The organism is Vreelandella titanicae (genome assembly GCF_014697095.1).
In the GTDB taxonomy this organism is placed as follows: domain Bacteria; phylum Pseudomonadota; class Gammaproteobacteria; order Pseudomonadales; family Halomonadaceae; genus Vreelandella; species Vreelandella titanicae.
In genome coordinates this window covers 1028074-1085032 of the sequence record NZ_CP059082.1, presented here as the reverse complement: position 1 = coordinate 1085032, position 56959 = coordinate 1028074, and the positions used below count along the sequence as shown (strand labels likewise).

Genomic DNA, 56959 nt, shown 5'->3' with positions numbered 1-56959 from the left:
TTCAACTTAATTAATAGTCGCATTGCTGCTTTACGAGTCTCTATCACTTCTCCTCAAAGTGAACTAAGAGCAATAAGCTTTAGAGAACATATAACAATGATTAACCACTTGAAAGAAAACAAAATATCTGCATTTGAAGAAACACTCCATGAACACATAATGCGCACGCAAAATGTTTATCTGAAAGCGCTGGCTATCCAAAACAGCAATAAAAAACCAAAGTTTAAGGGGTTAATGCTTCAGGAAAACAAGTAGAGAGACTGTACCCAAGAACTTTTTACGCGAAAATATTCTAGAAATGCAGTGTTGATTCTGCTGCTGATTACTTTCATACCAGCGCTGGTCACTTTTCTGCCGCGCCTGGCGGGTTACTGATGTTACTCAATGTAAGGAGCGTGATGCCATGTACTCATCCATTGCCACGGTTTGCCTAAGCGGCTCGCTGGAAGAGAAGGGGGACGCCAGCGCCTCGCCGGATACCGCCAGCAACCGCTTTGTGCGCCAATACGGCGGCTCGGGGATTCATCATGTCGCCCTGCACACCAACGCCATGCGCGACATCAGCGCAGCGCTGCAGCAGGCGGGCACGCCGGTACTGCCGATTCCCGGGAATTACTACCGCGACCTGGCCGCGCGCTTCGACCTATCGGCGCAAACCCTGCAATGGATGCAAGCGCACCACATCCTCTTTGATCAGGACAGCGACGGTGACTTCCATCAGTTGTATACCCAGCCCGGCCGACAAGCGTTCTTCTTCGAGCTGGTGCAGCGTGAAGGTTACCAAGGGCTGGACGCGCCGAATGCTTTTGTGCGCGTCACCGAGCAGCAGCGCTTGGAAGCTGAAATTAACGGCAGCACTCAAGATGCTGCTGTTTGACCCTGACCCTCTGCGGGCTGAAAACACCGATTGCATCACCTCTGAACAGATCGATCCGCATGTGACACCGCTGCGTACGCATTATATCGAGCAACTTGTCACGCCTTCTGTTCACTCCATGCCATGAAGCGCAAGAGAAATAGCGTACAATTATTCGTTATTCGAACTTAACCATTTGCCTTCATGCGCTAAGGGGCCGCCATGCTCGCTATACTTGGGATTACCACGCCCATATTCCTACTCATTGGCTTAGGCTATATAGCGAGATGGAGCGGTATTATTCAGCGCGATCAGATGCAGGGGGTGGGCGTATTTGTACTTTACTGCGCGCTGCCCGCGCTCGTGATTCGTGCGTTAACCCAGCAGCCTCTGGAAGATATTTTCAAGCTCAACTACCTGGTTGCTTACGGCCTGGGCTCTATCGCCGTGTTTAGTGGGGGGTTGCTGCTCTGCTTAAAACGACAGCGCCAGCCCCTTAACGCCAGTGCCATGCAGGCCCTAGGTATGGCTGCGTCCAACAGTGGCTTTGTCGGCTACCCGGTGGCGGCCATGGTCATTGGCTCCCCAGCGGCGGTGCTCTTGGCGCTGAATATGGTCATTGAAAACCTGCTTATTATTCCCGCCGCGCTGATTTTAGCTGAAATGGGCAGCCATCAAGGTTCCAGCGTATGGAAAACGGTCAAACACACAGCGCTTAGCCTAATCAAAAATCCGGTGCTGATTGGTTTACTGGTCGGCATTAGTCTCGCGGTATCCCACGTGCAGATACCTGGCCCGCTGTTTAAAGCCATTGATATGCTAGCCGATGCAGCTGGCCCTGCGGCGCTTTTCGTCATTGGCGGGGCGCTGTTTGGCCTGCAGGTGAAAGGAATGGCCAGGGACGTTGGCCAAATAGTGGCCGGCAAACTCCTCTTTCACCCACTGGCTATATTCATCGCCTTTTATCTTGTCCCAGGTATCGACCCACTTTATATGGCCGGTGCGCTGCTGTTTGCTGCCGCTCCGTTGATCAGCATTTACCCCCTACTCGGCCAGCGCTATGGCTTAGCCGGGGTGAGCGCGGCGGCTCTGCTGGTGGCGACTATAGCCTCCTTCTTTACGCTTAGCCTAATAATTTGGTTGATGACGATGTCGGGACTGATGACGTTTTAACGTTTGGGTTTATACAAAAACAAAGATTGATGACCGCCAAGGATAACAAAAATGCATTCACACTCTGATCAAAGCAGAACATCTCAGCATCACTGCGCCGTGGTGACCGGCGGGGCTAGAAACATCGGCCAAGCCATTGCCCTGCGTCTCCAGCAGGAGGGTTACCAGGTTATCGTGGTGGATATTGTTGAGCCGGAAGCAGCGTCTTTGCAAGCTGATGCCGTCCTGGTCGACCTTGCCGATGCCGATGCCACCCGCCGGGTGATGGCGAAAATAGTCGAACGCCATACGGTGACCCGGTTGATCAATAACGTAGGCATTGTCGCCCCCGCGCTGCTTGAAGAGACGCGGCTTGAAGACTTCGACACATTAATGCACCTGAACGTCCGCTCGGCGCTGATATGCACACAGGCACTGCTGCCTTCCATGAAAGCAGCCGGTATGGGGCGCATCGTCATCAATGCCAGCCGCGTGGTGCTCGGCAAAGAGGCGCGCACCATTTACAGCGCCACGAAAGGAGCGCTGCAGTCTATGGCGAGAACCTGGGCGTTGGAGCTGGCGGAACACGGCATCACGGTTAACTGCGTTGCCCCAGGGCCCATTGCTACCAGTGCCTTTTGGGAGAATAATCCTCCCGATTCTGAGCGCGCCCGTCGCATCATCGATAATATTCCGTTAAAGCGTATGGGTCAGCCCGAAGACGTAGCCCAGGCCGTCAGCTTCTTTTGCGACGACCGAAGCGGCTTTATGACCGGCCAAACGCTGTTTGTTTGCGGCGGTGTTACGGTCGGATAGGCCAACCAAGGGCAGCGCGCTCAGCGCAGGCTACTCCCCCTTATGCGCCGCCCAGCTCGGCAAGTGCCTGGGCCAGCGAGTTGGCTTGGCGACGCTCATACAGCGCAATTTCATCCGTCACGGCGGTGCCCAGGGCCTGCTCAAACGTCTGCTGGCTGGAGTGGCTGCTGTACTCATCGCGCGTCCCATCGCCCAGGTTAGACTGGAAGATGCCCGCCGCACTCACCGGCAGAAAATCTTCGTAGATCATGGGCGTTGCCACCAGCGCACCCGTTGCTAAAAGCCGTTCGATGTTATCGCTAGTGGCGTCCTCTGCCGTGGTAGCCCCCGGCACTGCACGGTAATGGAAAAATGCCAGCTCTTGGCGGCGCAGCGCGTCTTGATCATCAGGAAACTCAGCAAACGCTTGGGCTAAATGAGCTTGATGGTCAGCATTAGAAACGGCTGGATCGCCCTGACGTGAAGCAGCCAGCAACTGGTCGTAAAGCATTCGCCCTTTACGGGTCAAGGCAACCCCGCGCTGCTCGATTTCACCAAAGCGCGCCGTATGCTGGCCTTCTGCCTCATCCGCAAAGTAGATGGACTCCTCCAGTGCTTTAAAACTGGTTTGCCGTAATAGAATCGGGCAGTGGCGCCTAGGCGGCCCTTCAATAATCGCCTTCGGGGTAATACCTTTTGTCGGCATGCGCTGCTGCACCGCGTCTATGTCCAGGGTTCGCGGGGTCAAGTGGTTGATATGCGGCCCGCGGAAGCAGACCACATCCGCGATCAGGCGATGCTCTTGGTGTAGCGCTTGATAGGTCGCTAAATCGACAGTGGCATCACGGTGCCAGCGGAAGGTTTCCAGCGCCTCAACCACAAAGGTTTCGGCCTCGGCTTCGTTGAGCCCACCCTGAGCCTCAAAGCGTTCGATCAGGGCGACGGCCTGCGGGGTGACGATCTCTCGCGACGCTATAATCGCCGCCGCCCGATCGCGCAGCTCGGCATCCGCAATGAGCTCAAGCCGGAGTAACGACGTGAACAAACGGAAAGGGTTTAACTTCAGGGCTTCATCGTCAATGGGACGAAACGCCGTTGCATGAACAGGCACGCCAGCGACTGAAAGGTCATAGTAACCCACCGGGAACATGCCCATAACGGCAAACATGCGGCGCAACAGCGCCAATTCTTCGGGGCTGCCCACCCGGATAGCGCCGTGTCGCTCAACGTGCAACCGCTCCATCTCACCGTTTGCAGTGAGCGTGTCCGCTAGCCTGACATCGCGCTCAATGACCTCTCGATTAACGTCCGCCACCAGCGAGAGCAGCGTGCCGTACTGGGGTACCTCTTGCTGATACATATCGGACATCGCTTGGGAAAAACGGTCGCGGATACGATCGGCACTATAAAAGTGGTCACTCATTGACTTGTTCTCTTGTCACATTCAAATGTTTGTAAAGCCTTAGCGGTTTAGGAGGTCTTAGACGTTATAGGGCGCTTCCTGCGCGCCTCCCAAAAGCGATAAAACGCCAAGCCAATCGAGCCCACTGTCAGGGCGATAAAGAACCAAGTAATCGGGCCACGTACAAAAATTGATAGGTCATTGGAGCCGATTAAAAGGGAGCGGCGCAGGTTATCTTCAAACATCGGACCCAGGATAAAACCGATCAGAAAAGGGGCTGCGGGTATCGCCGCCCGATTGAAGATATATCCCAGCACACCGAAGGCCAACATCAACCCAACATCGAAGGTATCGTTATTGACCGCATAGGCGCCGTATACGCAAAACATCAGGACGATGGGAAACAGAATCGGCTTTGGAATATCAGCAATTAATGAGAAGTACTTAATTGCCACATTACCCACCACCAGCAAAATAACGGAGCTGAGCATGATGCCCATAAACAGCGCATAAATCAGTGATAGGTTCTCTTGGAACATCAGCGGGCCAGGCGTCAAACCATGCACCATAAAGGCGCCGAGGATAATCGCGGTAATCACATCACCAGGAATACCTAACGAGAGCAGAGGGATCATGGTAGCGCCCGCGACGCCATTATTGCCCGCCTCCGCGGCCGCAACACCCTCGACTTCACCTTTACCGAAATTAGCCTTATTAGGCGAGCGCCTACGCGCATCACTGTAAGAAATAAACGCCGCCGCGGTGGCGCCAGTACCCGGTATCGCGCCGATGATGACCCCAATTAAACTGCCCCGTACGATGCTCGACATGCAGCGCTTCAGTTCGGAAAACGCCAAGCCAGCACCACTGGCCTTAGCCTTAATATGCGGCACCGCTTTTTTGCGATAAAACTCAATAATCTCCGGTATGGCGAACAGGCCAATCAACAAAGGAATAAAGGAGATGCTATCCATTAAGTTGTAGCTGCCAAAGGTCAACCGCTGAGAGCCAAAGACATCGTCAAGCCCTACCATGGAAAGCAAAATGCCCAGCAAAGCCGCCATTAAACCTTTAATCATCGAGCCACTGGCCAAGGAAATAATAATGGTCAGCGAGAAGCAGATCAGCCAGAAAAATTCCGGGGCGCCGAAATTAAGCGCGATCTTAGCCAGATAAGCGGCAAAGAAGATAAGCGCGATGTTGGAGATAAAATCGGCGATAACCGAAGAGTATAGCGCCGCCTTGAGGGCTTTCTTCGCATGCCCCTGCTGGGCCATGGGATAGCCGTCAAGCAGCGTACAGGCAGAAGCAGGAGAGCCTGGCGTGCGTATCAAGATCGCCGTAATCGAACCACCGTACATCCCCCCTTTGTAAATCCCCACTAGCAGCAAGATGGCGGCAATCGGCTGCATTGAGAAGGTGAAGGGCAGCGCTAATGCCACCGCCATTGTCGCGGTTAATCCTGGGATCGAACCCACCACCACACCGATGACAACCCCCACGGCGATCGCCAGGAAGTTCTCCAGGGTAAAGAATAGGTGTATGACTTCCGAAAAATTTTCCATAGCTCACCTAGTACGAGAATCAGTCAATCAGAGCCAAAACGGCATTATCGGAAGCGGTACATTCATCACTTCAACAAATAAGAATGTAACGACGATGGGAAACAGGAAGGCCAAGCTATACACCCACCACGTGCGAACGGGGTGAGCTACGAATAAGACCACGGTAGCCAGAATGCCACAGAACACCGCGCCCATCGTTTCAAACAGGGCAACGTAGATCACTAACGCAACGACCATCATAAAGAAACGCCGCGGCGAGCCCTTTTCAATCGCTCGCTCATCTTCCTCGCGAGCACCTGTTACCAGTAAGCCTTGAAGAATGAGCAGAATGGAAAACAGCAAAATCAACCAACCCACGATCGTGGGCAGCCAGCGGGGCGACATCATCGGGTTTTGCAGAATGGGCGGCTCATTGATGTAGTTGGGTACCAGGTAAAAGACCAGCACAAGGGCAAATCCCAGCAGGACAGCGCCTGCTATCACATCGCCGATGTCCTTTATCCTCACCCTGCGATGGGAATCCGATGTCGTCATCGCTGCCTTCTCCTAACAAATAAGAGAGGCGAGGACATAGCCCTCGCCTTAGCTTATTGGGGGTTACTGAACTTATTGACTGATACCAGCCTGCTCGGCAACCTCTTCCCAGCGCTGCAGGTCATCGGCGATAAACTGTTTGAACTCATCACCGGCCACTTGGCCCGGCTCAGCACCCAGCTGTTCGGCGAAATCCAGAAACTCTTCGCGCTCCATGACATTGGCTAGCGCTTCTCGCATTGTGCTCTGGGCCTCTTCAGGGAAAGAGCTGTGCGCAATCAGGCCGAACCAGGCAGTCGTGATGAACTGGTCGAGGTTATATTCACCGATTTCTGACAACGTCGGGACATCGGGAAGGTACTCGGAACGCTCGGCAGAAGTAACCGCCAGCGCACGTAGATCACCTGAACGTATGTGCGAGAGCACCGCTGGCATGTTCTCAAACGAAACATCCACATCGCCGCTCAGCAACGCAGGAAGCGCCGCGCCGCTACCCGCAAAAGGCACTGCCGTCATATTCGTTTCGGTCAGCGTTTTGAATAACTCACCCGACATATGAATGGAGCTACCTACGCCGCTGTGGCTGAAGGTCATGTTGTCTTCTTTCGCAGCTTCGATAAACTCAATAACATTCTCATAGGGGCTGTCTGCGGGCACCACCATGACATTGGGAATATCGATCATATTTTGTAGAAAAACGAAATCTTCAACGGGGTCGTAGGCCAGGTCTGGGTAGATCGCGGCACCAATCGTGTGCCCTGGGGATGCCATCAGGATGGTGTGGTCAGCATCACGGCCACCGCGGGCGAGCCTGCCGGTGCCGACAGTGGAGCCCGCGCCTGGGCGGTTTTCTACAATGACATTGGCATCAAGTTCTTGCTGGAGGAGATCAGCAACGCGACGGGACAAGACATCGGTAGTGCCACCCGGCGCATAAGGAACGACCAGGCGAATATCGCTAGTCGGCCACTCATTGGCGCTAGCGGAGGAAACAGTGAGACCGAGAGCCAAGGCGCTGCTGCAAACGGCGAGACAGGTTGCGGCAAAGATTTTTTTCATTTTAACTTCCTATTATTGCTTTGTTTTTATGTTCGCATTTCGTACATCTATTCGCGCTACATACAACGAGATTACTCTTTTACTTTAGTCATAAAAAACACGACTTTAGTATAAATAACTGAAACTAAAGTGTATTTAACTTAATAAGCTAATCAACAGACACTGCTTTATACATTAGAGTTGGCAGATATTCATAGGGCGCAGCAGGATTCTCATCGCTGACAGCTTCCGGCTACGCCATAACAACTTTCCCCGTTATTGAAGTCTCACCTTATGAAGTGCTTGCCGACTTCATAAGGGCGTCTAAAGCCGCCTGATATCCCTGTGTTCCCAGCCCAGCGATAACGCCATCGGCGCGCAGCGATACATAGGAGTGGTGGCGGAAGCTTTCGCGCTTGTGCACATTAGAAATATGCACTTCGATAACCTGGCCCTCAAAAGCGTTAAGCGCATCCAGAATAGCCACCGAGGTGTGGGTATAGGCAGCGGGATTGATGATAATCGCCTGAGTGCCATCCAGCCGTGCCGCATGAATAGCGTCAATTAGCGCGCCTTCATGGTTGCTCTGCAGGCAGTTAAGCTCCCAGTCAGCCATAACGGCTTTTTCCCGCAGCGCGTTATTGACGTCTTCCAGGGTCTCGTAGCCATAGATTTCCGGCTGGCGAGTGCCGAGCAGATTCAAATTAGGGCCGTGCAGCACTAACACTTTACCTTGGCTCATGTATCGTTTTCCTTGAGCAGTTCACGATGGTAGTGGGCAAATAGCGTAGCGGACTGCTGATCAGCCGCTGCGCGCTTGGAGGCGTCGACGCCTTGAAACACAAATAGGCTAACACCGCTAACCGCCGTAGTGCCCGCTTGCTTTGCCGCCGCAAATAAATTCGGTCACTGTTCTCCACGATGATTTCGTGTTGCTAATTAGCGCTGGGCGGCCTGAGCGGCCAAGCGAATGCCCGCGTTAGCGGCGCCAAACTGCTGATAGGCGCCACGCCGCTCAACGATTTCGAAGAAAAATCGGCCCGAGAAAGTTTCCGTATAGGCGTGGAAGAAGTCGCCTTCGTCGTTGCGATCAAACAGAATATTGCGCTTACGCATTGCCTCTAACAGCTCCTCTTCCAGCCCGTAGCGTGCTTCAAGATCGTCGTAGTAATTCTGCGGAATTTTCAGCAGCGGCAAGCCGCGCGCTTGTAGCTCATCAACCGTGGCGAAGATATCGTGGCTTTCAAAGGCGATCTGCTGCACGCCACCGCGAAACTCGCTCAGAAAACGCCCTGGCTGGGTATCCTGGGCCTGTGAAACCGTCAACGGGATGCGAATACTCTGCTCTGGGCTAATCACCGCTTGGCTGATCATCATGCCCCTTGGGTCGATGATCTCGTTCTCTGCGGCCGCGTTAAATCCAAATACGGTGCGGTGAAAGAGCTGCCAACTGAGTAGCTGCGTAGCGGGCAGTACGTAAGAGAGGTGATCTACCCGGGTGAGACCGGCCTCATTGCGGCTCTCTTGGTCAAACAGTTCAAAATCGGTTCGCCACTGCAAGTCCTCAGCCGCTTGATCATCCACCAGGTAAACAAGGCTGCCTTCTATACCCCGCAGCGCTGAGATTTCCATCTCGCCTTCGCCCACCTGGCCACGGAATGTCTGTGCTTTAAATGCTTTTGCACGGGCAAGCCCGCGTTCAACATCATCAACACGGAAACCCACCGCACACACTGAGGTGCCGTGAAGCAGCCGGAAAGTATGGGCAAAGCTGTCCGTTTCAAAATTGAGCACCAGATGAATCTCACCCTGCTTCCAGAGCTCGACATTTTTGGAGCGATGGCGGCCTACATGACGAAAGCCCAGTGCATCGATAAATTCGCCGAGCGGCGCGGCGCTCTCTTCGTCGAGGGTAAACTCTATAAAATGAATGCCGTTGTAGTTGGGCGCCGGGGGAATAGGGCTTGCCCAGGGGCCCTCCTCGATAAGGTTTTCGAGCAGAATGAGCGAACGAAGACCATCCAGGGCAGTGATTTCAGTTGGTGCGGCGCGAAAGGCGTCGCTAAAAATTTCCAGCGACAGCGGGCCGTCGTAACCGGTTTTGGCGAGTTCGGCCATGAAGGCTTTCAGCGGTAGGCGACCTTGGCCGGGAAAGCAGCGGAAGTGACGGCTCCACTGCAGTACATCCATATCCAGCAGCGGCGCATCTGCCACCTGGACGAAGAAGATCTTTTGTTTAGGGATTTTGCCGATGGCAGAGAGATCATGGCCACGCGATAGAATGTGAAAGCTGTCGAGCACAATGCCCAAATTAGGATGATCGACGCGCCGCACGGCTTCCCACGTATCGCGGTAGTCAGAAATATGCCTCCCCCAGGCCAACGCTTCAAACCCCACCCGAATATTCCGCTTCGCTGCCAGCTCGGCAAGCTCGCGCAAATCGGCCACTACGCGATCCATATCGTCCATGGCCTGAGGGGATACATTGCTACACACCAGCAGAAAATCAGTGCCTAACTGCTCCATCAGTTCAAATTTTCGCTCTGCACGCTTTAGATTGCGGCTGCGCTGCGGCTCCGGCATCGCCTCAAAATCGCGAAACGGTTGAAAGGCAACGATCTTCAGCCCCAGGCGCTCACACAGCGCACGCACTTCCTGCGGCGAGCCATCAAAAGAGAGCAGGTCGTTTTCAAATATTTCTACGCCATCAAAACCGGCACGGGCAATGGCTTCCAGCTTAGTTCGCAGGTCTCCGCTTAAACAAACAGTGGCGATTGCGCGCATAGCATCCTCCCAGGTAGTGCTTTCAAGCGAATGAGCTCTAGCACCACGACTATTATGTGTCGCTATGGCTGAGCTAATGGCTTTCAGTATAGGTGACCATTGTTCGCATAGCGTTCTTTAGTTCGCATTATGCACGATAGGACGGGGGGTGTGGCAACCTGTTCCCTATACGACTAACACGACACCTATCAAAAACCGTTACTATATAGAGGTAATAGAGGTTTATTGTTATCAGAAACAATGGCTAATGCGCCCAAAACTCTATTAACACCTGCTAAAACAGCATGTTTAGTACTGCCTTGTAACGGCCCTCACGCAATATTAAACCTTGGTCTTATACGAAGGTTTGTTGATTGACAGCCGCCATAGCGATCACTAGTGTTCGCCTTAAGCACTTAAGTTCGTAAGGCGAACTAATATCGCCTTTGGCAGCAACTAATATAATAACTCGTTGGAGGATAAGCATTATGACTAAGCCACTTTTCACCCAGTTGGCTATCGCTATCGGCTCTTTGGCAGTCGCGGGGGGCGCCCTCGCCGATTATCCTGACCGTAACATTCAAGGTACCATCCAGTGGGGAGCCGGGGGCGCCACCGACAACGTCGTACGCAGCCTGACGCCCCACGTGGAAGAGGTTCTGGATACCACTATTGTTCTCACCAACCGTCCAGGGGGTACTGGCGTTATTGGCATGAACCACGTCATGCGCCAGCGCCCTGACGGCTATAACCTGCTGTTTGGTGCAGAGAATCCCCAGCTATACCCACTAATGGGCTTAGCCGATTTCACCTACGATGATATGTATCCTATCAATATTATCGGCCAAGGCCGGGTGGTCATTGCCACCCATCCTAATAGCCCATTCGATACTTTCGCTGAGCTGCTTGAGTACGCCCACGAAAACCCCGACGAGCTCAAAATGGGCGGTACCGGTGCCGGTGGCTTGCCCAGTACGATTCACGCAATGATCAACTCTGTCGACGATCTTAATGTTCGCACAGTGACCTTCGGTGGAGATGGACCTGGTGTTACGGCACTGCTGGGTGAACATATCGACTTTATGCCGCTAAGTCTTTCTGCTGTGGCCGAACAAATCCGCGCGGGCCGCCTGAAGGGCCTGGCCGTGCTGGGTAGTGAAGAACTGGAGGATCTGCCGGACGTTCCGCCGATCACCGATGCTATCCCAGAGCTTGATTCATTCTTGCCTTGGGGCCCGTTCTGGGGTGTCTTTGTGCGTGAAGATACACCCGATGACGTAAAAGCTACCTTGGAAGATGCTTACGAGCAGGCCGTTGCCAGCGATGGTTTCCAAGAGTTCTTAGCTAATTTTGGTGGCGAATCGCTCAACCTCAACGGTGAAGAAGCGCAGCAATACCTGGATAACTGGCAATCCGTCACAGCATGGTCAATGTTCGAAGCGGATGCGGTCGAAAAATCCCCTGAAGAGTTAGGTATTCCACGCCCCTAACGCTATCTTCCTATGACTTAGGGGACAGGATTACCACCTGTCCCCTTGGAGTCTCTGTATGACTAAAAAAATTGAGCGCGTTCGGGCGGGAGAAAAGGTCTTTGACTGGTTGCTTCTGCTGTTTAGTGTCGGCGTCCTCTACGAGGCTTATCGTATCGATAATGGGGTGCAGCTGAACTCCGCTGGCTCATTTCCTGTCGGGCTCGCCTTGATAATGCTCGCTTCCTCAATAGCCATTATCTTCAGCCATCGGCGCAAGCAGCGAGATCCCCAAATTCACAGCGCTAGCCAAGAGTTTAAAGTGTTTTTACATGAGCATTTTAAAACGCATATTGTGGTGTTCTCGATAGTATCGATGCTCTATTTAGTAGCTATCGTATGGACAAGCTTCTATGTAAGCACCTTTATCTTTTTAGCCGCTATGTTCATTTATTATCGTCAAGGAAAAATCATTAGTTCTCTAGTGATTGCTTCGCTTGCCATTGCGGTAATTTATGTACTTTTCACGATAGTGTTTCGTGTCTATCTTCCTTGATAATGAACCCCGAGGCATCCAATGAGTGATACCTTCTCCTATCTGCTCATGGCTTGGCTTGATCCAGGTCTATTGGGCTTAACTGCCCTGGGCGTGATCGCCGGTATTTACATCGGCGCTATTCCCGGCCTCTCGGTTACGATGGCCGTCTCCATTCTGATTTCATTTACGTTTTCCTGGGACATTAATAACGCGCTAGCGCTGATGGTGGGTATTTATGTCGGCGGCGTTTACGGCGGTTCGCGCACGGCCATCCTGCTCAATATTCCTGGCGCCCCATCAGCGGTCACAACTGCTTTCGACGGTTACCCGTTAGCCCAGAAAGGTGAAGCGGGCAAAGCGATCGGTCTGAGCACCGTGATGTCGGTCATCGGTGGCTTGATTGGTGTGGCCGTACTCGCTGCCACGGCCCCGCACCTTGCCGATCTTGCTCTTAAATTTGCCCCCCGCGACTACTTTTTAATCGCCGTCATGGGTTTACTATTGGTCAGCTCGCTATCGGGTAAATCGCTTGCACGCGGTATTTTCTCTGTCGCCCTGGGGGCCACCATTGGGTTGGTCGGCATGGACATGGTAACCGCCCAGCCACGCCTAACCATGGGTAGTATGGAACTGCTGGGCGGGATTCATTACGTGGTGGTCATGATTGGCCTGTTTGGTGTCGCGGAAGCGTTTTACCAGCTACATAATATGGCCAAAGTGCCCGTTAAACAGAACGTCGATAAGATCGTTCCGCCTCTTAATATGGTGCTCAAGTTTTTACCGCTTTCTTTACGCACGTCTATTATCGGCGTCGTGGTTGGCGCTCTCCCCGGTACTGGCGGAGATATTGCATCACTGTTTGCTTATGATCACGCCAAGCGCACAGTTAAAAACCCTGAAGTGCCTTTTGGTGAAGGCGCGTATGAAGGGCTTGTGGCACCTGAAACCGCCAATAACGCAGCAGTGGGTGGCGCTTACGTACCTATGCTTACCCTCGGCATGCCGGGTGACGCAGTCACCGCCGTTATTATCGGTGCACTAGTCATTCATGGCCTGAATCCAGGCCCAATGCTGATGATCGAAACACCCTATATCTTTTGGTTTACGGTCGGCAATTTAGCATTGGCCAATATATTCCTGCTCATCTTTGGGCTCACCGGTATTAAGCTTTTTTCAAAAATTGTTGAAGTGCCTAAAGCCATTATGATCCCGCTGATATTGGTGCTGTGTGTGGTAGGTACCTACTCGCTTAACAGCAGCATGACAGAAGTTTATTGGATGCTAGGCTTTGGCATATTGGGCTACTGGCTGAAGATGTTTGGCTTTCAGATGGGCCCGATTATTCTCGGTGTCATTCTTGGCCCGCTGCTGGATGAATCTTACCGACAGGCTATGTCATCGGTCGGTGACAGCAGTACGGATTTCCTACTCGCGCTGGTAATCAACCCACTTTCATTAGTGCTTACCTCAGTGATTGTGCTGGTTTTACTAGGCAATACTCCCCTAAAAAGTTGGTTATATTCACGCTTCAAACGTAGCTAATGTTCGTGTAACGGCACTTGTCGCCTAGGTATAGTGCCGTTTTTTGCCTGGAACCTAGCCAGCGGAGTAGTTCCGTGAGTGATGACGATACGATTCCTTCTTATGCATTGGTGTTTGACTTCGATGGCGTTGTTCTCGATTCAGCAACCCTAAAACGCCAGGCGTTTGCCGACGTATACTGTCAAGCGCCGGAAGCTCAGTACCGCGCCATCGTGGCCTACCTTAGCAGACGCGGTGGTCAGCCTAGAGAGGTCAAGTTTCGCCATATTGAAGAACACATCCTGGGCAAGCGAGCCAGTGACGCACGTATTCAGGCGCTTTGTGAGCAATTTAAAGCCAGTGTCGAAGAGCACTTACTGACCGCACCGCCCATTCCCGGAGCGCTAGAATTTTTAAGCGATTGGCACCACCACCAGTGGCTATATTTGCTCTCTGCCACCCCCGAACAGGAACTCAAGGCCATTGTGGAGCAGCGCCAGTTGGCGCCTTACTTTAAAGAGGTGGTGGGAGCGCCCCCAGACAAAGCCACGGGCTTACGCAACTTACTCACCCGACACCAACTAGCAGTGAAAGCCACCGTTATGATTGGCGATTCGTATAATGACTATCGCGCCGCACGCTCAAACGGAACGCTTTTTGTCGGTGTTACAGCGAATCCCGCTCAATCTCCTTTCCCAGCCGATGTCATCACGATTAAAGATCTACGCACATTGGTTCAAGCGCTCAACCGTTTATAGCGCCGTACACGGCGAATATATTCGCCAGCCAAAGTCGCGCATACATGTTCGCCATTCGAACAATATGCTATATTGATCTTTAAAATTTACGCCTATTCCGATGAGTGGACACCGATGGAAGAACAGCTTCAGGATGAAATGTTAACCCCCGATGACCGCGACTTCGTGACAGCGCTGGCGAGTGGCCTGGAAGTGATTTTAGCATTTGATGAGGGCCACCCAAGGATGACGCTTAGCGAAGTGGCCGCACGCACAGGCATGAACCGGGCCAAGGCCCGACGCTTTCTGCTCACCCTGCATGCACTCGGCTATGTGCGCAAACAGCAGCGCTACTTTGAGCTAGCGCCGCGAGTACTGCAACTGGGTTACTCGTTTTTGTCCGCCAATAATTATCGCAGCGCTATTCAGCAGTATTTGGAGGAGATAACCAACGAATGCGGTGAGTCATCCTCATTGGGTGTACTTGATGGCGATGATGTCATTTATGTTGCGCGCTCAGCGGCGCGTCACCGCTTGATGGCCATTACTCTGTCCATAGGAACCCGTTTACCGGCCGCATACACCTCAATGGGGCGCGTTCTGCTAGCCCAGCTGTCAGAGGCTGAGTTGGATGCCTACTTAGAGCGAATAACCCTACAGCGCCATACGGATAAAACCTTTACCTCTAAAAGCGAACTAAAAAAGTGTATTCACAAGGCCCGCCAGCAAGGCTACGCCATTGCCGATCAAGAGCTGGATTCAGGCTTACGCTCGCTGGCGGTACCGGCGTTTGATGCGAATGGCAAACTGTTAGGGGCTATTAACATTAGTACCAACGCGGCACGTATCGATTTAGACACCCTGCTCAAAGAGTACTTGCCGCTGCTGCAATCAAAAGCGCGTCTTATCCGCACCACCATTAGCTGCTAACCCGCCAGTGCGCCAGCCTCTGCTCACCCACGGCATACTGGCGCCGCATCTATAGACGTTTTAGAGCCGCCATTCACGCTTAACGGGCAAGGCTCTTAACCTGTTACATTAGCGCTTGATCTTGTCGATGTAGGCTGGCACCCATGACGCTTCCTCTTTATCTAGGCTTGCCTATGTGGGCCAATCAAGACTGGCTGGGCAACCTTTATCCACGCCACGCCAAAACTGAGCTGCTAAGCGATTACGCGGCGGTGTTTTCCAGCGTTGAGGGCAACACTACCTTTTATAGCGGTACCCCAAAGCCGGACACCATTGCTGCCTGGGCGCGCCAGGCACCATCCCACTTTCGCTTTTGTTTTAAATTACCTGCCAGCGTAACCCACGATCAACGGCTAACGCGGTTAGAGGAGGCCTGGGCATTTTTAGCGGCGCTAGAACCTCTGCACGACCGCCTTGGCCCCACCATGGTGCAACTACCACGAGATTTCGGCCCCCAAGAGCTTCCCCAGCTTGAAGCGCTACTTGCCGCTTGGCCTACCCATTTGCCTTGCGCGGTCGAGGTTCGGCATCCTGAGTTTTTCCACAAAGGGGCCGCCGAAATTGCCCTTAACCGCCTGTTGATAACTTATTCGGCCAACCGCGTGATGCTCGACGTGCGCCCGCTCTTCTCAACCCCGGAAAATGACCATTTGGGCTTGGCCCACGCCCAGCAAGAAAAGCCGAAACTCCCGCTACACGTGCTTTCCACGGCAAATTTTCCTGTCATTCGCTTTATTGGCCATATTGACAAAACGATTAATAGTGACTACTTCACCGCCTGGAAAGCCCGCCTAAAGCTGTGGATAAGTCAGGGGAAAACCCCTTTCTTATTTGTGCATACTGCGGACAACCGCGAGTCTCCCCACATGGCCCGCTTACTCTATAACGCACTAGGAGAAGTGACGCCATTACCCGCTCTTGGCCCCTTCGCGGGTGAAAAGCAAAGCCAACTGTTTTAACCCACCTTTTTAGGTCAGCTAACTGGCATGCTTGCGGTCGATCAGATAAATTGCGCTTACTTTCGGAAAAGTACGCTGGCAATGACGCAATTTTCCGAAAACTAGCGTGTTCAACACGCAGTGACTTACACAACAATCGACTTAATGGGTGATGTATGGCGAAGCTTGCGCATGCGCAGTGGTCATCGCGAATGACCTTTGTGCTGGCCGCCGCTGGTTCAGCGGTGGGTCTAGGGAATATCTGGAAATTTCCGTATATGGTGGGTGAAAGCGGCGGCGCTGCTTTCGTATTTGTGTATTTGCTCTGTATCGCGCTGATCGGCTTGCCCATTCTTGTCTCTGAGTGGCTATTGGGGCGGCGCGGCCAGAAGAACCCCGCCAGCACCATGTCAGAGCTAGCGCGCACGGCGAAAAAGCCCAAAGCCTGGGCCATCGTGGGCATTAGCGGCATTGTCGGGGCCTTCTTGATTTTGTCGTTTTACAGCGTGATTGGCGGCTGGTCGCTCTACTACACCGTCAACTCGGTGAGCGGTGCTTTTAGCGGTCAAGATGCCGATGGCATTGGCGCGCTATTTAATGGCATGTTGAGTAACCCTGGGTTGCTGCTGCTGGGCCACTCCGTGTTTATGCTGCTGGTCATTGGGATTGTCGCCCGCGGCGTTACCAAAGGCCTTGAAGGCGCTGTACGCATTCTGATGCCAGTCCTCGCACTACTGCTGGTCGTGCTGATCGGTTATGGCATGACAACCGGCCACTTTGGCGAGGCGTTGACGTATATGTTCAACCCGGACTGGAGCAAGCTCACAGCAGAAACCGTGCTAGCCGCCTTGGGCCACGCCTTCTTCACCCTCTCACTGGGTATGGGCATCATGATGGCTTACGGCTCTTATTTGGACAAAGAGATCGATCTGCTGCAAACCGCCCGCACGGTCATCATCATGGATACCGTCATCGCTTTAGGCGCGGGTTTAGCTATCTTCCCGATCGTGTTTGCTAATAATCTGGATGTCGCTTCGGGCCCAGGGCTGATTTTCGTCACCCTACCACTGGCCTTTGGCAATATTGATGGTGGTTTACTTTTAGGTTTGATGTTCTTTCTGCTGCTGACGTTTGCGGCATTAACATCGGCCATTTCACTGCTTGAGCCCGTGGTGGAATTCATTGAAGAGCGCACGCCGCTAGGCCGCGTCATGGCTACCGTTGTGGCCGGTGTGGGTGCTTGGTTGCTGGGTATTGCAGCGCTGCTGTCATTTAACGTGTGGAGCGAACCGCTGCTGTTTGGACTGGGCGTGTTTGACCTGCTGGATACGCTGACCAGCAAAATAATGCTGCCGCTGACGGGGCTGGGTGCGATTCTATTCACCGCTTGGTGCCTGGAGCGCAGCAGCGTGGAAGACGAACTGGGTCTTTCAGCGACCGGCAAGAGCGTATGGAACATTATCGCGCGCTATGTAGCGCCCGCTGGCGTTGTTGCCGTGTTCGTAACAGGGCTAATCTAAGCTGAGCCGCCAAGGCCCTGCTAGCCGGCAGGGCAGCGAGGTTCTGCGCAGATAATAGTTGCGCCCCTAACCTCTTGGCATCCTAAAACTTAGTGCAATTCGCTCTCTTGCCGATCTTCATCGGGCAAGGGGGCGATATCCCGCGATAACTTTTGAAACTCACGATGAAGCTCAATACCCCGCCGCGCTCTTAAGCTGCGTTGGGCAGCGCTGCGCTGGCGCTGGGCATGCTCATCGACTTCCATACTCATAAAGATGTCGAGCAATTCGCTTTTAACCGAGGTGATTCGTTCGACGTTTCTCATAATCGACGTTCCTCCAGATGAATATGCCTTCGTCCACCTGCATCCGTGACGACTGTGATGATGCAGTGCGGCACTTCAATTATTACTATAACCTACTTGACAAAATGATGACCAATCTTAAAAAAACTGACTAACGACCTTAAACGCTGTTGGATCACTGCCTAATAGTTTGTGGCCCTATGGGCTCATTGAGGCATACTGTCCTTATCGCATTGAAGCAATACGAAGCATCACAGTGAGCAGATAGGCAGAAACGGTCGTTTAAAACGACTGTATATTGGCGTACTGTTGACTACCTGTTGGTTGAGCACCCAAGGAGCTGAACGTGAGTCGCGCCCTGTTCGATGAAATGAGACGCCGCATGGAGCACTTTCGACGCTCCGAGCAAAAAGTGGCGCGTTTTGTACTGCGCAACCCCGAAGAGGTCATCCACATGCGCATTGTGGATCTGGCCACCGAAGCCACCGTTAGCGAACCTACCGTGGTGCGCTTTTGTCGTGCGCTGGGGTGCAATGGCTTTCAGGATTTCAAGCTACAGCTGGCGCAAATGCTGGCCAGCGGCAGTCAGTTCGCGCAATTCTCCATGAACGACAGCGACTCGGTCGCTGAATTTTCCCACAGCATCTTCGATTCGACCGTGGGTACACTGCTCTCGGTTCGTGACCGGCTGGATAACGATGCCCTGGGCCGTGCGGTAAACGCCCTGGCGATGGCCAACCGGGTCGAGTTCTATGGCTTTGGGGCTTCCGGTGCAGTGGCCTTTGATGCCCAGCACAAGTTTTTTCGCCTGCAGATCTCCACTTCTGCCTACGCCGACCCGCATATGCAGAATATGTCGGCAGTGACCTTGAACGATGGCGATGTGGTGGTGGCAATTTCACAAACCGGCCGTACCAAAGCGCTAGTCGCCAGCGTACGCCTGGCTCGCGAGGCGGGTGCAACAGTCATTGGCCTGTGCCCCAGCGGCTCGCCACTCGCCGAAGAGGTCAGCCTGCCGCTGTATATCGATGTTCATGAAGACACCGAGATTTACACCCCGCTTAGCTCGCGCATTGCCCATCTGGTGCTGATCGATGTACTCGCCGTGGGTGTGGCCAAAACCCGCGGGCCGAAACTCGCCGAACAGCTCAAAGCAGTTAAAAAGAGCCTGAATACGCTGCGTTTCCCAGAAGAATAATTAGCTTCTTAGCGCTGCCATAACTATAAGCCTCGGTGCCGAGGACAGGCTTACGCGAGGGCGCTGTTAGAAAGTTTTTAAAGGTAGCAGTTGCGAATAACTGCAATCACTACACCTGTATACACAGCCAGTTCGCTGGCTGTGCTAGACTAGCCGCCTATTTTTTGATCCGGCAGCGGCTACTATGGACGACGTCACGGCGATTCTCGATCAGCTCAACTCCGCCCAGCGCGAAGCAGTGAGCGCCCCCCAAGGTAATCTGTTGGTGCTCGCAGGCGCAGGCTCCGGTAAAACCCGCGTGCTGGTGCATCGCATCGCCTGGCTGATGCAGGCCGAAGGGCTGTCCCCTTATGCTCTGCTGGCAGTGACCTTTACCAATAAAGCCGCCAAAGAGATGCGCACCCGCCTTGAGGCACTGCTGAGCATCTCGATGCGCCATGTGTGGGTAGGCACCTTTCACTCCATCGCCCACCGCCTGCTGCGCACCCATTGGCAGGACGCCAAGCTGCCGCAACACTTCCAGATTATCGATTCTGACGATCAGCTACGCCTGGTCAAACGGTTGCTGAAAGATTACTCGATCGACGATGAACGCTTCCCACCCCGCCAAGTGCAGCACTTTATCTCCGGCTGCAAAGAGGAGGGGCTGCGCCCGCACCAGGTCAATGTGGATGGCGATGCCTACATGGGCCAGATGGTTGAGCTCTACGAGCGCTACCAGCTCACCTGCGAGCGCGGCGGCCTGGTCGATTTCGGTGAACTGCTGCTGCGAAGCCTGGAGCTACTACGCGACAACCCGGCGCTGTTAAACCACTACCAGGAGCGCTTTGGTCATGTACTGGTAGATGAGTTCCAAGATACCAATACCCTGCAATACGCTTGGCTAAAACTGCTCACCGGCATGAAGACGCCGATGACGGCGGTGGGTGATGACGACCAGTCGATCTACGGCTGGCGCGGTGCCAAGGTGGAGAATATCAGCCGCTTTGAGCAAGAGTTTCCGCAAACCCACACCGTACGGCTTGAACAGAACTATCGCTCCACCAGCGCCATCCTGGAAGCCGCCAATACGCTGATCAGCCACAACAGCGAGCGGATGGGTAAAAACCTGTGGACTGACGGCATCGAAGGCGAGCCGATCTCAATTTACGCTGGGTTTAACGACCTGGAAGAAGCCCGCTATATCGTCGATACCATCAAGGAGAAGGTCGACGAAGGCTTTAACCGCCGCGATATCGCGATTCTCTACCGCTCAAACGCTCAGTCGCGGCTGCTGGAAGAGACGCTGATTCGCCAAGGCATGCCCTACCGTATTTACGGCGGCCACCGCTTCTACGAGCGCCTGGAAATCAAGAATGCCCTGGCCTACCTTCGCCTGATGCTCAACCGCGACGACGATGCCTCGCTGGAGCGGGTGATTAACGTACCCACTCGCGGCATCGGCACGCGCACGGTCGAGATTGTCCGCCTGCGCGCTCGGGAACAAAGTATCCCTCTCTGGCAAGCGCTCCACGATGCGATTAACGACGGCACCTTGAAAGGCCGCGCGGCCAATGCCGTGCAAACCTTCGCCAACCTGATCGAGCAGCTCGATAACGATGCCTCTGGCATGGCGCTGCACGAAATTATCGATCACGTCACGATACACACGGGTCTGATAGAGCATCACAAAAGTGAGCGCGGCGAGAAAGGCCAAGCGCGGGTCGAGAACCTGGAAGAGTTGGTTACCGCTGCCCGTGCCTTTACCCAAGGCGATGTCTTTGAAGCGCCTGAAGCGGGCGAAGGCATGGCGGCACTGGAAGCATTTCTCTCAGAGGCCGCTCTTAACGCAGGCGACCACGAAGCCGAAGAGTTTGAGGACAGCGTACAGCTGATGACGCTGCACTCCGCCAAAGGCCTGGAGTTCCCGGTAGTATTTATTGCCGGTGTCGAGGAGGGGCTGTTTCCACACAAGATGTCCCTGGAAGAGCCGGGTAGGCTCGAAGAGGAGCGCCGGCTCTGTTACGTCGGCGTCACACGCGCGATGCAGAAGCTCTACCTCACACACGCCGAAACCCGCCGCCTGCACGGCAAAGAAGTGTTTCCACGCCCGTCGCGTTTTTTGCGCGAACTACCGCCGCACCTACTCGAAGAAGTCCGTCTGCGCGGGCATATTTCCCGCCCAGTCACCGCGTCGCGCACCTCCTTTGCTCAGCAAAGTGTCGAGAGCAGCGGTGATATACCCGCCTTACATGTCGGCCAAGGCGTTGAGCACCCGGTGTTCGGCGAAGGGATTATTCTTAACGCGGAAGGCGAAGGTGCCCGCGCCCGGGTACAGGTCAGCTTTGAAGGCGAAGGGGTCAAATGGCTAGTGCTTGGTTTTGCTAAGCTAACGCCGCTTTAAGCCGCTACGCGCGTGGCGTTGAGTGCAATGGCTTGCCGATTAAAACCCGCTTAGCGCATACTGGCGAACGGACATTGCGCCTTTGTGCGCGCTGACAAAAAAATCCTATAATCTCCGGAGTTTTGCTCACCATGCAACGCCGTCACTTCCTCAAAACTGCCAGCCTTGGCGTCGCCGGGGCCGTTGCCGCCCCCTTCGTAACCACCTCAAGTGCTCGCGCTCAAGAAACCTTCACCTGGGACATGGTCACCTCGTGGCCAAAAAACTTCCCTGCCCTGGGTACTGGTGCGAATGATTTCGCCCGCCGGGTAGAACAGCTTTCCAACGGCCGCATGCAGATCCGCGTCCACGGCGCGGGTGAACTGGTACCTGCCCTGGAAGTCTTCGATGCGGTAGCAGCTGGTACCGCTGAAATGGGCCACTCTGCCTCTTACTACTGGCGTGGCAAAGTCGCTGCCTCACAGTTCTTTACCGCTGTACCCTTCGGTATGACGACTACCGAAATGAACGCCTGGTTGTACCACGGCGGCGGTCAGGAGCTTTGGGATGAGATCTACGCCAATCACAATCTGAAGCCGTTTGCCGTGGGCAATACCGGCACGCAGATGGCGGGCTGGTTCAAGAAAGAGATCAACTCACTCGACGACATGCAGGGGCTGAAACTTCGCCTGCCGGGCCTGGCGGGTGAGGCGATGAACGGCATCGGCGTCAGTACGGTTACTATGCCAGGCTCAGAAATTTTCACCTCGCTGCAAACCGGCGCGCTGGATGCCGCTGACTGGGTGGGGCCGTATAACGATATGGCATTCGGCCTGCATCAGGTGGCTGACTACTACTACACCTCGGCGTGGAACGAGCCCTCTGCGGTACTGGAAGGGACGATCAACCTGGATGCCTGGAACTCCCTGCCAGAAGACCTGCAGGACGTGATCCGCGAAGCGGCGCGGGCGTCTAACCTGGCCATGATCAGCGAATTTGCCTTCCGCAACGCGCAAGCACTGGAAACTCTGGTCGATGAGCATGGCGTTCAGCTACGTACTTTCCCTGACGACGTAATGGCAGCGCTTCACACCTCTTCACTGGAAGCCATCCAGCGCCAGGTCGACAGCGACGAAGAGTCTCGCCGTGTTTACGAGTCTTATTCGGCTTTCCAGAAGCTGCTGCGCCCGTTCAGCGATGTGGGTGAATACGCCTACCTCAAGAACCGCGATAACGTCGACGGTTAATGAGCCGCTAGACAAGTAAATGACAAGCACGACAAAAGGGCGCCCTAAGCGCCCTTTTGCTATTTCAAGTTGAAGTGAGCTAGTCGCTATGTACTGCTCGGATGCGCCCATTATCGTCCAACGCAACCATCACAAAGCGCGCCTCGGTAACTTTTTGGCGCTCCTCTATGCGTTGCCCATGGGGAGGACGCACCCAGACCTCCACATCAATCTTGATCGAGCTATGACCAATTTCTTGCACTTGGGTGTAAACGCTGACCATTGAGCCAACGCGCACCGGGCTTAAAAAGTCCATGGCTTCAATCGCCACGGTCGCCGTGCGACCACCCGCTTCACGACCGGCCGCCAGCTCAGCCGCTTGATCCATTTGATTGACCAGCCATCCACCGGGTATATCACCATAAAAATTGGTATCTTGGCGGGAAGCCAGTAGTTTTAAAGTAAGCTGCCCTTGAGGGGCCGGTACGTCATCCAAATCGGTTTCCAGAAGAGTCATGAGTTAGTCGCTTAGTCAGTTTATTGTTGTAAACGTTGCAGAGTGGCACGTTGTTTATGCGTGTTGCTGCATCGCAACACAAAGGAATGAATTTAGTTAACCATAAGAGGACGCTCGTTTGAATACTCGTTTGACGACTCTTTGCATTAATAGGGGGTTAACTTCCGCCGTTCGTCGCACCGTACTGAGCTGGGTGGCGTTTATACTGATGCTGATAACGCCCCTGACCTGGGGGCAGCAGCCAGCAGTTATTAGCGGCACCTTGGGCGCGGTGGGCTCCGACACTATGGCGGGGCTAATGCTGCGCTGGGGTGAAACCCTCACCACCCGCTATCCTGACGTAAAGCTGCAGTTTCAAGCAAGTGGTTCAGCCAGTGCGCCCACGGCGCTGATGGCTGGCACCACCCGGCTTGGCCCGATGTCTCGTCCGATGACCAGCGAAGAGCGTGATAACTTTATTGAGCGCTATGGCTATCCACCGCTGGAATTAAAAGTCGCCCGTGACGCACTGATTGTAGTCGTACACCGCCATAACCCCTTGCGCGCTCTGACCCGCCAGCAGGTTGATGCGATCTTCTCAACCTCGCTGGCCTGCGGTGGCGAAACGCCGATCAGGCGCTGGGAGCAGCTATCGGCAACCCGTGACTGGTCATTTGGTAGCATTGCGCTGCATGGGCGTAACCTTGCCTCGGGTACCCATGGGCTATTTCAACAGCGGGCGTTATGTGGCGGTCTTTTTCGTAACGACATTAGTGAGCACCCCGGCTCATCGGCGGTGGTCGCGGCCGTTGGCGAATCTGCCAATGCGATGGGCTATGCGGGGTTTAACCACCTCACCCCAGCCGTGCATGCATTGAGCCTGTATAACGATGATGGCATTGCGATACCGCCCGATGAAGCGGCTATACAGAGCGGTGACTACCCGCTGTCGCGCTATCTTTACCTCTATGTGAACCTACCGCCGGGGGAGAACTTACCCCCCGCCGAGCAGGCACTGCTCAAGTTGATTATGTCCGATGAGGGCCAGCAGATTGCGCGCGCATCCGGCTTTGTACCATTAACCTCCAGTGTCCTTAGTGCACAACAGAGGTGGTAAACCACTGTCATCTAACTGACACATAATTGTCTTAGGGTAGGGATCCTGTCTATGCACTGTTTTTCACCACATTCTGGTTTTTCACTACCTATTGGTCAGCGCTATGATCACCTCGGTTTTGCCATGATATCCACATGACCCTACCTCGGTTAACCTCTTCTCGACAGCCACTTAGGCTACTGCAAGACCGCATGGCCACCGGTTTAATCACCGCTGGCGGCATAGGCGTGCTGCTGGCAATTCTGGCTATCGGTGTCTTTTTGGTGTGGGAAACCCTGCCGCTGCTGGCGATTGGCGATACCTTAGCGCTGGCTAAGCTTTCTCCCCTGGCGTGGGGCACGCTCAAAGCCGCCCTAGCCGCACTGCTGTTCGCCATTCCCGTGGCCTTGGGGGCCGCCATCTACTCCGCGCTGTTTATGTCAGCGCGCCTGCGCTCGCGGATCAAGCCCGCGCTCGAAATGATGGAGGCGATCCCCGGTGTGGTGGTGGGCTTTATTGCCGGCCTTATTTTGGCACCTTGGGTAGAACGCCATCTCGCCAGCGCTTTGGTGCTAATCATTTGGCTGCCGCTTAGCGCAGCGCTTGCCGGCTTACTCTGGCAGTGGGCCAAAACACGCCTACGCCGCCGCTTACCGCTCTCCTGGGCGGGCCTCTGGCTCGTTCCCTGGCTCGCTGTAATGGTGGCGATAGCACTATGGCTCGCGCCCTGGATGGAGCAGCAGTGGTTAGGCGGTGATTTACGCCAGCTACTCGACCAGCGCTATGGCATGGATTACGCCACCCGTAACGCACTGATTGTCGGCATTGCCATGGGCTTTGCCGTTATTCCCAGCATATATTCACTGGCAGAAGACGCGCTCGCCGATGTGCCTGCTAGCTTAATCGAGGGCGCCCAGGCGATGGGGGCCAGCCGCTGGCAGGCGCTATGGAAAGTGGCGCTGGTGGCAGCGGGCCCAGGTATCTTCTCGGCGATAATGATCGGTGCGGGCCGGGCGGTGGGCGAAACCATGATAGTGCTTATGGCCAGCGGTAATACGGCTCTGTTTAGCGCCAGCCCCTTTGAAGGCATGCGCTCCATGGCCGCGGCTATCGCCATTGAGCTGCCTGAAGCGTCACCCGGTGGCCAAACCTACCATCTGCTGATCTTGGCTGCACTGGTGCTGTTTATCTTCACGTTTCTGGTCAACACCCTTGCCGAGGTCGTCCGCCAGCGTTTACGCCGCCGCTTCCGCCAGATGGGGGGCACATGATGAACTCTGCGACCCACACCGCCTCTCGCCGCCGGCGCTTTAGCCGGGTAAATGATGTATGGCCCTGGCTTTGCGCAGCCAGCGTAGCGCTCTCCCTGCTGATGCTGGGCGCCTTACTCGCGCTACTGCTGGTACGCGGGCTAGGGCACTTTTGGCCCGCTACGCTGGAAGAGGTCACCCTTGACTCGGGTGAAACCTTTGCTGGTCAAGCTGTGCGCGAAGTCGCGCTACCCCAGCGAGCTGGGGATGAACGCCTCTACTTTACCGGCAACCAGGATATAGAGGGCGTTCGCTGGCGCTGGGTGGCGATTGATGAAATTGCCGAGCGCGCCCAGCCAGACGATTTGATTCGTCTTGATCGCAGCCCCTGGGGTGACTTTATTGGCCGCTTGGTGGCCATTGAGCAGCATGATCAACGCTGGGAGGGAGACGCTGCCTGGCAGCGATTAAACGCTTTATTGGCACTTCCCGCCAGCCAACGCCAGGATAGCCAACTGCTGCTTACCACCGTGGACGGCCAAACCCTGCGCCAACCGCTGGCCAGCGTGGCGAACGCTCAGGCTCCCAATGCCATGAGCGTGTGGCAGAAAACGCTCGCCTGGGGGGATGCAGTTTGGCGGTTTCTGAGTGAGGGGCCACGGGCCGCCAATACCGACGGTGGCGTCTGGCCCGCGATATTTGGCACGGTGCTGATGGTGATTTTAATGTCGGTGATGGTGACCCCGTTTGGGGTGCTGGCCGCTATTTATCTCAATGAAATCGCTCACCAGGGGCGGCTGACCCGGCTGGTACGTATTGGTGTGCGCAACCTGGCGGGCGTTCCGTCGATTGTGTATGGCGTATTTGGTTTGGGAGTGTTTGTTTACGGCATTGGCGGCTCGCTGGATGAGTGGTTTTTCAGCGATACCCTACCTTCGCCCACCTTTGGCACCGGCGGCCTGTTATGGGCGTCGCTCACCCTGGCACTGCTGACCCTACCGGTGGTGATTGTGGCAACAGAAGAGGGGTTAGCGCGGATTCCCGAGGCGCAGCGGGAAGGCGCCGTGGCGCTCGGCGCTACGCGCTTAGAGATGCTCACCCGCATTGTACTGCCCATGGCAGCCCCTGCCATGCTGACAGGTATCATTCTAGCAGTAGCTCGCGCGGCCGGCGAAGTGGCGCCGCTAATGCTGGTTGGCGTCGCTAAGCTGGCGCCTCAAATGCCCATCGATGGTGAGTTTCCTTACCTACATTTAGAGCGCAAGTTCATGCACCTTGGCTATCATTTATTTGATACCGCCTTTCACGGCGAAGATGTGCAGGCTGCCATACCGCTGGTTTACGCCACAGCGCTACTTTTAGTGTTAATTGTGCTGGTGCTTAACCTAACTGCCATATTTCTGCGTCATTATCTTAGGCGTCAACGGGGAAACGAATGCTAGCGTCATTACATTCAGCCAATACCTCTCAGGCACCAGTGGCGCACTTTTCGTCCGAGCACAGCTGCCTGAGTATCGATCACTTTAGCCTCGCCTACGCGGGGAAAGAGGCGTTGCGCGAGTTAACCCTCAGTGTTCCCCGGCATCGTGTAACGGCCTTTATCGGCCCGTCAGGTTGCGGTAAGTCGACGTTGTTACGGGCAATTAACCGTTTGCACGATCTTAATGAGTCAGTCACCCACAGCGGCCAAATCACGCTGGAAGGGCAGGATATTCATGACCCGCAAATGAATGTGACTGAGCTGCGGCGGCGTGTCGGGATGGTGTTTCAAACGCCCAACCCCTTCCCCATGTCGATCTATGAAAACGTGGCCTTTGGGCTACGACTGCAACAGCGCATGCCCAAGCGCAAAAGGGACGACATTATTGAGTGGGCGTTAACTTCCGCCGCTCTGTGGGATGAAGTGAAAGACCGCCTACACCGTTCCGCTTGGCAGCTTTCCGGTGGCCAGCAGCAGCGTCTGGTGATCGCCCGTACCTTAGCAGTACAGCCCGACGTGCTGCTGCTTGATGAGCCAGCGTCAGCGCTAGACCCAATTTCAACCCTCAAAATTGAGGAGTTGATCCGTAACCTCAAGTCGGAGCTGACGCTGATCCTGGTCACCCACAATATGCAACAAGCGGCGCGCGTATCGGATTACACCGCCTTTTTGCATCAAGGGGAGCTGGTTGAATACGGCCCTACCGATCAGGTCTTCACCAACCCCCGTTTGCAACGCACTGAAAACTACATCACCGGCCGTATCACCTAGGCCTTAGCAACTGAACCGTCAGGAGTGCTCCATGGATATTACTAGCGACTCTCACAGCCAGCATATCTCTCGCCAGTTCAACCAGGAGCTGGAAGAGCTGAAAACCCACCTGATGGCCATGGGCGGTCTGGTGGAAAAACAAGTGCAGGACGCTGTCTTTGCCCTACTGGAAGGAGACACCCGGTTAGCCGAGCAGGTGCGTGACAATGACCGCCAAGTCAACGACCTGCAGCTGCAAATCGACGACGAATGCACCCGCGTACTGGCGCGCCGCCAGCCTGCTGCTTCCGATTTGCGTCTGGTGCTGGCCGTCATCCGCGCCACCTCAGACTTAGAGCGCATTGGTGATGAAGCCAGTAAAATCGCCCGCAACGCCCTGCTCCTGAGCGAAAGTTCTAGCACCATTCGTGGCCTGGTGGAGGTGCGTCACATTAGCGAGCACGTACGTAAAATGCTGCGCGATGCGCTCACCGCCTTTGCCCGCTTTGATACCGACCTAGCTATGCAGGTCGTACGCGAAGACGAACTGGTGGATGACGAGTACAGCAGCGCTATGCGCTCATTAATGACCTTTATGATGGAAGACTCACGCTCTATTACGTCAGTACTCAGCATCATGTGGGTACTGCGCGCGCTAGAGCGGGTAGGCGACCACGCCGATAACCTTGCTGAGTACGTGGTCTATCTCGTCAAAGGTTTGGATATTCGCCATAGCGACACCGATGAACTGGAACCACAGGTGCCAAAAAAGTCTTGACCTGATGGGGCTTTCCTCCTGCAATACGTCCAGGCTGCCACGCAGCCTGGACGTTGGAATCACGAGGAGCTCACCTAAATGCTGGATGCTGTCACTGCGCTTAGCCGAGGTACACGCTGTGTGTATCAACCGGGTATGCGCCGCTATGTTTTTCTGCCTATTCTGGTCAACCTGATTGTCTACGTGAGCATGTTCAGCTTTGTGCTCAACCGTTTTGATGGCTGGCTCGCCCATTGGATGGGCATGGTACCCGCTTGGCTTGACTGGTTATCCTGGCTTATCTGGCCCCTGTTTGTGATTAGCCTGTTGGTGGTGGTGTTTTTTACCTTCACGCTGGTTACCAGCTTGATTGCAGCCCCTTTTTACGGCTTTTTAGCCGCCAAAGTTGAAATCCAAGCCACTGGCCGCGAACCCATTGATGACCGAAACCTGACCAAAACAGCCATCGATGCTGTGGGACGCGAGTTTGTTAAGCTCGCCTATATTCTGCCTCGTGCCGCAGGCCTATTTGTGCTTAGCTGGATTCCAGGCGTCAATATAGTTGCTCCGCTACTCTGGGCACTGTTTTCTGCCTGGGTGATGGCAATCACTTATCTAGACTACCCAATGGATAACAACAAAGTAACGTTTGCCGATATGCGCCAACGGCTCTCTAAGCGCTGGTGGCAAAGCCTCACCTTTGGGGGGTTAGTGACCTTAATTACCTGGATTCCGCTGGCCAACCTGTTTTTGATTCCCGGCGCCGTTGCGGGTGCCGTACTGCTGTGGGACGACCACTATAGAGACGTACGTGGCGATGCACGTGGCATTACACCGCAGTAGGCGCCTATTACCCAGGCTACGTCATTTGCTACCTTTATGTTTTGTTCGTCTATCCTGGGCTCAATCAACAACAAAGGAATCACCGCATGATAAAACCGATGGCTTGGCTGGGTGGCGTACTCTTGATTGGCGCTATGTCTATTTCGATGACATCTATGGCGTTAGCCCACGACGTAAAAACAGAGACTCTTCGCATTGCGCACCCCTTCGCTACCCCAACCCCACCGGGTGCGGTAAACGGTGCCGCCTACCTTGATATCACCGCCGTTTCAAGCCCCGTCACTCTGGTTGGCGCGAGCAGTCCTGCGAGCAGCAACGTTGAGCTGCACGATATGCAAATGGACGGCGATATGATGCAGATGCGGCATGTGGACGAGATTCGTGTCGAGGCAGGGGAGACTTATGCCATGCGCCCTGGTGGCGGCTTTCACTTAATGCTGATTGGCTTAACCGAGCCGCTGAAGGAGGGTGAGCGGTTTCCCCTCACGCTCACCTTCGCTGAACAAGGTGACGTAGACATCGAGGTCTGGATACAGAGCGCCCAAGACGGTAGCGAAGCTGCTGATGGGCATCACCACTGATGTCGTTGGCTTTTAACACATAGCAAAAACCCCACCGAAGCGGGGTTTTTAGCGAGTAACGCTTACATTAGCAGTTACACTTATCCTATTATTTACCAGTCGGTGCTATCACCTTCATCCCGGTTGAGTTCTCCAGGAGTGTAACCCTCTTGGCGAGAAGTAGGCCCTTTTTCAGCCGTAGAAGGACGGCTACTGGAAGGCGAAAAGTCCAAGCTATCAGCTTCGTCACGGTTCAAGTCGCCCGCAGAGACATGAGATGGTTTGGAAGCTGCATGCGACTCAGGTTTGTTGATGACATCCTGACCAGCGGTACGGTCTTGGTTCAGTTCAATAGATGAGTGCGCCATCGCCATGGGGCTCGCGACCAAACCAAAAGCAATACCTACTATGGCGACTTTTTGGCTCATTTCTTTTAACAGCAAGATGTTCTCCTCATTATCCATGGATTCCGTTCATCGATGATTAGAACGGCTATTACGCTTTGCGTTGCATATTAGGCGTCAAAAAAGTTAGCTCACCCTTTAGGATCAAAATGATTGTGAGACCGGATGCCTGAGACATAACCCACCGGCAGGCTGATGATGGGCAGTGTATAAATAGCGCCGCAATGAAATTAGGCTCCGCTAGAAAGCCGTACCTTAAACTAAAACAAGAATAGTGTGGGAGAGGTGTTGGATGCCACAAAAAATCAGACCCCGCATCAGCAGGGTCTAAGGACACAAGACTTTGACAATGACTAGCGCTAGCTTCCTTTCCTTTTGCGGGGCTGCTCCAACCTTGGAATTTAACCCTGACCAACGCTCTGATTGTCGTTTGATTCATTCCTTGAATCGATATGCATCCGTATCGGTGTGACACGCTTTCGCGTGTTTAGCTCACATGTTAATCGTAATATATTTCTTCAGAATTGCAAATTTTTGTTACCAAACGTTTCCATCACCTACGTCTTGGGTCAAATCTTTTGCTGTGTACTCCGCTTGAGCGCTAGTGTGATGCGACTCTGCCTTGATGACTCGAGGGCGGTCGCCTTCGTCATACATCAAATCAGAGGGGCTAAATTTAGCCTGACCCGAGGTATGATGTGATTGAGCTTGAATAGGCTCATCGTCAACGGTCAAATCTTGATTTGCTTCGATGGACATATGGGCAAAGGCAAGCGGGCTTGCCAGCAAACCAAAAGAGAGACCTACGACGGCTGCTTTTTTAACAAAATCGTTAAACATACTATTTACTCCTGGTGACCGTTTGATACCGCTGAAGTGAAGTGAGAAGGGCTCTCTGGCCAGATCTCACTGCGGCTAGCTTCACTACCTCTAGATAGCATATGTAATGCCAACTCTCTTATAAAAATAAAATAATTATATAAATCAATAATTTAAAATAAATACATTGTGCACAATTATACACCGCTAAAAACAAAAGCACGCTAATTACATGTGCACTAATGACACATGCGCAAAACTGTCTGTGCCTTTATGACACACTCAGCAAAATAAAAGGCTCGATGCCAACAAAGCGCTACGGCATCAATTCATAAAAAACAAGACATGGCATTGGATAGAGAGGCGCAAAGAAAGATCGGCGGAAAAGATAGGGGAGAAAGTAGCGGGGGGATAAGCGAGATAAAAAGTAGGCAGCAAAAATTAGGCCCCGCATTGCGGGGCCCGATATCAGAATTGGCTATAGGTAATAACTAACGCTAGCTTCCACTCCTTGTGCGGGGCTCCAACCTTGGAATTAACCCTGACTAGTGTTCTGATTGCCTACTGATTCATCCGTGAATCTTAAAAGCATTCTTGCTTTTGTAACATCCTGTTAATCGCTTATTCATTCTCTGAAAAAGCTTTTAATGATATCTAAAAGGTCATTGATAATTAGCTACCGCCATTTTCTTCTACAAGCTCATCCTTGTCATACTCAGCATCGTCTGAGTGACTGCTTGATTGCGGATCCATGTCGCTGGCACCATCACCTTCGTCATGGGTTAAATCGTCAGTCATGTCTGTTGTATCACTGCCAGTTGAACTACCGGTACCTTGGGAATCCATCGGTTGCTCGTCAGCGGTAATACCTTGGTTTTCGTCAATCGCCGAATTTTCATCGGTTTGTGCAAAAGCTAATGGGCTTGCCATCAGACCAAAAGATACACCTAAAATGCCAGCTTTCTTGAGAAAATCCTTGGACGTCATATCCTACCTCCGATCGCTGTTTAGTACCGCTTAATGAAGAAAGAAAGGCTTACTGAGAAGCCAGCAATTCCTGCGGTCATCTTCCTTCAATCTGTACTCTGCAGAAGGCATGCCAAAAAACTTAAGCATATAAATAAAAACAACAAAATCAGTCTCTTAATTAAAAATAAGTTATGCCAAAAAGGCATCGACTGAGTCACGACACAACGCTTTAAGCTGTGTAAAAATGGCACATGGGTAAAGCTTTACCAACCTTGCATGCCAATATTGCACATTGCTACAAATATTATGCGATGGGATGACTTGCTAAATTAAACAAGACGCGAGGGGGGGAAGGCGCAGCGAAACAACGCACCCTTGCCGGGAAGGGACTCAATTTGTAGTTGCGCATCGTGGCGCAACAGCACGTGCTTAACGATCGCCAAGCCTAAACCTGTGCCGCCAGTCGCAGTGCTGCGCCCCTTATCAACACGGTAAAAGCGTTCTGTTAGTCGGGGAATATGAACGGGATCAATCCCTTCACCGTTATCTTCCACATCGATATAGCCGCCACCAGTAGCACTAGCTTTCCAGCGCAGGGTGATTTGGCTGCCAGCAGGCGTGTAGCGAACCGCATTAAAGGCAAGGTTAGAGACGGCGCTGCGAATCTCCTGTTCACTGCCTAACAGTCGGGCATCGCTCTCAAGGGCGACGGTGATGGTATGACGTTGATGCGATAGGGCCAGCGCATCATCACAAACGCTTTGCAGTAAAGGCTCGAGTGACAGTGGATGATGATCTTGGCCGCCCTGGTCAATTTCCAAACGCGAGAGCAGCAATAAATCGTTGACCAGATTCTGCATCCGCTGGGTCTGTTCCTGCATTTGCTGAATACTACGTCCCAAGCGCGGCGGAAGCTGGTCGGAGATATCACTGTAGGTTTCCAAATAGCCGGAGAGAACGGTCAGCGGCGTACGTAACTCATGGGAAACGTTGGCGACAAAGTCGCGCCGCATCTGCTCAAGACGATGCAAGCGGGTGATATCGCGAGCCATCACTAAGCGTTCGTCGTCACCGTAGAGGGTAATTTGATACTGCAGGATTCGCCGTTCATCAATCGGTGAGGTGAGCGTTAACGGCTCACTGTAGTTACGCGAATTAAAATAGCTGATAAAGCCCGGGTCGCGCAGCAGGTTGGTAATGTGTTGACCACGATCATGGGCGGTTTGTAGCCCCAGCATGGCGGTGGCGGCGCTGTTCCACCACTCCAAATCACCGTGGCGATCAAGCATGACCACGCTATCACGCATTGCTTCAGACGACTCTTGAATACGTGCCAAAGTAGCCCGCAGACGGCTTTGGGTGATGCGCTGACTTTTTTGATAGCGGTATAAACGATCGAATAGCTCGCCCCACATCCCGCGAGCGGCAGGCGGTTCATCGTTAGGGTGGAGGGTGAGCCACAAATAGAGTTCGCGTAACTGTCGTAAGTGGTAAAACAAGCATCCCGCAAGCCCTGCTGCAAGCCCCAGCCCAGCCGAGCCCAACAGCCAGCCCAAGCAAGTGCCCAGCGTGGCCAGCCACGCTATTCGCCACAGCTCACGACTCCATAAACGCACATTTACACCCGTGCAGAGAAACGGTAACCGGTACCCCGAACCGTTTGGATCAGGTTTTGATGCACGTCGCCCAGCGCTTTACGCAAGCGGCGGATATGCACATCGACCGTGCGCTCTTCAACGTAAACATTGCCGCCCCACACTTGGTCAAGCAGCTGGCTACGTGTGTAAGCGCGCTCTTGGTGAGTCATAAAAAACTGCAGCAAACGGTACTCGGTGGGGCCCATTTCCAGCGCTTTGCCGTGGGCACTTACCCGGTGGCTCACCGGATCAAGCAGCAGGCCGTTAATCTCAATCGGGTCTTCAACGCCACGTGGCGTCGCACGGCGCAGCACCGCTTTTAGCCGTGCCACCAATTCCCGGGGTGAAAAAGGCTTGGTGATATAGTCATCGGCACCGGCTTCAAGCCCTTGAATTTTATTATCCTCTTCGCCTTTCGCGGTGAGCATAATAATCGGGATTTCAGCGGTGGTTTCTTCACGCTTTAGGCGTCTCGCCAGCTCAATACCGCTAGTGCCGGGCATCATCCAGTCCAGCAGCAGTAAATCGGGTTGGTGGTCGACCACCATGGCATGGGCATCCTGGGCGTTATCCGCTTCGAGCACGCGATAGTCAGCCATTTCCAGCGCTACCGCGATCATCTCGCGAATCGACGCCTCATCATCGACAATCAGAACGGTCTTGGCGGTCATACCAGAGCCTCACGGTGTTCAAAGAAACTAGTTCAAAGAAAAACAGTTCAAAGAAAAACAGTTCAAAGAAAAACAGATCAATGACATGTCAGTGACGATAACACCATGACTTGATGACAATTACATGACAATCGCCTCGATCAGCCAGCCGCAGGCCACCAACTTAGCGCGATACCGGCAAAAATCAGCAGTCCCGACCAGTGATTATTGAGAAACGCCTGGAAGCAGGCATCCCGCTCCTGGTCGCGAATTAAGCGCTGCTGATGCAGAAAAGTCGCTGCCATTGCCGCTAGCCCTAACCAGAAGAAACCACCTAAACCAACCCACCAGCCTACCCAAGCCAGCAACCCCAGGGTGGCTAGCTGGAGTAAGCCGATAATCAAACGATCCGCATTTCCAAACAGCACGGCCGTCGATTTAATGCCAATTTTTAAATCGTCGTCGCGATCGACCATGGCGTACTGGGTATCGTAGGCCACTGTCCAGCACACATTAGCGCAGAATAGCAGCCATGCTTCCAGCGGCACGTGGCCGAGCACGGCGCCAAAAGCCATCGGAATTGCCCAGGAAAAAGCCGCGCCCAGCACCACCTGAGGAAAGTGGGTATAGCGCTTCATAAACGGATAAATAATCGCCAGCAGCACCCCGCCCAGCGAGAGCAGCACCGTAAACCAGTTGGTCAGTAATACCAGAATAAACGCAGCGGCCACCAGGGCGATAAACAGCAGTTGAGCTTCGGTTTCGCTGATACGGCCCGTCGCTAGCGGACGTTGTTTTGTGCGTTTCACATGCCCATCGAAGTGGCGATCCGCATAGTCATTGACCACGCAGCCCGCAGCGCGCATCACATAAACGCCGGCCACAAAAATCAGCAGCACATTTCGCCCTGGTACACCTTCCGCAGCCACCCATAATGCCCACAGCGTCGGCCACATCAAAAGCCATGTGCCTATCGGCCGATTCAAGCGCATCAGCTGTAAAAAATCTGCCACGCGAGCCCATCCCTTCGGCCGCAACAGTGAACGATCCATGCTTACCTCACGAAGAATAAGATGCAGGCGCTAGCCTAGCGCGAAGGCAGGCCAAGATCATCCGCCATCGCCGTCAAAAAATACTCTTGCACTAATAACGACAGACTGCCGTGCTTACAGCCGTGATAAAAAACAGAGCGCCTTCCCCAGGCACAGCCTTCCTGTATGCCGTTGACGCTAGCAAACTGGGGGGAATGCGTCGTTACTTCCAATGGCCCACGCACTAAACCCGGCTGGCGAAATAGCCAACTACCTAGCGAGCGCTCGCCCAGGCACTCTAGCCGTTGGCCCTTTACCTGTGAGAGCGGGGCGACCGAGCGCGCCACCACCCATGGCGTTCCATCTAAGCACAGCGCCACTTCCCGCAGCCAGGCGTAACGCTTGGCACCAATGCCCAGCGCCTGAGCCTCATCCTGGCGCGGCCAACCAACCCCCTGGCGCAACAGTCGTACTCGAAACGGCTTCTCGCCACCTGCGACCATTAAGTGGGCGGTTAACGAGTCGGTGGAGGCAACCCACTGCCACCAGGAAGCACTCATCGCCGGGCGCGCCGCATCAATCGGGCGCCAGCGGGAAAATAGAGGAGTTTGCCGAAAAGCAGCAGCCGTCACCGAGTTCTCCAGGGCAATTAACGGGTTGGCTAGTGTAACATGAGCACTGAAAGGCTTTTGTTTCAGCGACTTTTTTAACGACTCGGTTTAGCGCTTCTTTTTTCGCAACCTTATTTAGCAACTTTTTTGGTGTCTGCATGCCCGCCACCCAAACACAGAAAACCTCTTCGCACTCTGCGCTGGTGATTATTGGCACTGGAATGGCAGGGGTTGGCCTTGCCCGGGCGTTGCGCCGATTGGGCGACCAACGCTCAATCACGCTGGTGAGCGCCGACAGCGGCGATGATTACAGCAAGCCGTTGCTCTCCACCGGCTTCGCCAAGGGCCTGGTGCCCGAACAATTAGCCCAGCGCAGCGCTACTGACCTGGGCGAAGAGCTAAATGCCCAAATGGTTATCCACACCCAGGTAACCGCACTGGATGTGGATAACCAAACAATTCTGCTCGAAGGCGGCATGGTGCTCGGCTACGACACACTGGTACTGGCCACTGGCGCTGCACCACGGGTGCCCTTCAGCATTGAACCCAGCGTAGCCCCACGCTGCTTTACCATTAACGACCTGGATGACTACCGCCGCTTTCACACGGCGCTAAGCCAGGGCCCTGCACGGGTGGCGATTGTTGGCGCGGGGCTGGTCGGCTGTGAATTTGCCAACGACCTCCACGCTGGCGGCCATCGTGTCAGCCTCATTGCCCCAGAAGGAACCCTACTTCCTCGCTTGCTGCCACCGCCCTTAGGGAACGCCCTAGGCGATGCCTTTAGCGAAGCAGGTATCCATCTTCACCTTGCACGTTCGATTGATTCGATAGCGGCCGAAAGCGGCGAAGATATCGTATTACGTCTGGATAACGGCGACGCTGTCAGCGCTGATCTCGTGTTGATGGCAACCGGCCTTGTACCTCGCACAGCACTTGCCGAATCGGCTGGTTTAAACGTATCACCTGGCGGTATAGTCGTTGACCGCCAGTTGCGTACATCGCACCCCAATATCCACGCCCTAGGCGATGCAGCCTGCGTAGACGGTGTTAATGCCATGTACGTGCAGCCACTACAAGCCAGCGTTAAGGCGCTGGCGGCAACCCTTTCAGGCGCGCCCACTCCGGTTAGCTTCGGTGCTTGGCCGGTAGTGGTTAAAACGCCGCTGCTACCAGTGGTGGCCTACCCGCCAACGAACACGCCTGAGCACTGGCGAATTGAAGGCGAAGGCGGTGATATCAGTGCCTTGGCTGAAAATAAAGACGGTCGTTTGATTGGTTTTGCGTTGACAGGCGGCTGCGTGAGAAGGAAAGTGGAGCTTTCCAGAGCAGCACCTGCACTGCTAGGCTGATTTTCGTCGCGTTCACGACTAGGCTAGAGAAGCTAACCTAATCGGCTACGCACCCAACAACATGCATTTGTTTGATGTTTGATTTCTTTTAAAAAGGGGAGATTCCTTATGCGCAAACCTGAACTCGCTGCAGCCATCGCTGAAAGTGCCGACCTATCCAAAGATAAAGCTGGCCAAGTGCTGAACGTTATTCTGGATGAGATCACCAACAGCGTTGCTAAGGGCGAAGATGTCGCTTTGATTGGTTTTGGTACCTTCACGGTACGTGAGCGCGCAGCACGTACCGGCAAAAATCCGCAAACCGGTGCCCCGCTGCAGATTCCGGCCAGCAAAAACGTTGCCTTTAAGCCAGGCAAAGGACTTAAGGACGCCGTTTCTTAATGAAGCTCAAGCTGACGCTGTGGCTACTGGGCGTACTGCTCAAACGTGCCCTGCGCCGCAAGCCGCGCTTTCGTGAACAGTTAGAACGCATGCGCGGCCTGGACTGGGGGATTGCCACGGAAGATCTAAGTATTGCCCGCCACTACCGGATGACACCGAAAAGTATCAGTACCGGCAAAGGGCTGCCTGTGGACTTAGATCTTGAGCTACGCTTCCGTGATCAGAATACCGCCTTGAAAGTGCTCAAAAAGCCAACACAGCAGGCCTTTCTCGACGGCATGATAAACGGCGACGTGCGCTTAGTGGGTGATTCCGCCGATATGAATAAGCTGCAAAAACTACTCAAGTATTTGTAGCGGTTTACGATTGGCATAGGGTAACGGCTTAGATTAAATAAATTTAGGCTGAACAAGGTAGAGGTATAAAAGCTATCGATGGACATACCTCATCAACGCCTCGTTTACTTTCGCGTTACCCTTGAGTCTGGCTCCGTGCGCCGCGCAGCGGCGCGCTTGGATATTGCTCCCTCGGCGGTAAGCCGGCAAATTGCTTTGCTGGAAGAAGCCTTGGGAGCGACGCTTATGGAGCGTCAGCGCGACGGCATTTCGCCTACTCCGGTAGGCGAAGCTGCTTGAGTACTGCGAGCGCCGCGGCGCCCTTGATGAAGGGTTTATTGCGTCACTTGAATCGTACCAACGCATGGAAACCGGCAAGATATCGCTTACCGTCGGAGAAGGGTTTGTCAGTGACCTAGTAGCATCCCCACTGCATGAATTTACCCAACGCTATGCGGGCATTCAGCTCGATATCCATACCGCAGGCACCTCGGGCATTATTGACGCCATTGTCGGCGATCACAGTCATATCGGCTTGATGTTCCATGAGCGTACCCATCCCCAGCTGCGTTTCTGGTCATCTACTCCTCAGCCACTCATGGCTATTCTATCGCCCAACCACCCCTTAACCAGCCAAACGTCACCGCTCACGCTTACCCAGCTTAGCGACCAGCCCATGGCCATGTGGGACACCACTCATGGGGTACGTCAAATGGTCGACCAAGCATTCCAGCAATCACGCATAGCCCCGCGCATGGCGATGAATACCAACTCAATGGTGATTCTGGCCCAATATGTGCGCAGCGGCATGGGCATTACACTGTTACCCGCCTTTGCCGTCGCCCACGATTTAGAGCTCGGTACGTTAGTGGCGCGCCCGGTAGATAATCCGCTTTTTCAGCGCTCCCAGGCCCACATGGTCACGCGGGTAGGCCGCCAACAGCCCAAGGCCAGCATTCTGCTGCTACGCCACCTGCAGCGCTGGATGCAGGCGTTTCGCGCCCCAGGCTCGGTAAGCGATCAACCAACACCACTGCCGTAACCGAACGCCACACTGGCTTCAGGGGCTGTTTCCACCCAGACGCTTTGCGGCACCGTATATTCGCGCAGGCCATCCAAGCCGCTGGAGCGACCGAAGCCGCTATCGCCAAAGCCACCAAACGGTGACATCACGCTGATCGCCTTGTAGCTATTGATCCATACCGTACCAGCACGCAGTTGCCCAGCTACGCGATGCGCTCGCGCTACGTCCTGGCTCCAAACGGCGCCAGCCAAGCCAAAGCGGGTCTCGTTGGCGAGCTGAATGGCCTGATTTTCATTGTCAAAGGCCATGGCCACCAGCACCGGACCGAACACTTCTTGTTGAGCAATCTCCATATCCGGCGTGACATCGACCAGCACGGTAGGGGCGATAAAGTAGCCCTGAGCCTCGGTAGGTAATCCCTCTGGCCGTTTACCGCCCGTTAACAACGTTGCGCCAGCGGCTACCGCCGCGTCGATCATGCGTGTGACCTGCTCAAATTGGCGGTGATTCTGCAAAGGCCCCATGCGGGTCGCTTCATCGTTAGGCAGGCCCACCGAAATCTGTTCCGCCGCCCGCGCCAAACGGCTGGTGACTTGCTCAAACACCGGGCGCTCGATCAACAGCCGCGAGCCCGCCACACAGCTCTGGCCGGCGGCGGCAAAAATGGCCGCCTGGGCACCCGCGACAGCTTCATCCAGCTTGGCATCGGCAAACACAATATTGGCGGATTTGCCCCCCAGCTCTAACACGCTGGGCACCAACCTCCTCGCGCCCGCTTCAGCAATCATGCGACCACTCTGGGGAGAGCCCACGAACACCAGTTTGCTGATGGCAGGGTGGTCGGTCAGCGCTGCGCCGGTCGACTTGCCCAGCCCGTTGACGATATTGATCAGCCCTTTAGGAAGTCCGCCGCTTTCAAGTAGCTTGGCAATCACCACCGATGAAAAGGGCGTCAGTTCGGAAGGCTTTAGCACCACACCATTGCCCGCCGCAATGGCAGGGGCTAACTGCCAGGCACAGGTGAACATCGGGGCATTCCAGGGGGTAATCTGCCCCACCACGCCGTAAGGTACATGGCGCACATAGTTAAGATGCGAGGTAGGCACTGGAATCACTTCGCCATGCTGCTTGTCGCACCACCCCGCGTAGTACTCGAACATCTCGCGTACTTTGCCTACTTCAGCCCGGCAGTCACGAATCGGCTTACCGGCCACCACACTTTCCAGCTGAGCCAGCGCCTCTTCATGGCCCGCCAGGCCGCGTATGGCGGCATTCATGCGCCGTCCACGCTCGCTGGCGGTTAGCGCCATCCATTCGCGTTGGCCTCGCTGTGCCGCTTGGGTAGCACGCTTAATCAGTCCAGCACCCGCATCGCGATAGCTCACCAGCGTTTCGCCGGTGGCTGGATTGGTCAGGGTGATCACGTCCCCCTCTCCCGCCACTAAACCGCCATCAACCCAGTTGCTCAGCAGCGTGGTGGCCGTTAATCCAAAACCTTCGAGTAGCGTGGCAAGGTGATCTTGGGCATGTTGGCTAAGTGCGTTCATTACTGCTCCTCCGCCTGGCTGGCACGCGCTAATATCGGCGTGGTGATATGGTTAAAGTCATCGCTATCGGTTGGTTGTTCGGGGTTCGCGTGCCAGGCATCGACCACGGCTTGTAACAGCGGCGAGGGGATATCCAGTTGCTCAGCGGCATCCCGGGCCAAACGTAAATCCTTACGCATCAAACCGGTGGTAAAGCCTGAGTCAAAACGCTCACTCAACACCCACTCTGGGAAGTTCACCTCGCTGACCGCGCTGCGCCCCGAGCCACTGTTAAGGCCCGCCAAGCAGGCCGCGGGGTCAACGCCCGCCTTGACTGCCATAGCAACGGCTTCGGCGGTGGTTAACAAGTGCGCGGCACACAGGTAGTTATTGGCAAGCTTGACCACATGGCCGCTGCCCGGGCCGCCCACATGGGTACGCTTGGCCGACATGGCTTCCAGCATCGGCAATACCCGCTCAATGGTGGCGACATCGCCTCCTAACAGCATCCCTAGCTTGCCGCTGGCAGCTCCTTTCGGGCCGCCGCTGACCGGGGCATCCAACCATAGAAGGCCCGCTGCGGTTACTTTTTCGGCCAGTTCACGCGTCACGGCGGGGTCACTGGTGGAGGTATCGACAATCACGCTACCTTTCGGCGCAAGGTCAAGCAGGCCTGGCGATTGCTCGATCACCTCACGCACATGGGCAGAAGTGGGCAACGACAGCAGGTAAACGTCGCTAGCGGGTAATTCTTCGGGAGCCACAACGGTTAGTCCTTGAGCAGCAAGACGCGATCGCGCTTGCTCAAATACATCGCTACCCGTTACTTCAAACCCTGCTGCTTTGAGGGTGAGCGCCATATTGCCGCCCATCTGCCCCAAACCAATGACGGTAATCGATAAAGGGGTGGTGACTAAAGACATAGTAAAGCTCCTTTAAACGTCATGAAGACGCTATGTTCCGGGTAGACGCTCCCCTACCCAGAGGGCATCAGAGAGCGAATAACGTGTATTAAGTCAGGAATTTAGACGAGTAACGCCCTTACCAGCTCCACCCAGTAGCGCGTGCCCAGCGGCAGCAACGCGTCGTTAAAGTCATAGCGGGGGTTATGCAGCGAAGCGGACTCCTCGCCATTGCCCATCCAGATATAGGCACCTGGGCGCTCGGCCAGCAGGAACGAGAAATCCTCAGAGGCCATGCTGGGCGGCGGGTTGCGCACCACATTGTCGCTGCCGAGTAAGCTTTCCAGCACCGAGGCGCAGTGCTGGGCATGTTCAGGGGTATTGATAGTGGCGGGATAGCAGCGCTGGTAATCCAGCTCAACGGTTAAGCCGTGAAACTCCGCCAAGCTGGCAATCGCCTGCTTAAAGCGTGCCTCCAAGTGCTCTTTAAGCGCCATATCAAAACAGCGCAGCGTGCCGCGAAGCGCCACCTGTTCGGGAATCACATTGAAGGTATCCCCCGCGTTAATGCTGGTAATACTCAGCACGGCAGATTTGTCCGGCGGCGTTTCGCGGCTCACCAGTCCTTGCAGCTGGCTGATCAGTTGGCAGCTCGCCAACACCGTATCAGTACCTAAATGGGGCATCGCCGCATGGCAGCCCTTGCCAGTCAGCGTCAGGCTAAAGATGTCGAAGGCGGCCATGACGTCGGTGTCGTGCACCGCGGCGACGCCTACGGGCAGCCCCGGCCAGTTATGCAAGCCGTACACGGCATCCATGGGAAAGCGCTCAAACAGCCCCTCTTCAACCATCACCCGCCCGCCGCCTGCGTTCTCTTCGGCGGGTTGAAAGATGAACACCACCCGGCCTTTGAAATCCGGCTGCTGCTTTAACGCCCAGGCAGCGCCCAACAGCATGGTAGTGTGTCCATCGTGGCCACAGGCATGCATCTTGCCCGGCGTTTGCGACGCGTAGGCAAGCGCAGTCTCTTCACGAATATCCAGGGCGTCGATATCGGCCCGCAGGCCGATGGTTTTACCTTCACCTTGTTGACCATCCAGAGCGGCTACCACACCCGTTCCGGCAATCCCGGTGGTTACCTCAAAGCCCCACTCAGTCAGCAGCTCGGCAATGCGTGCGCTGGTGCGGTGCTCTTCAAAAGCCGTTTCCGGGTGCTGGTGGAAATCATGGCGCCACGTTTTTAGTTCTGCGCAATCCGGTAAGTCTACTGAAGCAGTCATCGTCTTATCCTTAAAGCATCAAGTGGGCGACAACGGCAGAGCCAATAAAGGTACCGGTAAAGACCAGCAGGGCCACAATCACCAGCTTCCAGCCAGTCTGCTTGAACATGGCAAACTCACGACCGGTAAGCGCCAGCCCTGCGTAGGCCAATACCGGCGTGACCACTGCCAGGAAATCCACCTCGGCCAACCGTGCGATGATCCACCCATTACCCGGAAAGAACGGCAGCGTCGCGATAATACTAACCAGCGACACCCAGGCCACGCTGGGCAGGTAAAAAGGGCAAAACCGCCCAACCACCAAGCCGATAATGACCATGGCATACAGAATCAACATGCCGGGCAGCGCATCTAATAAAGGTGAACCGTTGACGATATTGCTAAACCACGCCGCCACACACACTGCCGCCAGTACCAACGCGGTTTTGCCTAGCTGATTTTCGGGACGTAGCTCTTTTAACGCCTCAGCATCGAACTGATCGATTGGGCTCTCATGAGTTTTCATGGCTAACCTCCTGGCGCGAGCCTTTTAAGCGCTTGTACATCCACTCAGTGATCGGTAGCGCGATAAATAGCGAGATATACAGACCGGTGGCGTAGGTAAGCAGGTTGCTTGCCCCGGCAAAGGCGAGTAGTTCGTCTTTGGATGCGGGTACCGCTTCAGCTAAAGCTGCTGAACACGCCGCCACCATACTGCCACTGCCCACCCCGCAGGCCATGGCCAGAGCACGAATATCGAGAATATCCAGCGAGGCGATGTAGCCCGCCATTAAGGCGAAGTAGAGCGTACCGAACATGGTGCCCACTACGTAAACGCCCATAATGCCGATACCTTCAGGGCTTCTCAGCCCGTAACGGTCTGAAATAATGGCAATATTGGGCTCACGGGCGATAGAGTAAGTGGCACCGATCGCTTCACGTCCCATTTTGAGGACTAATACTGCAAAGGGGAGCGCTATGAGCATGGTGCCCAGATTACCCAATTCCTGGAGAATCAGTGCAGGGCCGGCGGCGATGATCTGCTCGATCGCTGGGCCAATGGTGGAACCGAATTTGGCGATAAACGGCAGGATGGCGATTAGAATAATCGGGCCAGCCGCATTGCTGACCGGCTTGGGAATGACTTTGCCCATTGCCGAAAAAAGATGAGGGTTGAACAGAACGCCAATCACAAAGGCATAGAGCAGCGGTAATAACAACAGTGTTCCAGGCCCGAGGGGGATGCGTACGATGCCGACCCACTCGGCAAACATCGACGTCACAATCACCGTAAGGTGAAGACGCCAGTCCAGCAGCAGTTTGATATCCATAGGAGTGTCCCTGTTTTTTTTAGAGTCACTCCGAGTATCGAAAGGTTACTGTTTCAATCATAGGGCTTTAGTGCGCTATTTTTTAGAACACCCAAACGTTGAGTGCTGAGTAGCGACATCCAACGCCTACGCATTTATACTAAAGTCTAACAACCATCTATAAGAGCTTTTATGCCCCTATCTTTGCCGCTACGGCGCCTTTGGACTCTCGATAAATTCGCCTACAGCCTGCGCGTTTTTATAGCGTTCAGCGGTGCGTTGCTATTTAGCGGCTTAATGGGCGATGTAGCGCTGGTCATTCCGCTTTTCCTCGGCATTATCGCCTGCGCGCTGTCTGAAACTGACGATAGCTGGCAAGGCCGTCTTCAAGCGCTGCTGGTAACGCTAGTGTGTTTTACGTCAGCGTCCTTTATCGTGCAGTGGCTATTTCCCTGGCCGTGGCTATTTGTAGTGGGCCTGGGGCTTTCGACCTTTTGCCTGATTATGCTCGGAGCAATCGGACAGCGTTATGCCACCATCGCTTCCGGCACGCTAATACTCTCGATCTACTCGATGATCAACATCGAGCAGCACGGCGGGGTGGATGAAGACGTGGCGGCGCGCCAACTGCTGCTGTTGGCTGGAGCGGTGTGGTATGGGCTAATTTCGGTGGTGTGGTGCGCACTGTTTTCGCGCCAACCGGTCAAGCAGAGCATGGCACGGGTGTACAAAGCGCTGGGTGAGTTTCTGATACTGAAATCGGCGCTGTTTGAACCGGTGCGCGGTGTCGATGTGGAAGCCCGCCGGGTGGCCTTGGCGCGCCAGAACGGCAAAGTCGTCGCTGCGCTCAATCAAGCCAAAGAGATGATTTTTAGGCGGCTGGAAGGCCAGCGCGGCGACCAAAAACTCAACCGCTACCTACGCATCTACTTTATTGCCCAGGATATTCACGAACGCGCCAGCTCCACCCATTACCCCTACAGCGCGCTCAGCAAAGCCTTTTTCCACCACGATGTGCTGTTTCGCTGCCAGCGGCTGCTGGATCAACAGGGGCGCTCCTGTCGTCAGCTAGCCAAATCGCTGCTACTCAATAGGCCGTTTGACCATCAGCAGAGTGAAGAAGCGCTGGCTGACCTGCACGCCTCGATTGAGAACCTGCGCGGCCGTGGCAAGCCCGAGTGGCTCCCACTGCTTTACCCATTGAGCGCGCTGGCAGAGAACCTGGCCACCCTGGAAAACCAGCTCGCCAGCGCCCACAACCCCGGCGTCAGCGATGAGCGGCGCGACAGTTCGCTGTATGACCGCTCGCCGTCGAGTCTGCAGGAAGCGTGGAAGCGGGTGCGCCTAAACTTTACTCTCGGCTCCCCCACTTTTCGCCATGCAGTGCGGCTCTCCATTGCCCTCACGACCGGCTATGGGCTGATGCAGTGGATCGACCCCGAGCAGGGCTTTTGGATTCTGCTGACCACGTTGTTTGTTTGCCGACCCAACTTTGCCACCACGCGGCGGTTTTTGTCACAGCGGATTATGGGCACGATATTGGGCCTGACAGTAGGGTGGGCGTCGATCAGCCTCTTTCCGCACCCGCTGGTGCAGAGCATGATAGCCGTGGCCGCCGGGGTCTCGTTCTTCGCTAACCGCGAAAAACACTATGTAATCGCTACTGCCTCTATCACCCTGCTCGTGCTGTGCAGCTTCAACCAGGTAGGCGACGGCTATAACCTGATCCTACCGCGGCTGCTCGATACCCTGCTTGGCTCACTCATCGCTGGCTTAGCGGTGTTTTTTATTCTGCCCGACTGGCAGGGTCGCAGGCTTTATCGCGAAGCCGCCAACGCGCTCAATAACCACCGCCGCTACCTGGAGGAGATTATCCACCAGTACGAGGAGGGCAAGCAGGATGACTTGGCCTATCGCCTGGCGCGGCGCAATGCCCATAACGCCGATGCAGCGCTCTCCACCCTGCTCACCAATATGCTCCATGAGCCGGGGCATTACCGGAAACTGGACGCGGACAACGGGCTGCGCTTTCTGGTGCTCTCCAATACCCTACTCAGCCACCTCTCTGCACTGGGCGCCCATCGCCACCAGTTGGCAGACGATGAAGACGATGCCACGCTAGTGCCGGTAGCAAAACGTATTGGTGAGCTGCTGGGACAAATCGCCGAGCGATTAAACCAGCGCCAGCCGGTTGAGCCACTAGCGGATCAAGCTGCCGAGTTATTAGCCCAGCTAGAAGAGAAAAGTGCGCTATCAGCAGATGAAAAAGCCGTCACGCTCTACCGCCCTATCCAAAGCCAGCTACGCCTTATTACCGAGCAGCTCGCCCCGCTGGGTGAAGCTGCGAATCGTCTGGTGGGAAGTGAAGAGCATACGCCAAGCACCGCTAGCGTCTAACCAAGCTAACTACACCTGCCCATAGCGCCCTGCCGCCTCGCCAAGCCAGCGGCGCACCAGGACAGCGGTAACGTCTGGGCTGCCCTGCAGCGTTTGGGCCATGGCCGTTACCCGCTCTAGCAGGTCGGCATCGCGTTCCAGGTCGGCAATTTTCATCTGCGCAAGGCCGGTTTGGCGGGTGCCGAGCACTTCGCCGGGGCCGCGGATTTCCAAGTCTTTCTCGGCGATGCGGAAGCCATCGGTGGTTTCGCGCATGACCGCCAAGCGCTGGCGGGAGCTTTTCGACAGCGGCGGATGGTAGAGCAGCACACAGAAGCTTTCCGTGCTGCCACGCCCTACCCGGCCGCGCAGCTGGTGCAGTTGGGAAAGCCCCAGACGCTCGGGGTTTTCGATAATCATCAGGCTGGCGTTGGGTACATCCACTCCCACCTCGATCACCGTGGTAGCCACCAGCAAATCCAGCTCCCCCGCTTTGAAGGCGGTCATCACCTCGGCTTTCTCGCTCGACTTCATGCGCCCGTGAACCAAGCCCACCGCCAACTCGGGCAGCGCTATGGTTAGCTCATCGCGGGTAACCTCGGCCGCCTGGCACTGCAACGCCTCGGATTCATCAATCAACGTGCACACCCAATACGCCTGACGACCTTCGCTGCAGGCCAGCCGAATACGCTCAACCACTTCAGGGCGGCGTTCGTCGGGCACCACCACGGTTTTTACCGGTGTACGGCCGGGGGGTAGCTCGTCGATCACCGAAACATCCAGATCCGCGTAGGCGCTCATGGCCAAAGTGCGCGGAATCGGCGTGGCAGTCATGATCAACTGGTGTGGGGTTAGCCCGCCCGCCTCGCCCTTCTCGCGTAACGCCAGGCGCTGATGCACGCCAAAGCGGTGCTGCTCGTCAATGATCGCCAATCCCAGGCACTGGAAGTGCACGTCGTCCTGAAACAGTGCGTGAGTGCCCACCACCATACGCGCACGCCCGTCGGCAATCGCCGCCTTGGCATCCAACCGTGCTTTGCCTTTGAGCTTGCCCGCCAGCCACGCCACTTCGATGCCCAATGGTTCAAACCAAGCTTTAAACGAGCGGTAGTGCTGCTCGGCGAGGATCTCGGTCGGCGCCATGATCGCCGCCTGGCAGTTGCCCGCCAGAGCGCTCAGCGCGGCCATGGCGGCGACCACGGTTTTTCCCGAGCCAACATCGCCCTGGATCAGCCGCAGCATCGGCGCTGGGCGACTTAAATCGTGGCTAATCTCCTCCAACACGCGGCGCTGGGCGCCGGTCAGTGCAAACGGCAGTTGGGCCAAAAAGCGTGCCTGTAGGCTGCGCCCAGAGGGAAGTGTGGGCGCGCCATCCGCCTGAATACGCAGGCGAACTTCACGCAGGCTTAGTTGGTGGGCGAGCAGCTCCTCCAGCGCCAGCCGCCGAGTGGCCGGGTGCTGGCCACTGGTCAACTGCTCTATATTCACATCGGGAGGCGGCTGGTGCAGCAAGTGCAGGCTGGCGTGTAGGCCTGGCAACTGAAAGCGTTGAAGCAGGGCATCGGGTATTACATCGGGCAAGGCCTCGGGGGCGCTGTCCAGTAAACCGAGCGCCTGCTGAGCCAGAGCACGCAGCCGCGGCTGGTTCAACCCTTCGGTGGTGGGATAAATAGGCGTGAAATACTCCTCCACCGGGGTCTCACTACCGCCACTGAGCCGGTATTCCGGGTGGTAGATCTCTAAACCGGTCGCCCCAGCCCGCGCTTCGCCAAAGGCGCGCACGGTCGCACCTGAGCGCATCTGTTGCTGCTGGGCCGGTGAGAAGTGAAAAAACCGCAGGCTCAAAATACCGCTAGCATCACGCAGGCGCACCAGCAGGCTGCGGCGGCGCCCTTTAACTACGTCGCAAGCGGTCACTTCGCCCTCTATCACCGCCTCCTGACCTGCACGCAGCAGGCCAATAGGCGTAAGCCGCGTGCGATCCTGATAGCGCATCGGCAGGTGGAACAACAGGTCGCTTACCTGCTCAATACCCAATCGACCCAGTTTCAGCGCCAGCGCTTCGCCTACGCCCTTCAGAGCGGTGATGGGCGCGGAAAGATCACTCATAGGGCGCTTTTCACGGCTTTAGTAGGTTGGCGGCAGTGGCTGATCGCCTGAATCAGCGCCTCAATAGCCTTGGGACGGGGAAAGCTCGCCCGCCAGGCGATCGCCACGGTGCGCGACGGCGCTGGCTCCACAAATGGCCGACTGGCCAGCATGGCATTTTCATACTGGTCGGTGCCCAGCGCAGACTGCGGCAGCACCGTAATACCTAATCGAGAGGCCACCATATGGCGAATGGTTTCCAGTGACCCGCCTTCGGCGATCAGCGTATTGTTGGGGCTGTTGAGTTTTTGGGTAATCGCCGGGCAGGCTTCCAAAATTTGATCGCGAAAACAGTGTCCTTCGCCGAGCAGCAGCAGGCGCTCTTCGAGTAAGTCCTCTTTATTGATCGCTTCCCGCTCGACCCATGGGTGGTTAGCGGGAATGAGAACTTCAAAGGCTTCGTCGTAGATTGGCTTGGTGACCACATCGGTTTCAGTAAACGGCAATGCCACAATAATCACATCCAGCTCACCGCTTCTTAGCTTGGCGCGCAGCGTACCGGTCATGCCCTCTTCAATATACAGCGGCATTTGCGGGGCCGCGTTCGCCAGGGCAGGCACTAGATGGGGAAACAGGTAGGGCCCAATGGTGTAAATCGCCCCAATGCGCAGCGGGTTGGCCAACTGATCTTTACCCGCACTGGCGAGCTCAAAAATCAGGCTGCTCTGCTCCAGCACACGCTGGGCCTGGGCGACGATTTTTTCACCCAGCGGGGTAACCTGGACAGTGGACTTGGAGCGCTCAAAGAGCGGCGTTTCGAGCTCTTCTTCCAGCTTTTTCACCGCCACCGAGAGCGTGGGCTGTGAAACGTGGCAGCGTTCCGCCGCACGGCCAAAGTGACGCTCCTGGGCAAGGGTTACGATGTAGCGAAGTTCTGTTAAAGTCATAGCGGTGCCAGTGGCATCCTCTCGTAGCAGCTCGTGACTAGGGCTTGTATGAAAAAAGTGATGTATGCAAGGCCTTGCATCATGACAGTCAGCGAGACGGAAAAGGACAAGCAAGCTCTGCCGTCGGTCTTCTCAACCGACAATATCTCGGTTCAATGTCATCGTTGGTAGAGACTTTGCATCTAATAGGGAATATTAATCAAGAGGAGTGAGCACGGTGAAGCTAACCGTACTGATTATCGGCTGTGGCGATATAGGGATCAACCTTGGGCGCGAGCTGCTTGAGGAAGGGCACCAAGTGATTGGCCTACGCCGCAACGTGGAAGCCTTAAAAGACACCGGTATCAAACCGCTGGCGTTAGACCTGGATAGCCTTGAAGAGGCCGATGCCAAAAGCCTGCCCCAGGCTGACTATGTGGTCTACACCGTCAGCGCTGACCGTTTCGAAGAGAGCGCGTATCAAAGTGCCTACCCTGAAGGCTTAAAGCGCGTACTGAGCGTGATGGAGCAGCACAAAACGCCTCCGCGCAGGGTGTTTTTCGTCTCTTCAACTAGCGTGCATGGCCAGCAGGAGGGCGAGGTCGTTAACGAAGAGAGCCCCACCGACCCCACTAGCTTCTCTGGCACCCTAATGTGCGAGGCCGAGCAGGCACTGATCAATCACCCCCTGCCGGGTACGGTGATTCGCTTTTCCGGCATTTACGGCCCTGGCCGCGATCGACTGATTCATCAGGTTGCTGAAGGCCGCGTGGCTGCGATCACTCCTGTGGTCTACTCCAATCGCATCCACCGCGACGACTGCACAGGTATTATTGCCCACCTGATTCGCTATCAGGAGCGCGGTGAGACGCTGGATGATATCTACCTGGGCAGCGACTGCGAACCGGTCACCATGCATAACGTAATGATGTGGCTGGCCGAGCAGTTAAAAGTAGAGGCCACAGAGACCATGCAGTCCCCTTTACGTCGGCGAACGAGCAAACGCTGCGATAACCAGCGCATATTGAGCACTGGTTATCAGTTCCGCTTTCCCAGCTACCGCGAAGGCTATGCACAGGTACTCAAAGAGGGCGGCTTTCTAGAGCTAAACAAAGCCTAGTCACCGATAACCATCACCGCTTCCGCTTCCACCTGGCTGCCTTTGGGTAGTGCTTTGACGCCAACGGCGGCGCGGGCGGGGAAAGGAGCGGTGAAGAACTCCTCCATGACTTGGTTAACAATCGCAAAGTTATCCAAGTCCACCAGGTACAGATTCAGCTTCACGATATCGCTTAGCGAGCCCGCCGCTTCTTCGCATACTGCCTGTAGATTGGTGAAGACTTGGCGTGCCTGAGCTTCGAAATCCTCAGACACAATCGCCATGGTCGCGGGATCCAGCGGGATCTGGCCAGAGAGATAAACCGTGTTGCCCGCTTTAATGGCCTGGGAGTAAGGACCAATAGCCGCGGGGGCTTTGCTGGTGTTGATAACGGCCTTATTGCTCATACGTTGTTTCGCTCCTGTAATGGGTAACACTTAATTATTTGATACTGAAAAATAGCGATCGCTGCCGATTTATATCAGCATGTTGTTATGTATAGTATTAATTAGCGAGTCGGGTAATTTTGCCAACGTTGGGAAGGTTACGGATGCGTTTAATGATGCGTGCCAGATGCACACGACCTTTCACCGACAGCGTCAGATTGACGGTGGAAAGGTGGGCATCGCGCTCTTCAATACCAATCCGCTCAATATTGGCATCGGCATCGGTGACCAGCCCGGCAAGCTCTGCGACTAGCCCACGACGGCTCTCAATTTCGATACGCAGCGCGACCGGGAAATCTTCATCAATGGTGTCCGACCACTCCAGCGCGAAGAGCTTATCAGGGTCATTTTTATCGGCGAAGTTCTTATCCACCACGTTTTTACACTCAGCGCGATGCACCACCAACCCTTTGCCTGTGGAAAGGTGGCCCACCACGGGGTCGCCTGGTAGCGGATGGCAGCAGCGCGCAAAGTTAATCACCATGCCTTCGCTGCCGCTGATCATGACGGCTTTGCTGCCCTCCCCGCCTACAGGGTGCTCATAGCTTTCGCCATGCGCCGCAGCCACTAGGCGGCGTGCCACCACGTGGGTCATGCGGTTGCCCATCCCGAGCGACTCCAACAGAGCATCCTCAGAAGAGACATCCAACTCTTTGAAGGCGCGCTTAAGGGCGCTCTCATCCAGTTCTTCCAGGCTGGTATCGAATGGCGCCAGGGCTTTATTGAGCAACCGTCGTCCCAGCATGACCGCTTCGGTCTGCTGCTGATATTTAAGCGCGTGACGGATTGCCGAACGCGCCTTTGCGGTGGTCACAAAATTGAGCCAGGTAATATTGGGCTTCGCACCGGGGGCGGTGATAATTTCCAACGTCTGACCACTTTCTAAGCGCGTCGAGAGCGGCGCCAAATGGCGATCAATGCGGCAAGCGATACAGTTATTGCCGATATCCGTGTGCACGGTGTAGGCGAAGTCGATTACGGTAGCGCCCTGGGGCAGCTCCATAATATCGCCTTTAGGTGTGAACACGTAGATATCGTCGGGGAACAGGTCGTTTTTAACGTGCTCGATAAACTCCAGCGAGTCGCCAGCGTGGCGCTGCATTTCCAGCAGGCCCTTAACCCAGGCGCGAGCACGTGCATGGCTGCCCTCGGCAATCGGATGGGAAGTCTGCCCCGCTTTATAAAGCCAGTGGGCAGCGATACCGTTATTGGCCATGGCCTCCATTTCACGGGTGCGTATCTGCACCTCAATGGGCATACCGCGGGAACCAAACAAGGTGGTATGCAGGCTCTGGTAACCGTTAGCTTTGGGAATCGCAATGTAGTCTTTAAAGCGCCCCGGTACCGGCTTATAGAGGTTATGCACCACGCCTAGAATACGGTAGCAGCTGGCCACATCTTCGGTAATGATGCGAAAGCCAAACACATCCATAATTTCGACAAAGGGCTTACGCTGGTCGCGCATTTTTTTATAGATCGACAGCAGATGCTTTTGGCGTCCAATGACGGTGCCATTAAGCCCGTCATCGTCCAGGCTTTTTTGCAGGGAGGACTGTATTTCGCGCATGGCACTACGCCGGTGCCCCCGCGCTTTAGCAACCGCACGCTTGATGCGCTCCGAGCGCATGGGGTGAATCGCCTGAAAGGAGAGATCCTCAAGCTCGATACGAATCGTATTGATACCCAGCCGCCCGGCAATTCGCGCGTAAATTTCCAACGTTTCACGGGCGATGCGACGCTTTTTATCTGGGCGTAGGGCGCCCAGGGTGCGCATGTTATGCAACCGGTCAGCCAGCTTGACGATGATAACGCGAATATCCCGCGACATCGCCAGCACCATCTTCTGAAAATTTTCCGCCTGGGCGACGGCTTTGTCTTCAAAGGTGATTTGGGTAAGTTTGGATACCCCATCTACCAGCTCTGCTACCGGCTTGCCAAACTGAGCCTCCAGGGCTTTTTTGGATACGCCGGTGTCTTCGATAACGTCGTGCAGCATGGCGGCCATCAGGCTTTGATGATCCATGTGCATATTGGCAAGAATATTCGCTACCGCCAGTGGGTGGGTAACGTACGGCTCGCCGGAACGCCGCCGCTGGCCGTCGTGGGCCTGCTCAGCATAGTAAAAGGCGCGTTTGACCTGCTGGATCTCATCCGAGGGTAAATAGCCGCCGAGTCTATCGGCCAGGTCATCAATGGTGAACATCTACCGCGCCTCTATCGGTTTCGTTGAAAACGTTAGTCGTCGATATGAGTAGGCGCCATAGCCGGGCGCGGACGAACAGCGGCTTCAACGGGCTCGTCCAGTACAGTGTGATCGACCAGGCCTGCGGCAATTTCACGCAGCGCCATCACCGTAGGTTTATCATTTTCCCAAGGTAGCAGAGCATCGCGGGAGCCGCGCGCCAGCTGGCGAGCGCGCTGAGTGGAAATCATCACCAACTTGAAACGGTTTTCAACATTTTCAAGACAATCTTCAACGGTTACGCGAGCCATGGGAGCCTTCCTGTTATGACGGAACCGGGCCGACACCGTAGAGAACGGCGCCGACCCAGTGAAAAAATGGTGCGACAAAAATAGTGCAACGCAATAGAAAGTAGTAGAACCGTATAGATTACTCGACCGTAGGCGTCTGTGACAAGAGCGCAGCCAACAGCGGCGCGTGGCGCTCGGTCATTACCGGGCGACTTAAGCGACGGCTGATCACCAGTGACTGTAACTCCTGCAGCGCCGTGGTGAAGTCATCATTAACGACGAGGTAATCATATTCGTGGTAATGGGACATTTCACTCACCGCATCGCGCATCCGCCGGGCAATCACCGCATGCTCATCGGTGCCACGGCTAGCAAGACGTCGCTCCAGCTCCTCGCGGGAGGGCGGTAGAATAAAAATCGACACTGCATCAGGCATTTGTGTGCGTACCTGCTGAGCGCCCTGCCAGTCGATTTCCAGAATGACGTCCTGACCTGCCGCTAGCAATACCTCTACTGCCTGGCGCGAGGTGCCGTAGTAATTATCAAATACTTTGGCATACTCGAAGAACTCACCCCGCGCGATCATCGCTTCAAACTCGGCTACATCGGTGAAATGATAATTGACGCCATTCACCTCACCCTCGCGCTTGGCACGCGTAGTGTGCGACACCGACACTTGAATCCCATCCAGGCTTTCGATTAGCTCGCGCACCAAGCTAGTCTTGCCAGCACCTGAGGGGGCAGAAACGATAAACAGCGTACCTTGGGACATGAAGTACTTTCCCTTCAGTTAGCAAAATAAGTAGCGGAAAACGTAGTAAACGCAAGTAAAGCGACTGCAGCAGAGCAGCAAGGCTGCGCAGTATCGCACACCCAGCGCGACGACTGTAGCGTTGGTGGTGACATACAGGGAGGTAGGCATGCGCAGTACACTATTTATTTTAGCCCTGATTGCGCTGGGTGTAGCCCTGCAAAAAGGCATCATTGAGATTCCCCGCCACTGGGCGCCATGGGCTCCGCTGCATATTGACGACCCTATCACGCCGGTCACGCAACTGAAGCTAAGCCGCTTGGCGGATGACCGCAATGGCTGTTTAGCTGCGTTAGATACCGTCCCCGAGGGCGAGCTGCGCTATACGCCATTGGCCGATTACGCCCCCACGGCGAGCTGCCCGCTTGCCAATATCGTGCGCATGCACTCTAGCGGCGTCGCGTTCAATCAGAGTTTCGTGGCCTCCTGCCCGATGGCGCTGGCGTGGGTCATGTATGAACGCCACGCGTTACAGCCTGCCGCCGAGGAGATTCTGGGTAGCCGAGTGAGCCAGGTTAACCACGTAGGTAGCTTTGCCTGCCGTAACGTTTATGGCCGCGAAGCCGGCAGGCGCAGCGAACACGCCACCGCCGAAGCGCTGGATGTAGTGGGATTTCAGTTTGAGAACGGCCAGCGTATTACGCTGATCAATGACTGGGATGATGAAGGCGAGGTAGGTGAGTTTTTACGCGCTGCGCGGGATGGCGCCTGCCATACCTTCGGTAATGTATTGGGGCCAGATTACAACGCCGCGCATGCGGATCACTTTCATATGGGCATGCGCGGATTTAGGCTGTGTCGCTAAGAGATCAACCATTACTTATTCGAGATTGATGTCATCTGCATCGGTGGCGGCACCGGTGGCAGCACCAACGCCACCGCCGATAACGGCACCTTGAACGACGCTACCACCGGTTACGGCTGCGGCACCCGCGCCAATGGCAGCACCGACACCCGCGCCGCTAGTAGCGCGCTCTCCGGTAGTGGTACCACAACCCACCAAGCCAATGGTTAACGCCACCACCGCGCCGAGGGTCAATATGCGTGTCAAATTCAATACCTGAATGTGCATGGTCATCTCCTTATGGGTTACTACTCTTACACAGTAGAGAGAATTCGACTTTTTAGCCATGTTAATTATCACTGTTCGATAACTAAGCAGCTGGCCAATCACAATGCAACGTTAGCCAACGCTAGGCTCGCTGGGCCACGGCGCCGTAGGTGCGCTTTTCCAACCATCGCCCAGCGGCAAAAATCACCAAGCCACAGAGTGCCAATCCCGCACCGACCAAGCCCGTGCTCGACCAGCTAAAGCCAGCGCTGATTGCCAGGCCAGCAAGCCACGCCCCTAGGGCATTGGCACCGTTAAAGGCCGCGTGGTTGAGTGAGGCCGCCATGGTTTGGGCATCCTCTGCCACATCCATTAAGCGGGTTTGTAATGAAGGCGCTAGCGCCATACTGGTGCCCACCAGGCCAACGAACAACAGCCCCGTCCAAACGTTATTCGCCGCAAAGTAAAACAACCCTTGTACCACGCCACACCAGAGCAGAATGGTAGGTATGGCACGCATCAGGTTTTTATCCGCCATGCGCCCGCCGATTAAGTTACCGGCAATAGAGCCCAGGCCGAAAATGACCAGCACCAACGGCCCCAGCGCTTCGCTCATACCCGCCTGCTGGGTTAATGTCGGCATCACATAGCTAAAAATGGCGAACATGCCGCCGCAGCCGATGCAGGCAAGCGCCAGGGTAACCAACACCCGCTGCTTAAGCAGCGCTGAAAGCTCACGCACCGGGCTTGCTAGAGTATCGACGGGCTGCACCGGTACATAGAAGCGGATCAACAGGGCGGTGAGCAACGCAATACCACCGACACCCGCAAAGGCGATCTGCCAGCCCAACAGGTTACCCGCCCAGGTACCCAGCGGCGCACCGATCAGAATCGCCACGGTTAAGCCCATCATCACCCGAGAAACGGCCCGCGCCCGTTGGTCTATCGGCACGGCTCCCGCGGCCACCAGTGCGGCGATGCCAAAATAGGCGCCGTGAGGCAAACCAGCCAGAAAACGCAGCCCTACGAATGACCAGAACCCTGGTGCCATGGCACTGGCAATATTGCCCACCGCAAATACCAGCATCAGCATAATCAACAGCGACCGCCTAGGTACTCGCGCGGCCAGCGCCGAAATCAGCGGCGCACCGACTACCACGCCCAAGGCGTAGCTGCTTATTGCGTAACCCACTTGCGGCACCGTTACCGCTAAATCACCCGCCACACGGTTCATCAGGCCCATAATGACGAACTCGCTGGTGCCGATTCCAAAGCCGCCCAGCGCCAACACAAATTCGGCCAAACGCGGGTTGCGCGCCAGCCCTTGAGACGACGATGCTGTCGAATCCTGCATGCTTAACTCCTTGGGATACCGCCCGGTTGG

57 protein-coding genes (1 of these 57 cut by a window edge) are annotated in these 56959 nt (G+C 55.1%); 29 read left to right on the top strand and 28 right to left on the bottom strand.

Annotation, left to right across the window (positions count from 1 at the left end):
* The 4 genes from HZS52_RS05130 to HZS52_RS05115 form a co-directional block, all read left to right on the top strand.
* Positions 1–255, top strand: the end of a protein-coding gene (locus tag HZS52_RS05130) for a GntR family transcriptional regulator (RefSeq protein ID WP_190374252.1). 465 nt of this gene lie to the left of the window's left edge; 255 of the gene's 720 nt are visible here — the last part of the coding sequence; its start codon lies off the left edge, out of view; it ends in the stop codon at positions 253–255.
* Positions 256–403: 148 nt separating this feature from the next.
* Positions 404–877 (top strand): hypothetical protein, encoded by a 474-nt coding sequence (locus HZS52_RS05125; protein ID WP_190374251.1) that lies wholly within the window; start codon positions 404–406, stop codon positions 875–877.
* Between the two features lie 201 nt (positions 878–1078).
* Positions 1079–2029 carry an AEC family transporter gene (locus HZS52_RS05120; RefSeq protein ID WP_022521138.1) on the top strand — a complete coding sequence of 317 codons (951 nt, stop codon included), beginning with the start codon at positions 1079–1081 and terminating at the stop codon, positions 2027–2029.
* 51 nt (positions 2030–2080) lie between these two features.
* The gene (locus HZS52_RS05115) at positions 2081–2824 is read left to right on the top strand and encodes an SDR family NAD(P)-dependent oxidoreductase (protein ID WP_190374250.1); all 744 of its coding nucleotides are present in this window, start codon (positions 2081–2083) and stop codon (positions 2822–2824) included.
* A 40-nt stretch (positions 2825–2864) separates the two neighbouring features.
* Here HZS52_RS05115 and hglS read toward each other — a convergent pair whose 3' ends face one another.
* The 6 genes from hglS to HZS52_RS05085 all read right to left on the bottom strand — a co-directional run bounded on the left by hglS (position 2865) and on the right by HZS52_RS05085 (position 10126).
* Positions 2865–4226: a 2-oxoadipate dioxygenase/decarboxylase HglS gene (hglS, locus tag HZS52_RS05110; RefSeq protein WP_190374249.1), complete on the bottom strand. Its 1362-nt coding sequence runs from the start codon at positions 4224–4226 to the stop codon at positions 2865–2867.
* A 47-nt stretch (positions 4227–4273) separates the two neighbouring features.
* Positions 4274–5770, bottom strand: coding sequence for a tripartite tricarboxylate transporter permease (locus tag HZS52_RS05105; RefSeq protein ID WP_022521135.1), 1497 nt, complete (start codon positions 5768–5770; stop codon positions 4274–4276).
* A 27-nt stretch (positions 5771–5797) separates the two neighbouring features.
* Positions 5798–6304, bottom strand: a complete 507-nt coding sequence (locus tag HZS52_RS05100) for a tripartite tricarboxylate transporter TctB family protein (RefSeq protein ID WP_190374248.1) — start codon at positions 6302–6304, stop codon at positions 5798–5800.
* 72 nt (positions 6305–6376) lie between these two features.
* Positions 6377–7363, bottom strand: coding sequence for a Bug family tripartite tricarboxylate transporter substrate binding protein (locus tag HZS52_RS05095; RefSeq protein ID WP_022521133.1), 987 nt, complete (start codon positions 7361–7363; stop codon positions 6377–6379).
* 271 nt (positions 7364–7634) lie between these two features.
* Complete coding sequence (aroQ, locus tag HZS52_RS05090) at positions 7635–8084, bottom strand: type II 3-dehydroquinate dehydratase (protein WP_035582188.1); 450 nt, start codon at positions 8082–8084, stop codon at positions 7635–7637.
* A gap of 197 nt (positions 8085–8281) precedes the next feature.
* Positions 8282–10126, bottom strand: a complete 1845-nt coding sequence (locus HZS52_RS05085) for a bifunctional sugar phosphate isomerase/epimerase/4-hydroxyphenylpyruvate dioxygenase family protein (protein WP_190374247.1) — start codon at positions 10124–10126, stop codon at positions 8282–8284.
* A 467-nt stretch (positions 10127–10593) separates the two neighbouring features.
* Here HZS52_RS05085 and HZS52_RS05080 point away from each other — a divergent pair, with 467 nt between their 5' ends.
* The 7 genes from HZS52_RS05080 to HZS52_RS05050 all read left to right on the top strand — a co-directional run bounded on the left by HZS52_RS05080 (position 10594) and on the right by HZS52_RS05050 (position 17797).
* Positions 10594–11595, top strand: a complete 1002-nt coding sequence (locus HZS52_RS05080) for a tripartite tricarboxylate transporter substrate binding protein (RefSeq protein ID WP_022521127.1) — start codon at positions 10594–10596, stop codon at positions 11593–11595.
* Positions 11596–11653: 58 nt separating this feature from the next.
* Positions 11654–12130, top strand: coding sequence for a tripartite tricarboxylate transporter TctB family protein (locus tag HZS52_RS05075; RefSeq protein WP_022521126.1), 477 nt, complete (start codon positions 11654–11656; stop codon positions 12128–12130).
* A gap of 21 nt (positions 12131–12151) precedes the next feature.
* Complete coding sequence (locus HZS52_RS05070; RefSeq protein ID WP_022521125.1) at positions 12152–13654, top strand: tripartite tricarboxylate transporter permease; 1503 nt, start codon at positions 12152–12154, stop codon at positions 13652–13654.
* A 74-nt stretch (positions 13655–13728) separates the two neighbouring features.
* Positions 13729–14391 (top strand): HAD family hydrolase, encoded by a 663-nt coding sequence (locus HZS52_RS05065; RefSeq protein WP_022521124.1) that lies wholly within the window; start codon positions 13729–13731, stop codon positions 14389–14391.
* Between the two features lie 114 nt (positions 14392–14505).
* Positions 14506–15300, top strand: a complete 795-nt coding sequence (locus HZS52_RS05060) for an IclR family transcriptional regulator domain-containing protein (protein ID WP_022521123.1) — start codon at positions 14506–14508, stop codon at positions 15298–15300.
* 143 nt (positions 15301–15443) lie between these two features.
* On the top strand, positions 15444–16298 hold the full coding sequence (locus tag HZS52_RS05055) for a DUF72 domain-containing protein (protein ID WP_190374246.1): 855 nt from the start codon (positions 15444–15446) through the stop codon (positions 16296–16298).
* Between the two features lie 155 nt (positions 16299–16453).
* A complete protein-coding gene (locus HZS52_RS05050) occupies positions 16454–17797 on the top strand; it encodes a sodium-dependent transporter (RefSeq protein WP_022521121.1) in 1344 nt (447 codons plus the stop codon).
* 89 nt (positions 17798–17886) lie between these two features.
* On the opposite strand, the gene HZS52_RS05045 is transcribed toward HZS52_RS05050, so the two are convergent.
* Positions 17887–18102, bottom strand: a complete 216-nt coding sequence (locus HZS52_RS05045; protein WP_022521120.1) for a PA3496 family putative envelope integrity protein — start codon at positions 18100–18102, stop codon at positions 17887–17889.
* A 325-nt stretch (positions 18103–18427) separates the two neighbouring features.
* Between HZS52_RS05045 and hexR the strand changes: the two genes are divergently transcribed.
* From hexR to HZS52_RS05030, 3 genes are all read left to right on the top strand, one after another.
* Positions 18428–19279, top strand: a complete 852-nt coding sequence (gene hexR / locus HZS52_RS05040; RefSeq protein ID WP_009286287.1) for a transcriptional regulator HexR — start codon at positions 18428–18430, stop codon at positions 19277–19279.
* Between the two features lie 184 nt (positions 19280–19463).
* Positions 19464–21662 (top strand): DNA helicase II, encoded by a 2199-nt coding sequence (uvrD, locus tag HZS52_RS05035; RefSeq protein ID WP_009286288.1) that lies wholly within the window; start codon positions 19464–19466, stop codon positions 21660–21662.
* Between the two features lie 131 nt (positions 21663–21793).
* Complete coding sequence (locus tag HZS52_RS05030) at positions 21794–22888, top strand: TRAP transporter substrate-binding protein (RefSeq protein WP_022521118.1); 1095 nt, start codon at positions 21794–21796, stop codon at positions 22886–22888.
* Between the two features lie 79 nt (positions 22889–22967).
* Here the strand turns inward: HZS52_RS05030 and HZS52_RS05025 are convergent, their stop codons facing one another.
* Positions 22968–23384, bottom strand: coding sequence for an acyl-CoA thioesterase (locus HZS52_RS05025; RefSeq protein ID WP_022521117.1), 417 nt, complete (start codon positions 23382–23384; stop codon positions 22968–22970).
* Positions 23385–23592: 208 nt separating this feature from the next.
* On the opposite strand from HZS52_RS05025, the gene HZS52_RS05020 reads away from it, so the two are divergent.
* From HZS52_RS05020 to HZS52_RS04990, 7 genes are all read left to right on the top strand, one after another.
* Entirely contained in the window at positions 23593–24480 is an 888-nt protein-coding gene (locus HZS52_RS05020) for a PstS family phosphate ABC transporter substrate-binding protein (protein ID WP_190374245.1), read from the top strand.
* A 134-nt stretch (positions 24481–24614) separates the two neighbouring features.
* Positions 24615–25730 carry an ABC transporter permease subunit gene (locus HZS52_RS05015; RefSeq protein WP_009286291.1) on the top strand — a complete coding sequence of 372 codons (1116 nt, stop codon included), beginning with the start codon at positions 24615–24617 and terminating at the stop codon, positions 25728–25730.
* Positions 25727–27151 (top strand): phosphate ABC transporter permease PstA, encoded by a 1425-nt coding sequence (gene pstA / locus HZS52_RS05010; protein ID WP_141440245.1) that lies wholly within the window; start codon positions 25727–25729, stop codon positions 27149–27151. The genes HZS52_RS05015 and pstA overlap by 4 nt, the downstream gene beginning before the upstream one ends.
* Positions 27145–27960: a phosphate ABC transporter ATP-binding protein PstB gene (gene pstB / locus HZS52_RS05005; RefSeq protein ID WP_009286293.1), complete on the top strand. Its 816-nt coding sequence runs from the start codon at positions 27145–27147 to the stop codon at positions 27958–27960. The genes pstA and pstB overlap by 7 nt, the downstream gene beginning before the upstream one ends.
* 31 nt (positions 27961–27991) lie before the next feature.
* A complete protein-coding gene (gene phoU / locus HZS52_RS05000; RefSeq protein ID WP_009286294.1) occupies positions 27992–28717 on the top strand; it encodes a phosphate signaling complex protein PhoU in 726 nt (241 codons plus the stop codon).
* 78 nt (positions 28718–28795) lie between these two features.
* Positions 28796–29539, top strand: a complete 744-nt coding sequence (cysZ, locus tag HZS52_RS04995; protein WP_190374244.1) for a sulfate transporter CysZ — start codon at positions 28796–28798, stop codon at positions 29537–29539.
* Positions 29540–29625: 86 nt separating this feature from the next.
* A complete protein-coding gene (locus tag HZS52_RS04990) occupies positions 29626–30120 on the top strand; it encodes a copper chaperone PCu(A)C (protein WP_223828053.1) in 495 nt (164 codons plus the stop codon).
* Between the two features lie 92 nt (positions 30121–30212).
* Here the strand turns inward: HZS52_RS04990 and HZS52_RS04985 are convergent, their stop codons facing one another.
* The 7 genes from HZS52_RS04985 to HZS52_RS04955 form a co-directional block, all read right to left on the bottom strand.
* On the bottom strand, positions 30213–30542 hold the full coding sequence (locus HZS52_RS04985) for a hypothetical protein (protein ID WP_161463614.1): 330 nt from the start codon (positions 30540–30542) through the stop codon (positions 30213–30215).
* A gap of 498 nt (positions 30543–31040) precedes the next feature.
* The gene (locus HZS52_RS04980; RefSeq protein ID WP_022521111.1) at positions 31041–31343 is read right to left on the bottom strand and encodes a hypothetical protein; all 303 of its coding nucleotides are present in this window, start codon (positions 31341–31343) and stop codon (positions 31041–31043) included.
* A gap of 651 nt (positions 31344–31994) precedes the next feature.
* Positions 31995–32309, bottom strand: coding sequence for a hypothetical protein (locus HZS52_RS04975; RefSeq protein ID WP_022521110.1), 315 nt, complete (start codon positions 32307–32309; stop codon positions 31995–31997).
* 311 nt (positions 32310–32620) lie between these two features.
* Positions 32621–33907 (bottom strand): phosphate regulon sensor histidine kinase PhoR, encoded by a 1287-nt coding sequence (phoR, locus tag HZS52_RS04970; RefSeq protein WP_009286296.1) that lies wholly within the window; start codon positions 33905–33907, stop codon positions 32621–32623.
* 2 nt (positions 33908–33909) lie between these two features.
* Entirely contained in the window at positions 33910–34599 is a 690-nt protein-coding gene (gene phoB / locus HZS52_RS04965) for a phosphate regulon transcriptional regulator PhoB (protein ID WP_009286297.1), read from the bottom strand.
* Between the two features lie 140 nt (positions 34600–34739).
* Complete coding sequence (gene ubiA / locus HZS52_RS04960) at positions 34740–35630, bottom strand: 4-hydroxybenzoate octaprenyltransferase (RefSeq protein WP_009286298.1); 891 nt, start codon at positions 35628–35630, stop codon at positions 34740–34742.
* Between the two features lie 35 nt (positions 35631–35665).
* On the bottom strand, positions 35666–36241 hold the full coding sequence (locus HZS52_RS04955) for a chorismate--pyruvate lyase family protein (protein WP_167522527.1): 576 nt from the start codon (positions 36239–36241) through the stop codon (positions 35666–35668).
* A 137-nt stretch (positions 36242–36378) separates the two neighbouring features.
* On the opposite strand from HZS52_RS04955, the gene HZS52_RS04950 reads away from it, so the two are divergent.
* From HZS52_RS04950 to HZS52_RS04935, 5 genes are all read left to right on the top strand, one after another.
* The gene (locus HZS52_RS04950; RefSeq protein ID WP_190374243.1) at positions 36379–37569 is read left to right on the top strand and encodes an NAD(P)/FAD-dependent oxidoreductase; all 1191 of its coding nucleotides are present in this window, start codon (positions 36379–36381) and stop codon (positions 37567–37569) included.
* A 108-nt stretch (positions 37570–37677) separates the two neighbouring features.
* The gene (locus tag HZS52_RS04945) at positions 37678–37950 is read left to right on the top strand and encodes an HU family DNA-binding protein (RefSeq protein WP_007112276.1); all 273 of its coding nucleotides are present in this window, start codon (positions 37678–37680) and stop codon (positions 37948–37950) included.
* Positions 37950–38306 carry a hypothetical protein gene (locus HZS52_RS04940; RefSeq protein ID WP_022521104.1) on the top strand — a complete coding sequence of 119 codons (357 nt, stop codon included), beginning with the start codon at positions 37950–37952 and terminating at the stop codon, positions 38304–38306. Before HZS52_RS04945 ends, HZS52_RS04940 begins: the two co-directional genes overlap by 1 nt.
* 78 nt (positions 38307–38384) lie before the next feature.
* Positions 38385–38585, top strand: a complete 201-nt coding sequence (locus HZS52_RS24335) for a helix-turn-helix domain-containing protein (protein ID WP_223828052.1) — start codon at positions 38385–38387, stop codon at positions 38583–38585.
* 64 nt (positions 38586–38649) lie between these two features.
* Positions 38650–39327, top strand: coding sequence for a LysR substrate-binding domain-containing protein (locus tag HZS52_RS04935; RefSeq protein ID WP_223828051.1), 678 nt, complete (start codon positions 38650–38652; stop codon positions 39325–39327).
* Here the strand turns inward: HZS52_RS04935 and HZS52_RS04930 are convergent.
* The 5 genes from HZS52_RS04930 to HZS52_RS04910 all read right to left on the bottom strand — a co-directional run bounded on the left by HZS52_RS04930 (position 39306) and on the right by HZS52_RS04910 (position 44327).
* Positions 39306–40856: an aldehyde dehydrogenase family protein gene (locus HZS52_RS04930; protein WP_022521102.1), complete on the bottom strand. Its 1551-nt coding sequence runs from the start codon at positions 40854–40856 to the stop codon at positions 39306–39308. The two genes, HZS52_RS04935 and HZS52_RS04930, sit on opposite strands and share 22 nt — an antisense overlap.
* Positions 40856–41758 carry an NAD(P)-dependent oxidoreductase gene (locus HZS52_RS04925; protein ID WP_009286303.1) on the bottom strand — a complete coding sequence of 301 codons (903 nt, stop codon included), beginning with the start codon at positions 41756–41758 and terminating at the stop codon, positions 40856–40858. Before HZS52_RS04925 ends, HZS52_RS04930 begins: the two co-directional genes overlap by 1 nt.
* 101 nt (positions 41759–41859) lie before the next feature.
* Positions 41860–43017, bottom strand: a complete 1158-nt coding sequence (locus HZS52_RS04920) for a M20 aminoacylase family protein (RefSeq protein ID WP_161463618.1) — start codon at positions 43015–43017, stop codon at positions 41860–41862.
* Between the two features lie 10 nt (positions 43018–43027).
* Positions 43028–43522, bottom strand: coding sequence for an ABC transporter ATP-binding protein (locus HZS52_RS04915; protein WP_027958723.1), 495 nt, complete (start codon positions 43520–43522; stop codon positions 43028–43030).
* A complete protein-coding gene (locus tag HZS52_RS04910; RefSeq protein ID WP_027958724.1) occupies positions 43509–44327 on the bottom strand; it encodes a DUF3100 domain-containing protein in 819 nt (272 codons plus the stop codon). The genes HZS52_RS04915 and HZS52_RS04910 overlap by 14 nt, the downstream gene beginning before the upstream one ends.
* A gap of 171 nt (positions 44328–44498) precedes the next feature.
* On the opposite strand from HZS52_RS04910, the gene yccS reads away from it, so the two are divergent.
* A complete protein-coding gene (gene yccS / locus HZS52_RS04905) occupies positions 44499–46703 on the top strand; it encodes a YccS family putative transporter (protein ID WP_190374242.1) in 2205 nt (734 codons plus the stop codon).
* A 9-nt stretch (positions 46704–46712) separates the two neighbouring features.
* Here the strand turns inward: yccS and recG are convergent, their stop codons facing one another.
* Together recG and HZS52_RS04895 are read right to left on the bottom strand one after the other, a co-directional pair.
* Complete coding sequence (gene recG / locus HZS52_RS04900) at positions 46713–48791, bottom strand: ATP-dependent DNA helicase RecG (RefSeq protein WP_190374241.1); 2079 nt, start codon at positions 48789–48791, stop codon at positions 46713–46715.
* Positions 48788–49717, bottom strand: coding sequence for a hydrogen peroxide-inducible genes activator (locus HZS52_RS04895; protein WP_022521096.1), 930 nt, complete (start codon positions 49715–49717; stop codon positions 48788–48790). Before HZS52_RS04895 ends, recG begins: the two co-directional genes overlap by 4 nt.
* 217 nt (positions 49718–49934) lie before the next feature.
* Here HZS52_RS04895 and HZS52_RS04890 point away from each other — a divergent pair, with 217 nt between their 5' ends.
* Positions 49935–50816 (top strand): SDR family oxidoreductase, encoded by an 882-nt coding sequence (locus tag HZS52_RS04890; RefSeq protein ID WP_190374240.1) that lies wholly within the window; start codon positions 49935–49937, stop codon positions 50814–50816.
* Here HZS52_RS04890 and HZS52_RS04885 read toward each other — a convergent pair.
* From HZS52_RS04885 to gmk, 4 genes are all read right to left on the bottom strand, one after another.
* Positions 50813–51202, bottom strand: a complete 390-nt coding sequence (locus HZS52_RS04885; RefSeq protein ID WP_022521094.1) for a RidA family protein — start codon at positions 51200–51202, stop codon at positions 50813–50815. The two genes, HZS52_RS04890 and HZS52_RS04885, sit on opposite strands and share 4 nt — an antisense overlap.
* Positions 51203–51299: 97 nt before the next feature.
* A complete protein-coding gene (locus HZS52_RS04880; protein WP_041157433.1) occupies positions 51300–53444 on the bottom strand; it encodes a RelA/SpoT family protein in 2145 nt (714 codons plus the stop codon).
* Positions 53445–53476: 32 nt separating this feature from the next.
* Positions 53477–53734 (bottom strand): DNA-directed RNA polymerase subunit omega, encoded by a 258-nt coding sequence (gene rpoZ, locus HZS52_RS04875; protein WP_007112267.1) that lies wholly within the window; start codon positions 53732–53734, stop codon positions 53477–53479.
* A gap of 118 nt (positions 53735–53852) precedes the next feature.
* Positions 53853–54485 (bottom strand): guanylate kinase, encoded by a 633-nt coding sequence (gene gmk, locus HZS52_RS04870; protein ID WP_161463622.1) that lies wholly within the window; start codon positions 54483–54485, stop codon positions 53853–53855.
* A 148-nt stretch (positions 54486–54633) separates the two neighbouring features.
* Here gmk and HZS52_RS04865 point away from each other — a divergent pair, with 148 nt between their 5' ends.
* Positions 54634–55329, top strand: a complete 696-nt coding sequence (locus HZS52_RS04865) for an extensin-like domain-containing protein (RefSeq protein WP_161463623.1) — start codon at positions 54634–54636, stop codon at positions 55327–55329.
* Positions 55330–55344: 15 nt separating this feature from the next.
* Here HZS52_RS04865 and HZS52_RS04860 read toward each other — a convergent pair whose 3' ends face one another.
* Complete coding sequence (locus HZS52_RS04860; protein WP_022521090.1) at positions 55345–55596, bottom strand: hypothetical protein; 252 nt, start codon at positions 55594–55596, stop codon at positions 55345–55347.
* Positions 55597–55717: 121 nt separating this feature from the next.
* Positions 55718–56929 (bottom strand): MFS transporter, encoded by a 1212-nt coding sequence (locus HZS52_RS04855; protein ID WP_022521089.1) that lies wholly within the window; start codon positions 56927–56929, stop codon positions 55718–55720.
* Positions 56930–56959 lie beyond the last annotated feature (30 nt).

Bases quoted from the DNA above. Each gene is read 5' to 3' on its own strand.
- HZS52_RS05125 (WP_190374251.1), top strand. From the start codon at position 404: ATGTACTCATCCATTGCCACGGTTTGCCTAAGCGGCTCGCTGGAAGAG.
- HZS52_RS05120 (WP_022521138.1), top strand. From the start codon at position 1,079: ATGCTCGCTATACTTGGGATTACCACGCCCATATTCCTACTCATTGGC.
- HZS52_RS05115 (WP_190374250.1), top strand. From the start codon at position 2,081: ATGCATTCACACTCTGATCAAAGCAGAACATCTCAGCATCACTGCGCC.
- hglS (WP_190374249.1), bottom strand. From the start codon at position 4,226: ATGAGTGACCACTTTTATAGTGCCGATCGTATCCGCGACCGTTTTTCC.
- HZS52_RS05105 (WP_022521135.1), bottom strand. From the start codon at position 5,770: ATGGAAAATTTTTCGGAAGTCATACACCTATTCTTTACCCTGGAGAAC.
- HZS52_RS05100 (WP_190374248.1), bottom strand. From the start codon at position 6,304: ATGACGACATCGGATTCCCATCGCAGGGTGAGGATAAAGGACATCGGC.
- HZS52_RS05095 (WP_022521133.1), bottom strand. From the start codon at position 7,363: ATGAAAAAAATCTTTGCCGCAACCTGTCTCGCCGTTTGCAGCAGCGCC.
- aroQ (WP_035582188.1), bottom strand. From the start codon at position 8,084: ATGAGCCAAGGTAAAGTGTTAGTGCTGCACGGCCCTAATTTGAATCTG.
- HZS52_RS05085 (WP_190374247.1), bottom strand. From the start codon at position 10,126: ATGCGCGCAATCGCCACTGTTTGTTTAAGCGGAGACCTGCGAACTAAG.
- HZS52_RS05080 (WP_022521127.1), top strand. From the start codon at position 10,594: ATGACTAAGCCACTTTTCACCCAGTTGGCTATCGCTATCGGCTCTTTG.
- HZS52_RS05075 (WP_022521126.1), top strand. From the start codon at position 11,654: ATGACTAAAAAAATTGAGCGCGTTCGGGCGGGAGAAAAGGTCTTTGAC.
- HZS52_RS05070 (WP_022521125.1), top strand. From the start codon at position 12,152: ATGAGTGATACCTTCTCCTATCTGCTCATGGCTTGGCTTGATCCAGGT.
- HZS52_RS05060 (WP_022521123.1), top strand. From the start codon at position 14,506: ATGGAAGAACAGCTTCAGGATGAAATGTTAACCCCCGATGACCGCGAC.
- HZS52_RS05055 (WP_190374246.1), top strand. From the start codon at position 15,444: ATGACGCTTCCTCTTTATCTAGGCTTGCCTATGTGGGCCAATCAAGAC.
- HZS52_RS05050 (WP_022521121.1), top strand. From the start codon at position 16,454: ATGGCGAAGCTTGCGCATGCGCAGTGGTCATCGCGAATGACCTTTGTG.
- HZS52_RS05045 (WP_022521120.1), bottom strand. From the start codon at position 18,102: ATGAGAAACGTCGAACGAATCACCTCGGTTAAAAGCGAATTGCTCGAC.
- uvrD (WP_009286288.1), top strand. From the start codon at position 19,464: ATGGACGACGTCACGGCGATTCTCGATCAGCTCAACTCCGCCCAGCGC.
- HZS52_RS05030 (WP_022521118.1), top strand. From the start codon at position 21,794: ATGCAACGCCGTCACTTCCTCAAAACTGCCAGCCTTGGCGTCGCCGGG.
- HZS52_RS05025 (WP_022521117.1), bottom strand. From the start codon at position 23,384: ATGACTCTTCTGGAAACCGATTTGGATGACGTACCGGCCCCTCAAGGG.
- HZS52_RS05020 (WP_190374245.1), top strand. From the start codon at position 23,593: ATGCTGATAACGCCCCTGACCTGGGGGCAGCAGCCAGCAGTTATTAGC.
- HZS52_RS05015 (WP_009286291.1), top strand. From the start codon at position 24,615: ATGACCCTACCTCGGTTAACCTCTTCTCGACAGCCACTTAGGCTACTG.
- pstA (WP_141440245.1), top strand. From the start codon at position 25,727: ATGATGAACTCTGCGACCCACACCGCCTCTCGCCGCCGGCGCTTTAGC.
- pstB (WP_009286293.1), top strand. From the start codon at position 27,145: ATGCTAGCGTCATTACATTCAGCCAATACCTCTCAGGCACCAGTGGCG.
- phoU (WP_009286294.1), top strand. From the start codon at position 27,992: ATGGATATTACTAGCGACTCTCACAGCCAGCATATCTCTCGCCAGTTC.
- cysZ (WP_190374244.1), top strand. From the start codon at position 28,796: ATGCTGGATGCTGTCACTGCGCTTAGCCGAGGTACACGCTGTGTGTAT.
- HZS52_RS04990 (WP_223828053.1), top strand. From the start codon at position 29,626: ATGATAAAACCGATGGCTTGGCTGGGTGGCGTACTCTTGATTGGCGCT.
- HZS52_RS04980 (WP_022521111.1), bottom strand. From the start codon at position 31,343: ATGTTTAACGATTTTGTTAAAAAAGCAGCCGTCGTAGGTCTCTCTTTT.
- HZS52_RS04975 (WP_022521110.1), bottom strand. From the start codon at position 32,309: ATGACGTCCAAGGATTTTCTCAAGAAAGCTGGCATTTTAGGTGTATCT.
- phoB (WP_009286297.1), bottom strand. From the start codon at position 34,599: ATGACCGCCAAGACCGTTCTGATTGTCGATGATGAGGCGTCGATTCGC.
- ubiA (WP_009286298.1), bottom strand. From the start codon at position 35,630: ATGGATCGTTCACTGTTGCGGCCGAAGGGATGGGCTCGCGTGGCAGAT.
- HZS52_RS04950 (WP_190374243.1), top strand. From the start codon at position 36,379: ATGCCCGCCACCCAAACACAGAAAACCTCTTCGCACTCTGCGCTGGTG.
- HZS52_RS04945 (WP_007112276.1), top strand. From the start codon at position 37,678: ATGCGCAAACCTGAACTCGCTGCAGCCATCGCTGAAAGTGCCGACCTA.
- HZS52_RS04940 (WP_022521104.1), top strand. From the start codon at position 37,950: ATGAAGCTCAAGCTGACGCTGTGGCTACTGGGCGTACTGCTCAAACGT.
- HZS52_RS24335 (WP_223828052.1), top strand. From the start codon at position 38,385: ATGGACATACCTCATCAACGCCTCGTTTACTTTCGCGTTACCCTTGAG.
- HZS52_RS04935 (WP_223828051.1), top strand. From the start codon at position 38,650: ATGGAAACCGGCAAGATATCGCTTACCGTCGGAGAAGGGTTTGTCAGT.
- HZS52_RS04930 (WP_022521102.1), bottom strand. From the start codon at position 40,856: ATGAACGCACTTAGCCAACATGCCCAAGATCACCTTGCCACGCTACTC.
- HZS52_RS04925 (WP_009286303.1), bottom strand. From the start codon at position 41,758: ATGTCTTTAGTCACCACCCCTTTATCGATTACCGTCATTGGTTTGGGG.
- HZS52_RS04920 (WP_161463618.1), bottom strand. From the start codon at position 43,017: ATGACTGCTTCAGTAGACTTACCGGATTGCGCAGAACTAAAAACGTGG.
- HZS52_RS04915 (WP_027958723.1), bottom strand. From the start codon at position 43,522: ATGAAAACTCATGAGAGCCCAATCGATCAGTTCGATGCTGAGGCGTTA.
- HZS52_RS04910 (WP_027958724.1), bottom strand. From the start codon at position 44,327: ATGGATATCAAACTGCTGCTGGACTGGCGTCTTCACCTTACGGTGATT.
- yccS (WP_190374242.1), top strand. From the start codon at position 44,499: ATGCCCCTATCTTTGCCGCTACGGCGCCTTTGGACTCTCGATAAATTC.
- recG (WP_190374241.1), bottom strand. From the start codon at position 48,791: ATGAGTGATCTTTCCGCGCCCATCACCGCTCTGAAGGGCGTAGGCGAA.
- HZS52_RS04895 (WP_022521096.1), bottom strand. From the start codon at position 49,717: ATGACTTTAACAGAACTTCGCTACATCGTAACCCTTGCCCAGGAGCGT.
- HZS52_RS04885 (WP_022521094.1), bottom strand. From the start codon at position 51,202: ATGAGCAATAAGGCCGTTATCAACACCAGCAAAGCCCCCGCGGCTATT.
- HZS52_RS04880 (WP_041157433.1), bottom strand. From the start codon at position 53,444: ATGTTCACCATTGATGACCTGGCCGATAGACTCGGCGGCTATTTACCC.
- rpoZ (WP_007112267.1), bottom strand. From the start codon at position 53,734: ATGGCTCGCGTAACCGTTGAAGATTGTCTTGAAAATGTTGAAAACCGT.
- gmk (WP_161463622.1), bottom strand. From the start codon at position 54,485: ATGTCCCAAGGTACGCTGTTTATCGTTTCTGCCCCCTCAGGTGCTGGC.
- HZS52_RS04865 (WP_161463623.1), top strand. From the start codon at position 54,634: ATGCGCAGTACACTATTTATTTTAGCCCTGATTGCGCTGGGTGTAGCC.
- HZS52_RS04860 (WP_022521090.1), bottom strand. From the start codon at position 55,596: ATGCACATTCAGGTATTGAATTTGACACGCATATTGACCCTCGGCGCG.
- HZS52_RS04855 (WP_022521089.1), bottom strand. From the start codon at position 56,929: ATGCAGGATTCGACAGCATCGTCGTCTCAAGGGCTGGCGCGCAACCCG.